This window comes from Nannocystis pusilla, assembly GCF_020073745.1.
GTDB lineage: Bacteria > Myxococcota_A > Polyangia > Nannocystales > Nannocystaceae > Nannocystis > Nannocystis radixulma.
Genome location: NZ_JAIRAU010000027.1, coordinates 1 through 57,671, shown reverse-complemented (window position 1 = coordinate 57,671; position 57,671 = coordinate 1). Strand labels below are relative to the sequence as shown.

Below are 57,671 nucleotides of genomic sequence, written 5' to 3'. Positions count from 1 at the left end.
ACCGCGATCGTCGCCTGCAGCGCCGCCACCACCGTCCGGTAGTGCGCCACGTCCTCGGCCGCCAGCGCCCGCCCGCGCCGCGCCTTGAGCCACTTCTCGCACGGCGCGTAGCCCCCGACCTCGAAGCCCCACACCGCCGCGGGCACCCCGGCGAACCCGCGGGACCTGCGGCGATCGATCCACACATGTCCCCCGGACCAGCTGACCGCCTCGATCGGACCTTCGATCGCACCTGTCCATTCGGCCAGCCCCGCGATCGGCCGCGCCGCCTCGAGCAGGTGCAGCCCGACCAGCTCGGCCCCGAGCGCCGCCAACCCGCGCAGCAACGCCGGGCTCGCCGCGATCGGCACGCGCGCGAAGTCGACGCGGATCGCCGCGTCGTAGCGCGCGCGGTACGTCGCGCTGTGCACCACTGCGAACACGTAGTGCAGCAGCGCCTCCGGTTCGAGCTCGAGCCCCGTCGCCGCGCGCACGGCCGCCGCGAACTCCGGCCGCACGTTGGCCGCCCGCGCCCCCGCGGCGTCGACCACGTACAGCGGCGCGAGGAAGTCCTGCCCGCGGTTGCCGAGGTAGAACGTCCCGTGGCAGATCGGCTCGCGCGTGACCCCGAAGTGCGACACCGACCGGCCGACGATCTGCCGGTTGTAGATCAGCCCGAGGTTGCCGCCGGCGAGCATGTGACGCATCACCGCCACCCGCGGCCGGCCCAGGAACCCGCCTGACCGTTCGGACATGTACGTCCAGCGCCAGTCGAACGGCCTGTAGAGGATCCGGCGCACCCGCTCCGGCGCCGGCCCGAGCGCGCGCAGCTCGGCCTGGGCCGCCGCCAGCGACCACGCCCCGTCCTCGCCCAGCGCCAGCGCCTCCCGCGCCTCCGCCTCGCTCGCGCGCGCCAGCATCTCGACCCGCGCGCGCACCTCCCCCGCCGTGAAGCCGACGCACACCGGGTCGTTCTTGCTCTGGATCCCCGAGCTGTGGACCGCGAAGATCCGCGGCAGCGGCCACCACCCCGCGTACTCCGCGGCCGTCGCCTCACAAGTCTCTTCGGACATGTCCCAGCGGTAATACGGCTCCGCCGGCGCCTGCGGCCGCAGCCGCGCCGTCAGGCGCGAGGGCTCGGCGAGCAGCGCCAGCTTGTCGGCCCGACTGCCGCGCAGCGAGCAGCCGGAGTGACCGACCCCGCCGCCGCGGCACAGCCACGCGACCGCCACCCCCTGGGTGATGGCGAACACGTTCTCGTCGACCACGTCGCCGCGGACATCGCCGTGGAGGTCGACGATCGCGCGCCACGGGAACGTCGCCTGCAGGCTGGCCCGCAGCCCGCGCTTGGCGATCCCCACCAGCAGGTCGCGGTTGATCACCAGCCCGACCGCCGCGCGCGGCACCTGCTCGGCCAGCCACTCGGCCAGCCGCAGGAACTTCCACTCGTCGCGCAGCAGGTCGCTCTTCGTCTCGCCGAGCCCCGACCGCCAGCGCCGCAGCTCCGCCACCAGCCACGCCGGCGCCGACGACGACGACGCGTACGGCGGGTTGCCGACCACCACCGTGAACCGCCGGGCCGGCGCCTCCGCCAGCGCGTCGCGCCGCACCAGCCCGATCTGCTCCTCGCCGCTCGGCGCGTAGCCGCTGCGGATCAGCGCGTCCGCCAGCCGCAGCCGCGCCACCACCAGCGGCGCCAGCATCGGCTCGTACGCGTGCAGCCGCGGCAGCAGGTGCGCCGGCACGTACGCCTGCCAGCGCCGCAGCACCTCCGGCGCGTCCCACGAGGTCCCGAGCTCGCGGCACCAGCGGTCCTTCATCGTCCGCTCGATCACCCGCACGCACGCCAGCACGAACGCCCCCGTCCCGCACGCGAAGTCGAGGATCGCCACGAACGGCTCGCTCGCCGCCACGCCCGCGGGCGCGCCGCCGACCACCTCGGCCCACGTCTCCGTGGCCGCCAGCCCGTCGGCGAGCCCCAGCTGCGCGCGCAGCATGTCGTCGACGCCCGCGACGATCGCCGTCACCAGCGCGCGCGGCGTGTAGAACACCCCGCGACGCCGCCGCTCGCCCGGATCGAGGGCCGCCAGCAGCGGCTCGAAGAACGCCTCTGCCGGCTCCTCTCCGCCCCTCGGCAGCTCCAGCGCGTCGAGCCGGCCCGCCAGCCCCGCCAGCGTGTCGGCCAGCGGTCCCTCCTCGACACCGATCTGCCCCCGCAGCCCCGCGGCCCGCACCAGCGAGCGGGCGGTCACCAGCGTAGCCCCGTCACATGACCTTTCAGACAGCCCACGCGCGACGAACAGCGCCGCCACCAGCGCCTGCGCCCGCGCCTCGACCTCGCCGGGTTCGACCTGCCGCGCCAGCAGCGGCCGGAGCGCCCGCACCTCGGCCGCGAGCAGCTCCACGAGCGCGCCGGCCCCCTCGCTCGCGCGCGCTCGCCTCGGCACGCGCGCGAGTCTATCCGAACCTGTCCCGGCGGACAATCAGCGCCGCGAATCACCGCATGTCCGTCCGGACGCGCCCGGCGCCGTCACATGTCCCTTCAGACACATCAGGACGCCGACCAGCCATCTCCGTTCGGATCCTCCATCACGTGTCCCTTCAGACATCCGCGCTCCGACCAGCCGTCTCCGTTCAAACCCTCCGTCACATGTCCCTTCAGCCACGCCCGCGCTCCGCGCCCTCACATGTCCCTTCGGACACCCCCGCGCTGCGCGCCATCCCATATCCCTTCAGACACGCCCGCGGGCCCCGCGGCTCACGGCCCGTGCACGCGCCGGATCTCGACCCCGTCGCGCAGGTCGGCCACCGAATCGTACCTCGAGGACAGGTTTAAAAAGACATATCGCTTGTGGGTCCGCGGCGCGCCGAAGATCACCGGGCAGGCCTGGCGCTGGCCGCCGGCGAAGAACCCCTCCTCGTCGCGGTCGTGGCCATGGATCACCAGCGACACCGGCACCGCGCTGGCGGACACCCGCGCCAGCAAGCGGGCCGTGACCTCGTCGCGCTGGCCATAGCTGCCGAGGAACGTCGCCAGCAGGTGGCGGCGGTACGGGTCGTTGTCGCGCGGCTGCAGGCGGACCCCGTCGAGGTCGTCGAACTGCTGCAGCCGGTCGTCCGGGCTGCCGTGGGCCAGCAGCACCCCGCACGGGGCCGCGACCGCCAGCAGCGCCGGCTCGAACAGCGCCCGCAGGTCTGCCAGCTGCGCCGGCGTGCAGCGCTGCTCGAGCGCCGCGACCTCGTCGGCGTGGAACTTGGCGGTGCGCGGCCCGCCGACGTGGCCGTGGTCATGGTTGCCGAGCACGTAGTGGATCCGGCCCGGGTACGCGCGCTGCAGCTCGAGGATCGCCGCCACGATCTCGGCGGACATGTCCGAATAGTCATACAGCTCGGGCCGGCGCCCGCGCGCCTCCTCGCTGGGCCCGTGCACGGTGTCGCCGAGGATCGCCCAGTGCGTCGCCGGCTCGGCCGTGACGGCCGCGAGGAAATGCTCGCGCAGCGCCACGAAGTCGTCCCAGCAGCCGTGGAGATCGGTGCTGACGATCAGCGCGCCGCGCGACGGGAGGATCACGGTCCTGCGCACCACCATCGCGGCCAGGATACACGACGCGCCGCCGCTGCGACCCGGCGCGGGTCCGCGCCCGCGCCCGTGCGACGCACCGCCGCAGCCTGCGTGCACGAGCGGGCCCACGACCCCACGGTGCTGTTCTGCGACCTCGTGACTCCACCCGCGACGTCGACGTCGCGCGGCGGTCCACCCCGCGCGACGACGTCCGGCGCTGCCCCGCAGCGTGACCTCGATCCGTTCGCCCGACCGCGAGCCTTCCGTCGCGAGCCTTCCGTCCATCGCAGCGGCCTCGTCCGACCAGGAGCGCCGCTTGTGCGCGGTCGCGGCCGCACGCTATCCTCCGCGCCGTGCGAGGCGCGTCGCGGTTCGTGTCGTGCGTGGTGCTGTTCGGCCTCGGCGCCGCCGCCGGGTGCTTCCGCGAGGACTTCATGCTCGGCGCCGTGTGTGGCAACGACGTCCAGTGCGGCGAGGATCAGTGCTGCTCGGGCAAGCGTTGCCGGCCGTCCCCCGAGGGCTGCGATCGCGGCGCCGGCATCGACACCGCCTACGACGAAGCATACCGGTCCTGCCACGACGACGACGAGTGCATCAAGCTCGGCATGCCGCACTGCGTGCGCCTCGAAGGCGTCAAGGACGGCTTCTGCGCCGACCTGTGTCAGGGCGTCGAGGAGAACTGCGAGATGCACCCCGAGTCATCGAGCCGCACCTGCATCGAGCTCGACGGCCAGCGCCACTGCGCCCTGCTGTGCTGTAGCGCCGGCTGTGATCCCGACACCGGCCAGTCGCTGTGCCCGGGCCAGACGGACTGCCCCGATCCGTGCCCGGGCAAGATGGAGTGCCTCGACAACGTGTGCGTGCCGAAGGACGGGTCGTGATCGGCCCCCCCGCACGACGGCCTCGCAGCGGCTCTGCGCCGGCCGTCGCGTGCCCTCCGCTCGACCTCGCCGCCCGCGACCTCGCGCGCCCCCTCGCGACGCCCCCTCGCCCCGCCGACACCGATCGCGACGTCATCGCCACGCACCTCGAGCTCGCCGCTCGCGACCTCGCGCCTGCGGCGAACCCCTTGCCGCCCCGCGACGCGCTCGCGCGCTCGGCCGTCACCGTGCTCCCCGCATCGCTCCCCGCCCTCGTCCCCGGTCGCACGCGCCTCGTCGCCGCCGGCCTCGCGTTCATCCTGTCCTGCGAGACAGGTGTCGTCCACGCCGCTCCCTCCCCGCGCGACCTGGCCTATGAGCAAGCCGTGCAGGCCGAGGAGGCCGGCGACCACGCCCGCGCCGCCGCCGAGTACGCCCGCGCCTACCAGCTCACGCCCGCCGGCGAGAGCGGCCCGCGCCTGCTGTTCCTGCGCCAGAGCGTCGCCGCGCGCCTGCGGGCCCGCGACGGCGGCGGCGAGCCGCGCGAGCACCTGTGCCAGGCGCGCGCCCTCCTGCGCGACCACCTCGCCGGCGCCGGCGACGGCACCCTCGCCGGCGAGCGGGCCAGCCTCGCGCGCGTCGAGCAGGACCTCGGCGGCATCGACTGCGACGTCCCGGCCGCGAACCCACCTGTCCCCACGGACAGCTCGACGGCTCCCCCCGACACCCCCACCGCCGACCCACCTGTCCCTTCGGACACCTCCGACCCGATTCCGCGATCCCCTGCGCCGGCCGTCCAGCGACCTGTCCCCACGGACATGCCCCAGCCCCCCACGACCCCCGACGGTCGCTCGCCGCGCCTGGTCCGCGGCCTCCGGATCGCCGGCCTCACCAGCCTCGCCATCGGCGTCGCCGCCCTCGTGCCGATGAGCGTCGGGATCGGCCTCGCCCGCGCCCGTACGCGCGAGGGACGGTCCCTGTGCTGGAGCATGGCGGAGGCCTGCGACTTCAGCAATCCGAAGATCGTAGACATCCTGAGTGACGGCCGCGACTACGAACAAATGGTCAAGATCACCGCCCCGCTGGTCGGCGTCGGCTTCATGGCCGGCATCATCCTGCTGAGCCTCGCCATGACCGGCCGCGCCCGTCCGCCCGTCACCGCCGCCCCGCGGCTCGGCGGAGGCACCCTCGGCTTCGGGCTCCAGGGCCGCTTCTGACGGTCCGCGCGGCCCGCGTGCTAGACTCGCCCGCCGCAGGCGACGCGTGGACGAGGCAGGCGACAGCACGTTCCCGAACTGGCCCGAGCTGCGGCGCCTGTTCACCTACGACGAGCTCGTCGGCAAGGTCCTGCAGGGCCGCTACGAGGTCGTGAAGCGGCTCGGCGCCGGCGGCATGGGCGTGGTGTTCCTGGCCCGCCACGTCCACCTCGACAAGCTGTTCGCGCTCAAGATCATCAGCGCCCGCTACCTCGACGAGCCGGAGATCGGCCGTCGCTTCCTGCTCGAGGCCCAGGCCGCCTCGAAGATCGACCACCCCAACGTGGTCGGCATCACCGACTTCGGCCCGCCCGAGGCCGGCCCCACCTTCTTCGTGATGGAGTACCTCGAGGGCGAGGACCTCGCGCGCACGCTCGCCCGCGAGGGCCCGCTGGCGTGGCCGCGCGCCCTCCACATCACGACCCAGATCGCCCGCGCCCTCGCGGCGGCCCACCAGCGCGGCGTCGTCCACCGCGACATCAAGCCGCAGAACTGCCTCCGCGTCGGCCGCGACGGCGACCCCGACTTCATCAAGGTCCTCGACTTCGGTCTCGCCAAGATCCTCTCCGGCACCAACAAGAGCACCTGGACCGTCGGCGGCTCGCCCGGCTACATCGCCCCCGAGATCTACCGTGGCGGCCGCACCGACCACCGCGTCGACATCTACGCCCTCGGGGTCGTCCTGCACACGCTCCTGCTCGGCCGCTTGCCGGCGCAGAAGCCCAGCGACGTCGAGCTCCCGCCGCAGGCGCCGGTGCTGCACCCGGGCGACCTGCCCGCGCCGCTGCGCGCCGTCATCGAGCGCGCCACCGCCGAGGATCCCGAGCGCCGCTACCCCTCCGCCGACGCCCTGCTGGCCGCGCTCGCCGGGGCCCGCGCCGCCCTCGAGAGCCCTCCCGCGCATGCTGCCTCCAAGGACATGCCCGAAAGGCCACGCCCCCGGCCGGCCCGCCGCGGCCTGCTCGTCGCCGCCTCGCTCGGCGGCGCGCTGGCCACCGCGCTCGCCGTCGCCCTCACCCGGGAGGCCGCCGGCGACGCCGTCGAGCCCGTGCCCGCCGAGGTCGCCGCGCCGTCCGGCACCGTCGCCCCATCAGTCCCCGCCTCCAGTCCCGCCGAGCCCCTCCCGCCGCCGGACCCCGCCCCGGCGCCCGCCGAACCGCACGACGTCGCCAGCGCCGCCCCTCCGACGCCGCCCGCGAGCGCCCCCGATTCACCAGCACTCGAGGACATGTCCGATTCGACATTCCCCAGGGCACCTGTCCCCGAGGCCAGCCCATCGCGCCCGCCGAAGCCCGCGCCGCCGTTCGACCCGGCGGCCGCGCGCGCCGTGCTCGAGCGCCGCACCGCCGACGTGCGCGCCTGCAAGGCCGACTCGAGCTTCCGCAACATGGCCGCGACCGTCCGGCTCGCCGGCACCGTCACCGTCTCGCCGCGGGGCAAGGCCACCGTCGCGCTGCCGGCCGGCTACGACGTCAGCCCCTGCCTCGAGCGCCTGGTCGCCCGCCTGCGCTTCCGCCCGAGCGCCGACGGCGGCGAGTTCGCCTACACGTTCCTGCTGTGAGCCGCCGCCGCGGGCTCGACATGTCCCCAAGGACATCCTCCGCGCCCGCCCGTTCCTCCCCGCGGAGAACACCGCCGGCACTCACATGTCCCCGAGGACATCCCGATCGACGAGCGCTCCGCCTCACCCCGGCGCCGGCCCCAGCCCCATGCGCGCCAGCTGGGCGTCGAGCCGCTCCTTGGCGACCCGCAGGCGGCTCTTGGCCGTGTTCTTCGGGATCTGGTACACCGCGGCGATCTCGACGCTCGTCATCTCCTGCGCGTAGCGGAGCTCGAGCAAGATCTGCAGGTCGAGCGGCAGCTTGCGCAGCGCCGCGGCCAGCCGCTCGAGCTTCGCGTGCATGGAGGCCTGCCGGCTCGGCGACGGCGACAGGTCTTCGAGCGACGACAGGCTCGGGTCGAATTGGGACGCGCGGGCTTTCTTGCGGAAGTGCGCGAACAGGACGAAGCGCGCCGTCCCGTAGAGGTAGGCGCGGAACGTCGCCGCGATCGGCTCGCCGGCCGTGACCTCCTCGCCCGGCACGACGAAGCGGTCGCGCGCGTGGATCAGCGCCTCCCACGTCTGCTGCGCCAGGTCGTCGACCTCGAAGTCGCGGACCTTGTCGGCGAAGAAGCGGACCACGTGCGGCCCGTAGCGGCGCACCAGCCCGTCGCCCGCGCGCGCGTCCCCGGCCCGCCAGGCCGCCAGCAGCGCCAGGTCTTCGTCGTTGCGGGCCATCGCCGCCGCGCGCGGCCCCGCGGCCTCGACCTGGTCTTCGGGTCTGGTCGGCTTCGACATGCGGCGCGGGTCGTGAGGATCGCACGACCCGCGCCCACCTCCAAGGGCCCGCCTCGCGGCGGGCCGCTCGACGCAAGCCCCCCGCGAGGCGCCGCCGTCCTCAGCCGCCCGCCAGCGCCGCGCTGATCTCGCCCACCGCCGTCACGCTGCCGCTCAGGGCGCCTGTGCCGCTCTGGATGAGCGCGCCCACGCTGTCGATCTCCGTGACCGCGCAGCTGAGCCGGATCGCCGCGAGCAACTCGCCTTTCGCCGTGATCGCAGCCTCCATCGCCGGCACGAGGTCCACGGCCGCGTCGCCGATCCCCGCGCCCGCCTCGAGCACCAGCTTCGCGCGCGCGCTGGCGGCCAAAAGGCTGGCGTAGCGCCCGCGGAAGCCCTCGACCCACGCCTTGAACTCGGCGCGCGCGTCCGCGTCGGCGAAATCACCCCGCCACTGCCACAGGATCTCGAGCGACGGCGGCGTGCACTGGGCCTGCATCTTCGCCTCGGCTTCCACGCTCGCCTCGCACTCCGCCTTGGCCTTCGGCGGCACCACCTCGCCGTCGCACGAGCCGTCGCAGCTGGCGCTCGCCTCGGCCGACGCCTCGCAGCGCACCTCCGCGCCGGCCTCGCACTGGCCGTCGGCCGGCTTGTACTCGCACGAGCCCTGGCACTTGCCGTCGCACTCCGCCCCGGCCTTCAGCTCGCACGTCCCCTCGCACTCGCCCATGCACTCGCCCGCGCACGACCCGTCGGGCCCCGTCACCGAGCAATCGCCGTTGCACGTACCGTTGCACGTGCCGTTGCACTGCAGGCTCCCCCCGAGCTCGCAGGTCCCGGTGCAGCTCCCGTCGCACTTCAGCTCCGGCGCCGTGCCCTTGCACACCACCGTCGCCGACGCGTCGCAGCTGGCGGACGCGCTGGCGTCGACCGTGCACGTGCCCTTGCACTCGACCGCGACCATCCCCGGATCGACCTCCGCGTCGCACTTCGCCGTCGCGTCGATCGCCACCTTCGCGTCCACCGTGCAGCGCGGCGGCGCGTACGTCACCTTCAGCCCGCCCTCGATCGCCTCCCCGAACTTGCTCGTCAGCTCCGCCCGGATCTCCGCCGCGCTCGCGCCCGCGTCGAGCCCGAGCGACACCGCGATCGCCCGCAGCTCGGCGTCGACCCCGGCCTTGACCTCGAGCGCCGCCTTGTCGAACCGCACCACCGCCGCGAAGAAGCTGTCGACGCTGGCCACCCCCGTGATCGACGCGTTGCCCTCGGCGATCCCCTCGGCCGGGCAGCCCAGACCACACGCCTCGGCGGCCGGGTTCTCGATGCAGCCCGTGGCGAGCAGGCCGAGGCCGAGCGCGAGGATAGAGCGGGAAAAGATAGAAATGGACATGTTCGTTTGCTCCTGTCTCAAAAGACTTGTCATCAAGGCGCACCTGACCTGACCCCAAGACCAGGCGATCGACAGCGATCGCCGGCCCGGGTCGCAGGCGCCGGTCTTGCGCGTTCGCCCAGAGGTGTCGCGACCCGTCCGGAGGGATCGGATTTTTTTCGCGCCTCCGAACGCGCACGCAGCGCGATCTCGCGCAGCCCGCCAGATCGGCCTCTAACTGCCTCCTGACGGCGCTACCGCGCATCGCCGGCCTCGACGGCGCGCTCGCCGTCCGCCTGCGCCGCCCTCCCGCCTGGTCGCACGCGCCGCCGGTCAGCGCGCGCTCGCCTCGCTCACTCGTCCAGCGTCACCGTCGCCCGGTACGTCGGCGGCCGGCGGGCGCGGGTCTTCTGCTCGAACGCGTAGCCCATCGCCAGCAGCGCCGCCTCGCCGCGCGGCTTGCCGAGGAACACCAGCCCGACCGGCAGCCCGTGGATCTGCCCCATCGGCACCGTCAGGCTCGGCGTCCCGGCCACCGCCGCCGCCGCGTAGCCGCCGCCTCCGCTGATCCTGTCCCCGAGGACAGGGTCGGTCGGCCACGCCGGGCCCATCGCCGGCGCGACCACGGCGTCGAGGCGGTGCTGCTCGAGCGCCGCGCCGAGCCCCTCGTCCCACGCCAGCCGCCGCGCCGCCGCCTTCGCCGTCACGTACGCCGGAGAGTCGAGCCCGCCCTTCGCCTGCGCCTGCTCGAACAGCTCCTGCCCGAACCACGGCATCGCCGCGCGCGCGTGCTGCTCGTTCCACGCGATCAGCCCCGCGAGCGACGACACCGGCGCCCCCGAGTCCCGCAGGTAGCGCTCGATCCCGTCCTTGAATTCATGAAGGAGCACCTCGAACTCGTGCTCGCCCCACTGCCCCCAGGTCGCCAACTCGACCGGATCGATCACCTCGGCCCCGGCCGCGCGCAGCGACCCCAGCGCCGCCTCCGTGAGCGCGTCGAGCCGCGCGTCGTCGCCCATCGCCTGGCGCAGCACCCCGATCCGCTTGCCCTGCAGCGCAGCCGGGTCGAGCCCCGCCGTGTAATCGATCGCACCTGGCTCTTCGGTCATCCCGTTCAGCAAGATCGCCGCGTCGCGGACCGTGCGGGCCATCGGCCCCGCCGTGTCCTGGCTGGCCGAGATCGGGATGACGCCCGCGCCGCTCACCAGGCCCACCGTCGGCTTCAGCCCCACGAGCCCGTGGATCGCCGAGGGACAGATGATGCTCCCGTCGGTCTCGGTCCCGACCCCGACGGCGGCGAGGCTGGCCGCGATCGCGGCGCCGGTGCCCGAGCTCGAGCCGCAGGGGTTGCGGTCGAGCGCGTACGGGTTGCGCGTCTGTCCGCCGCGGCTGCTCCAGCCCGACGTCGAGTTGGTCGAGCGGAAGTTGGCCCACTCGCTGAGGTTCGTCTTGCCGAGGATCACCGCCCCGGCCGCGCGCAGCCGCGTCACCAGCGGCGCATCCGCGCGCGGGCGGTGCTCGGCCAGCGCCAGCGAGCCGGCCGAGTTGACCATGCCGGCGACGTCGATGTTGTCCTTGATCAGCACCGGGACCCCGTGCAGCGGCCCGCGCACGCGCCCCTGCGCGCGCTCGCGGTCGAGCGCCTCGGCCTCTTCGCGGGCTCGCGGGTTGAGCTCGAGGACCGCGCCCAGCTGCGGCCCCGCGTCGTCGAGCGCCGCGATCCGCTCGAGGTACGCCGCCGTCAACGCCGCCGACGACAGCGTCCCCGCTTGCATGCGGCGCTGCGCCTCCGTCAGATCGAGCTCGACGACCTCGAGCGCGCTCGTCGTCGGCGACCGCGTCTCGCTCGCACGCTCACAGCTCGCGGACGACAACGCGGCGACGAAGACGAGGGCACGACGCATCGGCCGCGAGTCTAGTACGAATGCTGCGATGTGCGGCGATGCATTCTCGTCCGCGACACGGGCCCGCCCCGACGCCGCGCTCGCGGGTCTGCCTGCGGCCCCTCGGAGCACGCGAGCGACCGACGCGCTCCCCGTCACCGCTGCAACGCGCCTTTCAGACATGTCCTTATCAACATGTCCAATTCACCATCTCGTGGCCTCGCGGCCCCATGCGCGGCGCATCCACCCCTGGTAGCGCCCATGGGCAGGCTCGGCGATACTGCGGCCATGAAGGCCACCACACGCACCCCCCTCGCGCTCCTGGTCCTCCTGCTCGCTTGCGACTCCAAGCCCGCGGAAGGCGGCGGCAAGGCCGAGGCCAGGGCCGACATCAAGGCCGACGCGAAGGCCGACATCCAGCTCGACACCAAGGCCGTCGCCGACGCGGCGGCCAAGATGAAGGCCGACGCCGACGCCGAGCTCGGAGCTGCGGCGCAGGCCACCATCGTGCCGCTCAAGCCCGTCGCCGAGGTCGAGGCTGCGCTCGGCACCGAGGTCTCGATCCGCCCCGTCGACTTCGACCTCAAGGGCGTCGTCGAGCTCCTGGCCAAGGGCGACATCCGCACCGCCGCCGAGCTCGAGCTGTTCCTCAACGCCCCCGGCGGCGCCGCGCACCGCGTCGACTTCGACATCGACGGCAAGCTCGACTACCTGCAGGTCGTCGAGGTCCGCGCCGGCGCCGACGTGAACTTCGAGATCCGGGCGATCCCCTCGAGCAAGCTCGACGCCTCGCTCGCGGTCCTCGTCGCCAACCTCGCCACCGTGCGCGCCGAGGCCGAGGGCGCGATCAAGGTCGTGGCCACCTACTCCGCCGCGGTCGAGGGCGCCGCCGATCTCAAGTTCGAGCACGACTTCAAGGCCGACTTCAAGGCCGACGCCGTCGTCCTCGCCGACGCCAAGGCCGGCGCCTTCTTCGGCTGGGCCGTCGACGTCGCCCGCCCCGCCCACGTCAGCGTCCACCTCTCGCCGGCCGACATCCAGCTCGGCGCCGACGGGGCCGCCCAGTTCGCCGGCGACGTCTCGGCCTCGCTCGACGCGGCCCGCCTCGCGGCCCTGCGCGGCGCGATCAAGGTCGAGGCGCTGGTGCTCGCCGCCGTCGATCCGCCCGACGTCGACGTCAAGGCGGCCGCCAAGGCCGGCGCCAAGGCCAAGGCCGGCGTCGACGTCAGCCACTCCGCCAAGAGCGAGGGCGCGATCAAGGTCGGCTCCGGCGGCGGCGTCAATGTCGGCAGCGGCGGCATCAAGGTCGGCGGCAGCGCGGGCGTCTCGTTCGGCGGCAGCGCCGGCGCCTCGGTCGGCGGCGGCGGCAGCGGCAAGGCCAAGGCCGGCGCCGGGATCAAGATCGGCAATTGAACCGCCCTCGGGCCCTCGCCGCGTCTGCGCGAAGGGGCATGTCCGTCCGAACATGCCCCTTCACACATGTCCTTTCGACTAGCCCATGACCCGCCGGACCAGCAGGTCGAACAGGATGCTGAGCGCGTCGAGGGCCGACTGGCCCTTGCGGCGCGACCACTCGGTGTAGCGGATCGTCACCGGCACCTCGACGAAGCGCAGGCGCAGGCGGCGGATCTCGTGCAGGATCTCCGACGCGTGGGCCATGCGGTTCTGCGTGATCCGCAGCTTCCGGGCCGCCTCGGCCGTGAACGCGCGCAGGCCGTTGTGCGTGTCGGTGATGTCGAGGCCCGCGGCCACGCGGGTGAACGCGGTCGCCAGGCGCAGCACCACGCCGCGGCTGGCGGGCATGCCCTCGGTGCCGCCGAGGAAGCGCGAGCCGAGCGCGACGTCGGCGCGGCCCTCGGCGAGCGGGGCGACGAGGGCCGCGACGTCGGCGGCGCGGTGCTGGCCGTCGCCGTCGAAGGTCACCACGTAGCGGGCCCCGCGGTGGAGCGCCAGCTCGATGCCGGTCTGCAGCGCCGCGCCCTGGCCGAGGTTGACCGCGTGGCGCACCACCGTCGCGCCGGTGCCCTGCAGGCGCGCGTACGTGTCGTCGCCCGAGCCGTCGTCGACCGCGATCACGTGCGGCCAGGCGCGCCGCAGCTCGGCCAGCACCTCGCCGATCACCGGGCCCTCGTTGTAGCAGGGCACGACGATCGTCACGTCCGCGGGGCTGGGCGGCGCCATCGGGCGGCATTGTCGGGCTCCGCCGGTCGCGAAGCAATCGACGCGGTTTGACATCCGCTGCATCGCGGTCGATCCTCCGGCGACCGCATGGCGATCCAGATCCTGCTCATCGGCGGCAGCCTCGCCCTGCTGTTCCACTTCTTCGTGCGAGCGCGGCGGCGACCGGTGCAGAAGCTGGCGATGACGGTGGTGTTCGCCGGCATCATCTTCCTCGTGATCTTCCCCGACGTCTCGACCTGGTGCGCCCACGCCGTCGGCGTCGGCCGCGGCGTCGACCTCGTCTTCTATCTCAGCTCGCTGGTGCTGCTGTTCCTGTGCTTCAACCTCTACCTGGGCCAGAAGACGCTCGAGGATCGCATGACGATCCTCGTCCGCGAGCTCGCCCTGCAGCCGCACCGCGCCGCGCCGCCGGCCTCGCCGCCGGAGCCGTGATCATGGCGCGGCGGGTCCTCGCGGGGTTGGGGCTCGCGTGCCTGTACGCGGCCGTGTTCCTCGCGTTTCACCCCGCCATCGTCCGCGGCGAGGTGTTCCTCGGCTGGGACGCCGTCAACGAGCACTGGGGCGACCTTTTGGTCCCGCTGCACGCCTTGCAGGCCGGCGAGCTGCCGCTGTGGAACCCGCACGAGCGCGGGGGCTACGACTTCCTCGCCGACCCGCAGACCGGCGTGCTCTACCCGTTCAACTGGCTGGTGTGGCTGGCGGCCGCGCTGTTCGGCGAGGGCCCGTGGGTCGTGCTGCTCAAGACCTTGTTGCACGTCGCCATCGGCGGCCTCGGCACCCACCTCCTGCTCGCGCGCCTCGGCCTGTCCGCGCCCGCGCAGGCGCTCGGCGGCTGCGCCTTCGTCCTGTCCGGTCGCGTCGCCAAGGCCAAGGACTCGGCCGGCCTGTGGTCGCCGGTGTGGCTGCCGTGGCTCGTGCTCACCGGCCTCGAGCTGGTGCGCCGGGCCTCGCCGCGCAGTGGCCTGGCCTTTGGGGCAGCCACCGCCATGGCCTTCCTCTCCGGCTACCCGCCCAACTTCTTCCGCGACCTCGTCGGCCTCGCGCCGGTGCTGCTCGTCGCGCTCGTGTTGGTCGTGCGCGGCCTGCCCCGGGCGCGCCGGCACCTCGCGCGCGTCGCGGGGGCCGGCGCGCTGGCCCTCGGCGTCGTCGTCGGCCTCGCCCTGCCCAACATCGTCGCCACCCTCGCCTGGCTGCCGGAGACCGTGCGCGAGCAGCTCGATTTCGCCGAGGTCGTGCTCTCGACCGCCACCCCGCTGCACCTGTTCGACGCGCTCGCCCCCGGCACCTGGCGCGCTGGCGCGCCCGTCCACTACCTCGGCGCCGTCGTCCTCCTGCTCGCGGTGTTCGCCGTCCGCCGCGACGCCCTGCGGATCACCCATGCGGCCTGCGCCCTGCTGTTCTTCCTGCTCGCCTGCGGCGACGGCTCGCCGCTCCTCCCGTTCCTCGCCCGCCGCGTCCCCGGCTTCGGCCTGTGGCGGATCCCCGCCCAGTACTTCTTCGGCTTCGCCTTCTTCGTCGCCGTGCTCGCCGCCCACGGCCTCGACGACCTCGTGCGCGCCGAGCCCGGGCGCCGGCGCGCGCTGGCGCGGCGGCTCGCGCTCGTGTTCGCCCCCGCGTGCCTCGGCCTGCTCGTCGCGCTGGCGTGGAGCCGCGCGCCGGCGAGCACCGGCCTGGCCGCGCTGTTCGTCGCTCTCGGCGGCGCGTGCCTCGGCGGCCTGCTGAGCGCGCGCCCGTGGCTGCGCCGCGCGGCCGCGCCCGTCCTCCTCGGCGTCGTCCTGCTCGAGCTCAAGGTGCAGGCGCGATCGATCCACGCCATCGCCCAGAAGCCGCCCGATCTCGCGCGCGACGCCGCCATCGCCACCCTCGACGACACCCTCGGCTGGCGCGTCGCCGACGACGAGCACTGGCGCTGGCGCGTCGGCGCGCGCCTCGGCGTGCGCGACATCTTCGGCCGCGACAGCACCCTCGTCACCCGCCGCTGGCGGGCCTTCCGCGCGCGCGCGCGCGAGCACGCCGGCCTGCTCGCGGCCGCCAACGTGCGCTGGTACGTCGGCGGGCATCGACTCGCCGTCCAGCGCACCGCCGCCGGGCGCTCGCGCTGGACCCCCGGGCGGCCGGTCGAGCTGCTCGACGCCGCGCCGTTCGCCTACTGGACCGCGCGGGTCGAGCAGGTCGAGCGCGAGGGCGACGCCCTCGATCGCCTCGCCGCGCTTTCCCCCGGCAGCGCCGCCGTGCTCGAGGCGCCCGCGCTCGCCGACGACGTCCGCGCCGCGCTCGCGGGCCTGCGCCCCGACCACGCGCCGGTCGCGGCCACGCTCGACGAGTTCGCGCGCAACCGCGTCGCCCTGACCGTCGACGCCCCCGCGGCCGGCGTGCTGGTGGTCCACGAGGCGTGGGCGTCCGGCTGGACCGCCCGGGTCGACGGCGCGCCGGCGCCGGTGCTGCGCGCCAACTACCTGTTCCGCGGCCTGCTGGTCGGGCCGGGCCGGCACGTCGTCGAGCTCGAGTACCGCCCCCCGCGCCTCGGCGCCGCGCTCGCGGTGTACGGGCTCACGGCCCTGCTGGTGCTGGTCGGCCTGCTCCGCCTGCCGCGCAGGACAGGTCCCTCCGAGCATGCCTGAAAGGGCATGCCTGATGGGACATGCCCGATCGGCCATGCCCTCCGAGTCATGTCCTTCGCGACAACCGCCGACAGCGCGGGCCCCGCGGAGCGCGCTCCGCGGGGCCCGTCGTGGCCGCGCCGGCTCAGACGCCGTTCAGCGCCTCGAGCACCGAGCGGATCTCAGCCAGGTCGGGGTCGCCGGGCAGGGCCGCCTCGGCGGCCACGAGGGCGTCCAGCGCCGCGTCGAGCGACGCGGCCTCGGGCTGCTCGCGCCAGGCCTTGAGGCCCTCGGCGTAGGCGAACACCGCGGCGCCCTTCTTGAGCAGCGGCGACTCGGCGGCCACCGACTCCTGGATCTTCTTGATCACCTCGGTCTCGCGGTCCTCGAACGTGATCGGGTCCTTCCAGCGCACGGCGACCTTGAACTCGGCGGCCTCGTCGACCAGCGCGGGCGCGCAGGTGGCGACCGTCTGGTGGAACACCATCGCGTCGTTGGGCGCGAGGTGCTGCGGCTCGACCTCGGCCGGGTCGGCGGAGTACTCCTCGCCGCTGAACTTGACGATCGAGAAGCCCGGCGGCATGTCGAGGCGCACGCGCACGTCGCGGACGGCCACCGCCATGGTCTGGACGAACCGCTCGCCGAACATCTTGTGGGCCTCGTTCACCGACGGGATGAACAGCGACGCCCCGCGGCCGACGTCGGTGACCGTGTCCATCAGCTCGTCGTTGTACGTCTCGGGCGTGCCGACGCCGACGCCGACGAGGTAGATGCCGTCCTCGTTCTGGCTGCCCGCGCCGCCGGCGATGATGTCGATGTCGGTCACGCCCGCGTTGGCGCCGCCGTCGCTGATCAGCACCACGCGGTTGATCCGCGCCGCGTCGAACTGCGCGTGCGCCAGCTCGTAGCCGGCCTTGAGCCCGCCGTTCAGGTCGGTGCCGCCGCCCGCGGCGAGCCCGTCGCACAGGTCGAGGACCACCGGGTCGTTGGCCTTCGTCACCTTGTGCTTCGTCAGCTTGATCGCGTTCGTGGTGTCCCAGCCGACCGCGGAGATCACGTCCCCGGCGCGCAGGCTGCCGGCGATCGTGCGGCACACCTCGATCTGCAGGTCCATCGGCGGGCCCTGCATCGAGCCCGACTCGTCGAGCACCAGGGTCACGTTCATCAGCGGGCGGTCGGCGTTGGCGATCTTCTCGCTGGCGACGCCGATCTGGACCACGTACTCGTCGGCCGAGGCCCCGGCGAGGCGGGCGATCTCCGGCAACACCGTGACCATGCCCGGCTGCGCCGCGTCGTAGCCGAACGAGTAGTAGTTGAGGAACTCCCACGTCCGGATCGGCACGTACGACAGCGAGCCCCAGCCGGACAGCACCGCCTCGCGCACCTGCACCGGCGACGACGTCGAGTTCGAGTCGTCGGGCGACAGGTAGAGCACCACCGGCGTCTGATCGTCACAGGCGGGCTCGCCGGTGGTGCTGTCGTCGCCGGTGGTCGACGCGTCGGAGGTGCTGTCGCCGTCGTCCGGCGGCGGCTCCTCGCCGGTGCCCGTCCCGTTCGGGTCGCCCCCGCTCGCGCTGGTGGTCGCGGGCTCGCTGCCGGTCGACGCCCCCTGCGAGTCCCAGCCCCCTTCGGTGTCGCCGCCGCTCTCGTCCGGGTTCCACGACCCCGAGCCCGGCGCGCCGTCGGTGCCGGGGTTGGTGGCCGCGGTGGCGCCCCCGCCCGACTGGTCGGCCGCCGAGCTGCACGCGCCCGAGAGCGCGGCGAGGAGAGGCAAGGTGAGCGCCGCGAGCGTGCGCGGGCGAGACAGGGTTTTAAGGTTAGTCGTCGGCATCGGTCCTCGGCGGGCGGCGGATGCAAGGACAGGGCGCGTTGCAATTTCAACGACTTCGCCGAGCCGCGCGCGATCCGCCGTGACAGCCGTGTCGCGTTCGCGCCCCCCGCGTCATCCCCGACCCGGGCGCTCCAGGGCAGCTCGATCCGCCCTCGCCCGCCGGTCGCGCCGTTAACTGGCGCGGGGCTGTCGCCGCAGCAGCGACGCCACGTCGCGGTGCTTCTCGGCGCGGGCCCACGCGAGCGCGGTCCGCCCCGCGTGATCGCGGAGCGACGGATCGGCCCCGACCTCGAGCAGCGCCGCCGCCGTGTCCGCCTGGCCCTCCATCGCCGCGCGCATCAGCGGCGTCTGCCCGCACGCGTTCACGGCCTCGACGTCGGCGCCCGCGAGGCACAGCGCGCGCACCACCTCGGGCACCGGCTCGGTCGCCGCCAGCGCCAGCGGCGTGTCGCCGTTGACGTCGCGCAGCTCGGTGTTCACGCCGGCCGCCAGCAGCACGCGCACGCTGTCGCGGCGGTCCTGCCAGGCTGCCACGTGCAGCGCCGTCTGGCGCCAGGAGTCGATCACGTCGAGCGGCGCGCCGGAGCGGCACAGCATCGCCACGATCGGCGCGTGATCCTGATCGGCCGCGAGGTGCAGCGCCGTGCGCCCCTGCACGTTGACACCGCGCACGTCGGCCCCGCGCGCCAGCAGCTCCTCGACCACCGCCGCGTGTCCGCGGAAGCTCGCCGCCAGCAAGGCCGTCGGCAGCCCCGGCCAGGCCGGGTGACGCGCCTCGATCCGCACGCCCTCGGTCAGGAGGCGGCGCACCTCCTCGACCTGTCCGTCGAGCGCCGCGCGGTGCAGCGCCCACTCGGCGCGCCGCCGGTCCGCGCTCGGCAGCACCTCGAGGAAGCCCGGCGCGCGGGCCACCTCCGCCAGCGCCTCGGCCATCGCCCGGCCGATCTCGCGGCCCGCCGTCGCCTCGATCTGCGCCTCGACGTGGCTCAGCCACGCGTCGACCTCGGCCGGCTCGCCGGCGTGGAACAGCAGCGCGAAACCTGTCCCGACGGCCATCTTGCAGCCCTCCGCGTCCTCGCCGGCGCTCCGCAGCGACAGCGCGCGGCCGATGAGCGCCCGCACCTGCGCCTTCGCACCTGACCGCAAGGCCATCTCGGCCCCGACCGAGTGCAGCCACGCCGCGTTCTTGGCCGAGATCGACATCGCCCGCGGCGGCGGCGTCATCAGCATCGCCACCCCCTCGGCGTCGCGTCCCAGGCGGTAGAGCGCGCGGATGTGGTAGTCGCGGACCCAGCCGAGCTCGATCGGATCGGTGGTCGGGGCGGCCAGGAGGTCGCGCTCGAGCGCCTCCGCGAGCGGCAGGGCGTCCGCGGGGGAGCGCTCGAGCGTGGTCGCGAGCGCGAACATGCGGGTGGAGAAGTCGACGGCGGTCATGCCCCGGTCGAAGAGCACGCCGCGTGCCACTCCCCGCGCCGCCCCGCGGCTGCACCCGCGTCCCGCGCGTGCATCGTTTCGATCTACTCATGTGCATCATTCTGATACACCTGAATCATTTTGTGCCCCCTCGGCGCGGCGACGCCGCCCTCGCCCACCCGCGCGCCCGGCCGGCCGCTCGATCTACAATCCCGCCGTGTCGCCCGCGACCTCCCCGCCCCGCAGCTCGCCCGCGCTCGTCGTCGCGCTCGTGCTCGCCTGCCGGCCCGACCTGTCTCGAGAGCCATCCTCGCCGCCGCACGATGCTCCGTCCACCCCGCCTGCACCGGCAGATTCGGGCCGACCGCCGGCGAAGCAGCCCGCCGCCGCGCCGGCCGATCCCGAGGCCGGCCGGCTCGCGGGCATCACCGCCGCGCACAACCGCCACCGCGCCGATCTCGGCATCCCCCCGCTCACCTGGTCGCCCGAGCTGGCGCGCTACGCCCAGAAGTGGGCCGACAAGCTGCAGAAGCAGCGCTGCGCGCTCAAGCACCGCCCGCGCTCCGGCCCCGACGCCCAGCGTCACGGCGAGAACCTCTACGCCGGCAGCGGTCAGGCCGCGACCCCCGAGCAGGTCGTCGAGCGCTGGGTCGCCGAGGTCGCGGACTACGACGCCAGGACCGGCCGCTGCCGCGGCGTGTGCGGCCACTACACGCAGGTCGTGTGGCGCGACAGTCAGCGGCTCGGCTGCGCCATGGTCACCTGCGGTGACAGCGAGGTCTGGGTCTGCAACTACGATCCCCCCGGCAACTTCCTCGGGCAGAAGCCCTACTGAGCGTGCCGGAGCGCCGGGTCGAGACCGTCCGCATGTGCCGTGCCACAGCTCGTGGACCGCGTGTGCGACGAGGTGACGATCCAGGCGACGCGCCGCCTCTCGTGCGCACATCGGCGGGCCCGCCGCCCCTCGCTACAATCGCCGCAAGGAGCCCGCCGTGACCCTTTTCCGCCGCCGTTTCATACGCGCCCTCGCCGTCGCACTCAGCTGTCTCGCCACCGTCGCCGTCACGCCCGTCGCCGACGCCAAGAAGGGCGGCAGCGACGCCGGCCAGCGCCTCTCCGACCGGGCCGAGATCGCCGACCTCACCTACTGCTACGCCGAGGGCACCGACGCGATCGGTCGCGGCGAGCTGGCCGTCGGCAAGGCGATCTACAAGGAGTGCTTCACGACGGGCGCCAAGGTCGCCGCCTACTTCCCCGGCGCCGATCCGAACGGCCCCCCGGGGCTTTTGGCGGTCGGCACCGACGCCTGGGCCGTCGCCGTGCAGGGCGTGTTCGAGACCAACGGCTACATCTCGACCCAGCACCTCATGAGCAACATCCGCATCGACCTCGACGGCAATTCGGGCACCATGACCTCGTACCTCAGCGCGACGCACGTCATCGATCCCGCGGGCGCGGTCGAGCTGGCTCACGGCACCTACGTCGACAACATCGTCCGCACGTCGCAGGGCTGGCGGATCTCCAAGCGCACCCTCTACTTGATCAGCTTCCTCCGCCTCGAGTCGCCGGCGCCCTGACCGGCGATTATCTGTCCTTCGGGCCAGATCACGAACGAACTGGCCTGCGCTCGCTCCAAGACCTTCCTCGACATGTCCACCGAACCGCAACGAGCATCGCTCGACCGCATGGCCCGGGCGCTCCACCTCTCGGGCGCCGCCGTCCTCGAATTCACCGACCTCGACGCCGGCGACCCGCTCGCCGCCGGCGCCCCGGCGCACTACGACGCGCGCGTGCGGTCGCTGCTCGGCTGCGGCGCCGACGCCCCGCCCGTGCTCGGCACCTGGCTCGCCGCCGTGCACCCCGACGACCGCCAGCGGGTGGCCGCGGCGCGTCACGAGCAGCTCCTGAGCGCCGGCGAGCAGACCATCGAGTACCGCGTGCTGGTGGCAGGCGTCGCGCGCTGGTGGCACGAGCGCAGCGACGTCGTCGTCACCGGGCCCGGGCGCGGCTCGGTCGTCGCCGTCGTCCGCGACATCACCGACGAGCGCGCCGAGCAGGAGGTCTCCCGCCGCGCGACCGAGCTGCTGCGCCAGACCCAGGCGGCGGGGGCCGTGGGCGGCTGGGAGGTCGACCTCGCCGAGAACACGCTCTACTGGACCGAGGAGACCCACCGGCTCCACGAGGTCCCGCCGGGCTTCGTCCCCGACCTCGCCACCGCGATCGACTTCTACGCCCCCGAGCACGTGCCGGTCATCTCGGCGGCCGTCGAGCGCTGCATGCAGGGCCAGCCCTACGACCTCGAGCTCGAGATCGTCACGCACCTCGGCAACCGGCGCCACGTCCAGGCCGCCGGCCTGCCGTACTACGAGGACGGCCGGCTCACGCGTCTGTACGGCGTCTTCCGCGACATCAGCGAGCAGCGCCGCCGCGAGGACGAACTGCGCGCGCAGATCGACATCATCGCCCGCCAGGACAGCGCGATCCGCCAGCTCTCGACCCCGATCATCCAGGTCTGGGACAACATCATCACCCTGCCGCTGCTCGGCACCCTGGACGCCGCGCGGACCGCCCACATCATGGAGCGCCTGCTCGCCGAGGTCGGCCGCCTGCGCGCCCGCTACGCCATCCTCGACCTCACCGGCGTCGACGCCATCGACGACGTCACCGGCGACCACCTGCTGCGGCTGGTCCGCGCCGTCGGCCTCCTGGGCGCGCGCGGCGTCCTGTGCGGCGTGCAGCCCGCGGTCGCCGAGTCGCTCACCGGGATCGGCGTCGAGCTCGCGGGCGTCGTCACCTACCGCAACCTGCACGAGGCGCTGCAGCGCTGCATCCAGGCGCTCGCCGCCCGCCCCGCGGCCCGCACCGGCACATGAGCGTCTGGGCATGTCCTCGAGAGCAGGCTCTCGGGGACATGCACGAGGGGACATGCTCTTTCAAGCATGTCCCTCGTCGCGCCGGCGCCCCTCAGGGCAGCGCGGTCACCCGGTCCAGCGCCGGCGGCGACACCGGCGAGTGAGCGGCGAAGTAGTCCTTGAGCGCCTGCATGTCGGTCACCCCGCCGACGCGGTCGGTGCCGCCGATGAACACGGTGAAGCCGTCGCCGCCGTCGGCGAGGTAGCCGATCGTGGCCACCCGGTACTCGCCCGCGGGGTCGATGGCCACCCCGTCGATCTCGATGCTGGCCGGGTCGACCTTCGCGCCGATCGGCGCGCTCTCGCTGTAGCTGTAGGTGAAGCCCTGCGACACGTGCAAGATGTAGGGTTCGACGCCCTCGATGAACTGCTGCTCGAGCAGCGCGTCGATCTGCGCCCCGGTCAGGGTCAAGACCACCAGGTTGTTGCCGAACGGCTGGACCGAGAACGCCTCGCCGTAGGTGACGATGCCGTCGGCCGGCTCGTCGCCGGAGGCCGGGAAGTGCAGCGAGTTGCGGACCCCGCCCGGGTTCATGAACGCGAGCTGGGCCCCGCCGAGCAGCGCCGGCGCGGTCGCGTCGAGGTACGCGTCGGCGAGCACGGCGCCCATCGTCGACATCCCGGGCTCGTCGCCCGACGGGTACTGCTCGAGCGTCGCCGTGATCGTGCCGATCTGCTCGTTCGCCAGCGGCGCCGACAGCTGCTTGTACATGGCCACGAACGCCTGGATCACCGGGTCGGCCGCGTCGCGGGTGACGACCACGTTCGCGGCCGTCGCCGCCGTGACGTCGCCGGTCGCCGCGCTGATCTCGAGGTCGATGTCGGTCAGCACCCGGCCGAACGAGGCCGCGCTGGTCACGATCTTGTCGGCGATCACGCAGTTGTAGGCCTGGTGCGTGTGGCCGCTGACGACCACGTCGACCGCCTCGTCGAGGCCGTTGACGATGTCGACGATCGGGCCGGAGATCCCCTGGCACTCGTCGAAGGTCGCGCCCTGCAGCCCACCTTCGTGGATCAGGACCACGATCGCCTCGACGCCCTGGTCCTGCAGCTCGGGCACGAGCGCGTTGACCCGCTCCACCTCGTCCGCGAACGTCAGCCCGACGATGCCGCCGGGCGACACGATCTTGCCCGTCGCCTCGAGCGTGAGGCCGATGAACGCGATCTGCACCCCCTCGACGGTGCGCAGCGCGTAGCTCGGGAACAGCGTCTCGAGCGGGTCCGCCTCGACGATCACGTTGGCCGCCAGGAACTGGAACTCGGCGCCGGCGAACGGCGTGCCGTCGGCGCAGCCGTCGACCGGGTGGCAGCCGCCCTCCTGCATGCGCACCAGCTCGGCCGCGCCGTCGTCGAACTCGTGGTTGCCGACGGCGTTGTAGTCGAGCCCGATCTGGTTCATCAGCTCGATCGTCGGCTCGTCGTGGAACAGCGCCGACACCAGCGGCGACGCCCCGATCAGGTCGCCGGCCGAGACGACGATCGTGTTGGGGTTCTGCTCGCGCAGGGCGGCCACGTGGCTGGCGAGAAACGCCGCCCCGCCGGCGTCGACCGAGGTCGCGTCGGGCAGCTTGATCTTGCCGCTGCTGCCGGCCGGCGGCTCGAGGTTGCCGTGAAAGTCGTTGAACGCGACGATCTGGACCTTCACGATCGTGTCGCCGCCGGTCGTTTCGGTCGTCGTGTCGGTGTCGCCGGTCGTCGTCGTCGTCGACTCGCTCGTCGTCTCCGTCGTCGTCTCGACGCCCTCGGTGGTCTCCGTGCCGCCCGTCGTCGTCGTCGTGTCCGTGGCAGTCGTGTCCGTGCCCGTCGTGTCGGGGCCGGTCGTGTCCGGGCCCGTGGTCGTCGTGCCGGACGTCGGATCGGTGCTGGTCGGCACGCCCGTCGTCGGCGCCTCGTCGGTCGTGCTCGCGGCCGTGTCGTCGTTGGTCGACGACATGGTCGCCGTATCGCCGGTGTCCGATCCGCTGCAGCCGCCCAGGACGAGCGCGAGCGCCCACATTCGCCCGCGCAGGGTATTCGCCAGACTCGCTCTCATAAGTGATTGCTCCCGCAGTTCGGCGGCGTGCATACCACGAGCCCTCGCGGCGAATTGTCACGGCGGAGCCAAGCTCACGCCAACGCCCCGAGACGGCGGCGTATCCTTTGTGCGGCGTCCGGCGAGGCCCGAGTCGTCGGCACCCCACGGGCGCGCCCCCCGGGAACCCCCGCATTGACACGCGACATTGAATGGCTGTCTCTTGCGGCTCTCACCAATATCGACGCGTATTCCACCCACGCACCATCGCCATTCGATCGCGGCCGCGACCAATGTATGGCGTCACATGACTCTGATGCTCTGACGCCTTCAAGACCCGGGCGGCATTCACGAAGCGGTGAATCCACGACACGTGACTGCCCCTCGATCAGGCCCGCGCGCACAGACAGCATCAGCCTGAGGTCCGCGCAGCGAACCCGTCGGCGCGGACCCCCGACTCGAACCGACGACGCGCGAAACCATCATCTGGAGCCGCGGCGCTGCGTCTCGTCCACCGACACGACGCGTGCGGGCGCGAGGCCGCGACCGCGCGCATCGACACCTCGAGCTGCGAGTCGATCGCCGACATCATCAACCCGGCCGTCCACGAGATCCCCGCGCCGCTCAGCCAGCACTGACCGCGGCGCCCCGACGACGGGCGCGGGGGCGACGTCGCCGTTACACTCGAGAGAGGCCCGGCGGTAGACATCGCACGAAGTCGAGCCTCGCTCGCGTGCGCTCGCCCGGCCGGGACGGGCGGTTCCGCGTGCTCTGCCCCAGATCGTGCGCGAACCCGAGACTGGCGCCATGGCCCTCGCGCTTCCGACCCCCCGCCTCCTCCCTCTGGCCGCGCTCGCGTCCGCATCGCTGTTCACCGCCTGCCCCAAGCCCGACGACCCCGACCTCGACGACGGCTCGGGTTCGCCGGGCGACACCGAGACCACGGGCGCCGTCGCACCGGGCGAGAGCGCGAGCGACGTCCCCACGACCGGGACCGACCCCACCGACACCGGGCCTGCCAGCACCTCCACGGGCCTGGATTCCACTTCAGGACAGGTCTCTTCGGACAGCATCGACACCGACGGCGACACCGGCACCACCGAGCCCGAATTCGGCCACTGCCCGTACGCCCCCGGAGGCGTCGACGTCGCGCTCTCGCGCGTGCAGCAGGGCGTGCCGCTCGACCTCACCGCGCGCGACTGCGGCGCCGCCGAGCAATTCTCCGGCCAGGTGATCAGCGCCGCGCCCGATCAGCTCGAGCTCGCGGTCTGCGCCGACGCGAGCTGCGGCGCCTGCGATCCCGCCGACGACCTCACCCTCTCGCTCGCGCTGCCCGACGGCGTCGCCGGCCTGCCCGCGCAGCTGGCCGCGGGCGATTGCCTGCAGCTCGGCGCCGACTGGAACCGCGCGGGCGCCGATCCACAGACGTGCACACCGTCCGGCGTGTCGCTGGTCGGCCTCATCGAGGCCCAGCCGGAACCTGTCCCAAAGTTCATCTACCGCTACACCGAGACGCTGCCGCGCACCGACGTCCTCGGCCCGTTCGAGCTGGTCGGCGTCCTCCACGGCCCCGGCGAGCTCGGCTGTCCGTGCGACGGCGATTGCTGCGCAGACCAGCCCGGCGCGCGCCGGCTCCGCTTCATCGCCCGGCTGTGGAACGCCGAGATCGAAAGCGCCCCCGTCGATCCCGGGACGACCGTGCCGTTGTTCGCGTTCGGCACCCCCGAGGGCAGCGACCTCTACGGCGACATCTCGCTCGTGCGCGCCGTCGTCCCGAGCGAGTGCGCCGCGCCGGCCCGTCACGAGTGGCTGCTGAGCGTCTCGCCCGGCTGAAGCCGGCGGCCGGGTGGTAGCATGCCCGCCCCATGATCGTCACCAGCCCGGCCGATTTCCTCGCCGCCCTCCCCGAGCAGATCGAGGCCCGGGGCGCGTGGGGCAAGCCGACCATGTCGGCAGCCATGGTCGTCAGTCCGATCGGCTTCCGCATCAGCCCCGAGGCGGTCGACAACCACTACATGCAATCGAGCGCGATCGACCCCGAACGCGCGTTCGCCCAGCACCACGGCCTCGTGCGGGCGCTCGGCGCCTGCGGCCTGCCCGTCCTCGTCGTCCCCGGGCGCGACGGCCTCGACGACGCCGTCTTCCCCAACAACGCCTTCGCCACCATCCCCGATCGCCTGATCGTCGGCTCGATGCGCCACCCGGTCCGCCGCGCCGAGGCCGCCCGCGACGACGTGCGCGACCTCTTCACATGGACCTTCGGACATGCCCTGACGGACCTGTCGCACAAGCCAGGTATCTCCGAGCTGACCGGCCCGCTGGTGATCGACCGCGCGCGCGGCCTCGGCCTGTGCGGCCTCAGCCAGCGCGCCGACGAGTTCGGGTGCGCCTCGATGCACGCCGCCTTCGGCCTGCGCCTGACCTTCCGCTTCGCCCTCCAGCCGCGCGAGTACCACACCAACGTCGTCCTCGCGGTGCTCGCCGGGCGGGCCTGCGTCCTCCACCCCGGCTCGTTCGTCGACCCCGAGGTCCCGGCCGCGATCGCCCGCGCCTACGAGGGTCGCACGCTCGAGCTCGACGACGCCGAGAAGCAGGCCTTCGCCGCCAACTGCATCGCCGTCACCGAGCGCGACCTGATGCTCAGCGCCACCGCCCTCCGCGCCCTCCGCCCGGCCTCGCGCGCCGCGCTCGAGGGCTGGGGCTTTCACCTGCACGCGGTCGAGGTCGACGAGTTCGAGAAGGCCGGCGGCAGCCTGCGCTGCATGATCGCCGAGATCTTCTGACGCCGCGCGACGACATCGGCGAGCCCCCGTCTGCACCGTCCACGGCCCCGCGCGCACGGCCGCCGGCGAGAGCTTGTTAGACTCGCCGGCCATGCGGACGCTCTCGCTCTCCTTGCTGCTGCTGCTCGCCTGCACCGGCGGCGACGCCGACGACACCGGTGGCGCCACGTCGACGACCAACGCGCCCTCGACCACCACCACGACCGGCGCGAGCGATCCGACCACCGGCGAACCCACCACCGACGCGCCGGCGACCACCACCTCCACCGCCACGTCCACGACCGGCCCCGCCGATCCGACGACCACCACCTCCGGCGACGACAGCACCACCAGCGAGCCGCTCGAGCCGCCCGGCATCCACTATGTCGGCCGCCACGACGCCAGCGACCCGAACAACATCCGCATGAGCTGGTCGGGCGTCGGCGCGGTGGTGCGCTTCGACGGCACCGACCTCCACGCCGACCTCGACGACAACGGCCGGTGGTTCACCGTCGTCGTCGACGGCCAGGTCCAGCCGCCGCTGATGACCGCGCCCGGGCCGATGACCTATCCGCTGGCCACCGGCCTGGCCCCCGGCGAGCACACCGTCGAGCTGTACCGCCGCACCGAGGGCTCCTTCGGCGTCACCACCATCCTCGGCTTCGACGTCACCGGCGAGCTGCTGTCGCCGCCGCCGGTGACGCGGCGGATCCAGGTCATCGGCGACTCGATCTCGTGCGGCTACGGCAACGAGGGCGTGTCGCCGTGCAACTTCTCGGCCGAGACCGAGAATCACTACAGGACCTACGGCGCGATCGCGGCGCGGGCCGTCGGCGCCGAGCTGCACACGATCGCCTGGTCCGGCAAGGGCGTCGTCAACAACTACGGCGACGACGTGTTCGAGCCGATGCCGCAGATCTACGACCGCACGATCGCCGGCGACGGCGGCGCGCAGTGGGATCACGCCGCGTGGCAGCCCGACGTCGTCGTCATCAACCTCGGCACCAACGACTTCAGCACCGACGACGACCCGCCGGAGGACGTGTTCGTACCGGCCTACGTGGCCTTCCTGAGCCACCTGCGCGACGTCTACCCCGACGCCTTCATCCTCCCGGTCGCGCCGCTCTTGTGGGGCGACGAGGCGACGATGGTCGCCGGTTACTTGCAGAGCGTCGTCGACCAGCGCCACGCCGAGGGCGACCTCGATGTCGCCTTCGTCGACATCAACGCGGCTCCGGTCGGCTCCGGCTGCGACGGCCACCCGAGCGTCGCCACCCACGAGGGCATGGCGCAGAACCTGGTGACCGCGCTGGGCCAGCACCTCGGCTGGTAGCGCGGCTCACGACGCCGCCGACAGCGCGCGCCCGCGGATGTCGGCGACCAGCGCGGCCGGCAGCTGCTTCGTGCGCGAGAACTCGCGCATGTGCCGGATCGGCAGCTCGCCGAGCGCCGCGATCGTCTGCTCGCCGATCTTCTCGACGTACTTGCGCGGCGCGAACGCGACCAGCTTGTCGCCCTCTTCGGGCGCGCGGGCCAGCACCTCGAGCAGCGCGTCGAGCGAGTTCATCTTCATGAACGGGCAGGTCGCGCAGCCGCCGGCCGTCGAGCAGCCCTCGCCGCCCGCGACCCCCGGCACCAGCGGCAGGTGCACGTCGCCGGTGGCCACCACCGCCGCGTCGGCCACCGGGAACACGATCTCGACCTCGACCGGGCGCGCCAGCGTCTGCAGCAGCGCGCGCAGCTGGTGGACGATCGCCGTCACCATCCCGGCCTCGGTGCCGAGCACGAAGCGCAGGCGCACCGGCGACATGTCCCCGGGGACAGCTCCGACCTGCTTCACCTGCGCGGCGATGTAGTCGAGGATGTTCGACGTCGAACCGACCACCCCGTGACCGGCGCGCTGGGCCGCCAGCGCCAGCGCGAACATCTCGCCCGGCACCTCGAGGTGGGCCGTGACGTGCGCGTCCGCGTAGTGCTCTTGCACCCTGCGCACCACCTCGGCGCCGAACATGTGGTGGACGATGCACGAGCCCTGCTCGAAGTGATGGAAGCGGGGCAGCAGCGCGCGGATGCTGTCGCGGTCGTGGGCCGGGTGGAGCGCCCGCACGGCCGCGTCGTCCATCTCGGCCAGGCTCGTCAGCAGCGCCCGCAGGTTCTCGCCCATGTACGTGTCGGGCCCGAACCACACGTGGCCCTCGGGCACCTGCGCGAACGCCTGCAGCACCGTCTGGATCACGTTCGAGGACGTGCAGGTGATCGTCGGCACCAGCGACTGCGCGTACGCCTTGGTCCGCAGGCTCGTGTTGATGTACACCACGTGCAGCGAATTGGCCGTCTGCGCCGCGCGGCGCAGGTACGCCGCGTAGGCCGGCGCCTCGGCGGCCGCCGCCAGCGAGCAGCCGATCGGCTCCTGGGCCACTCTGTACACCGGGACATGTTCGAAGCCGGCGGCGTCGAGCACCGCGCGGACGTTCTCCGACATGAAGTCGACCCCGAGCACGATGATGGCGCGGGCCCCCTCGCGGGCCATCTGCAGCGCCCGGTCGGCCATCACCAGCGAGTCGGAGATGTGGATGTGCGGCCAGTCGCAGGCGAACAGCACGCCCTGCAGCTCCGCGTCCATGTAGAAGTGGGCCACGATCCCCGCGCCGCTGGCCTCGAGCAGCGAGCGCAGCCGCCGCACGGTGGCAGGATCGGGGTCGAGGAAGGCCGCCTGGGCCTCCGCGAAGGCCCCCTGGGCGGTCGCGCCGCCGGCGCTGAGCACGAGCGAGGGAAACGGCTGCATCGCCGGCACAGCGTAGTGCCCCGACCCGTGTGTTTCAACCTTCGCCCGCGAGCATCCGCGGCGACGTCGCCCGCGTCGGACGTGCGCTCCTCCTCACGCCTCCGCGTCCGCGCCTCACCCTCGCGTGCGAGCGCGCGACTCGGCTAGCGTCCCGGCATGGAACGCCTCCGCGCCCCCGAGCTCGAGCCCGCCCGCGCCTGGCTCGGCACCACCCGCCCGCTGCGGCTCCGCGAGCTCCGCGGTCACGTCGTCATCCTCGACTTCTGGACCTCGTGCTGCGTCAACTGCATGCACGTGCTGCCGATCTTGCGGGACCTCGAGCGGCGCCACGCGGGTCGCCCGGTCGTCGTCATCGGCGTGCACTCGGCCAAGTTCCCCGGCGAGGCCCGCCCCGAGCGCGTCGCCGACGCGATCGCCCGCCACGACGTCGAGCACCCCGTGGTCGTCGACGACGGCCTGGCGATCTGGGAGCGCTACGCGATCCGCTCGTGGCCCACCCTCGTGGTCGTCGGCCCCGACGGCACGATCGCCGCCGTCGCCCCCGGCGAGCCCGATCCGGTCGCCCTCGACACCCTCGTGCGCGGGCTCCTGGCCGAGGCCGAGGCCCACGGCACCCTCGCCGCCGCGCCGCTGGCGATCCCCCGCGGCGACCCACCGCCGCCGCGTCCGCTGGCCTTCCCCGGCAAGCTGGCCGTCGCGCCCGACGGCCGGATCGCCGTCGCCGACTCCGGCCACCACCGCGTCCTCGTCCTCGCCCCCGACGGCGATGTCCAGCTCAGCATCGGCTCCGGCCGCCGCGGCCACCGCGACGCCGCCTTCGCCGACGCCCGCCTCGACGACCCCCAGGGCCTCGCCTGGGCCGACGACGGCGCCCTGTGGATCTGCGACGCCCGCAGCCACACCGTCCGCCGCGCCGACCTTTCACGGGGCCGTTTGGACACGGTCGCCGGGACAGGTTCCATGGGACATGTTCCGATCGCCAGCCCATCGCCGGCCCGGACCACCGCCCTGCGCTCGCCGTGGGACCTCACCGTCGTCGGCGAGCGCGTGCTCGTGTGCCTGGCCGGCTCGCACCAGCTCGGCGTGCTCGCGCCCGCCGGCGGCGGCGAGTACACGATCGACGCGCTGGCCGGCGACGGCCGCGAGGCGCTGGTCGACGGCTCGCCGCGGGTCGCCTGCTACGCCCAGCCGTCCGGCTTCGCGCGCGCCGGCGACCGCCTCTACGTCGCCGACAGCGAGACCTCGGCGATCCGCGAGTTCGACCTCGGCAGCGGCGAGACCCGCACCCTCGTCGGCGCCGGCCTGTTCGACTGGGGCAACGAGGACGGCCCGTTCGCCGCCGCGCGCCTGCAGCACCCGCTCGGCGTCGCCGTCACCGCCGCGGGCGACGTCCTCGTCGCCGACACCTTCAACGACCGTCTGCGCCGCCTCGACGTCCGCGCCGGCCTCGTCTCGACCCTGTCTCTCGAGACATGTAACGAGAGCCTGCGCGAACCCGGCGGCCTGGCCGTGCTCGCCGACGGCGACCTCCTCGTCGCCGACACCGGTCACCACCGCTTCGTCCGCCTCGCCGCCGACGGCCGCTTCAAGGCCGAGCTGGAGGTCCGCGGCGCGCCGGCCGTGCCCGAGCCCGACGAGCCGCCGCCCCCGTCGCTCGCCGCGGCCCCGGCCACGCGGTGGTTCGACCTCGTGCTGGAGCGAGCCCCGACCCTCGCCCCCGGCCGCGCGACCGCGACCCTGCGCCTGCTCGCGCCGGAGGGCTGGAAGTTCAACGCGGGCGCCCCGCAGCGCCTCACGCTCGAGGTGTCGCGCCGCTCCGATCTGGTCACAACCGCCGAGCGCATCACGCTTTCGGGACAGGACCGATCCGACATGTCCGTCGAGATCGACCTCGAGGTCGCCGAACTCCCGACAGCGGAGGTCCGCAGCGAGCTGCTCGTGCGCGTCGACAGCATGTTGTGCGGCGGCGACCCGGAGGTGTGCGCCCCCTCGCAGGCCTGGCTGCGGATCCCGCTGCTGCTCACCAGCGCAGGCGAGGCGGCGTTCCGCGTCGATCTGGCGCTCGCCGCCCCGGTCTGAGCGATCCCGCATCTCGCGCCCCTGCGCCTCGCCCGGTGCGCAGTCCGAATCGCGGTGCTAATGCTTTGCGGGATGTCCCGCCGCCTGCTGCTCCTGGCCCTCACGAGCGCCGCCTGCTTCTCCGACGATCCTCCGCAGCTCACCGCGACCGCCACCGGCGACGACAGCACCACCACCTCCACGAGCGGCACCACCACGGTCACGCCGACCACCGCCGAGCCGACCACCGAGGTGCCCACCACCTCCACGACCACCGGCACCACCGAGCCCGTCGACCCGACCACGACCACCGGCGACACCGACACCACCGGCGACACCGACACCACCGGCGAGCCGAACGACGACCCCTGTCAGGCCGCCAACCCCGAGTGCCCCGCGGGCCCGACGGGCATGCCCGGCGGCGGGCTCGAGGAGATCGATCGCTGCAACTTCCCGCTCGCGCGCGCCCCCGAGTGGGACAACCTCGCGCCGCTGGCCGACGCCCTCGCCGAGGCGCTGCCGACGGTCTCCATCGCCGACGTCCTGACCGATCTCGACAACACTGCCCTCGCCGCGCCCACCGTCCCCGGCGACGTCGAGTCGCTCGAGCTCGCGTTCCGCTGGGACGACGACGACTTCGACAAGTACTGGTGGCTCCCGCAGGGCGTCACCGGCACTGCAGACGGCTTCGACGACGGCGTCCTCGACGGTCGCCAGGCCCTGCTCGTCAGCTGGTGGTTCGACAAGGAGCTGGCCCAGTTCCCGGTCGACAAGGGCACGCGCGTCAGCCTGATCGACGTCACCGACGCCCCCGAATTCCGCCTGCGCCACATCCTCCTCGTCGAGCCCGTGGACGGCGATCCGGTCGACTTCCAGCCGATCCCGATCCGCCCCGGCGGCGTCGCCTGGTACGGCGACCTGCTCTACGTCACCGATCCGAACCAGGGCCTGCGCGTGTTCGACCTGTCGCGCCTGCTCGACGTCAACGCCGCCAAGGATCAGATCGGCTACGACGCCGATGCCCACGTCTGGTACGGCGGTCTCTACTCCTACGCGGCCATGCAGATCGGCGCCTACAAGCACGCCTCCGCCTGCGCCCCGCGCTTTTCGACCCTCGCCCTCGACCGCAGCGTGAGCCCGCCCGAGCTCGTCGTCGCCGAGTACGACGACGCCACCGCCGGCCGTGTCTTCTCCTGGCCGCTCGACCCCGCGACCGGTCGCCTGCCCTACGGCATCACCTGGGCCAACTCGGCCGCCTACACCGGCCAGAGCGAGATCCAGGGCGCCGCCCGTCGCCAGGGCACCTACTACCTGTCGAGCTCCTCCCCGCCCGGCGATCTCGGCGCGCTCTACGTCGTGCCCTCCGCCGGCCCCGCCGTCGCCCACGGCTGGATCGACACCCCCGAGGCCGTGATGCTCGACGGCGAGCGGATCTGGAGCCTGTCCGAAAAGTCAGGCGCCCGCTTCGTCTTCGCCGCCGCCCGCGCCGCCTACGAGTGAGCCGCGAGCGCCGACCAGTCGCGACCTGACACGGACGCCGACGCGCTCGCTACGCCGCCGACCTTCTATGGCGCCGCGCGGCGACACTGAGGTCATCGGCGCGACAGGTCCGTGACGCCCGTCGCTTGCGACCTGTGACAGCGCCGTCGCGTGCTCGCCCGCCCGCGCGCCAAATTGTCTCAGCCGGGCCCGGCGCGCGCCCATCTGCCACGCTTTCTCGCTGGCACGCCTGCTGCAACGACCTGGCGCACGTGTCTCCGGTGCTCCCCCGCCTCGTCCGCCCCGTCCTCGACGGCCTCAGCCTGTTGGTCTTCCTGCTCGCGCTCGCCTCGGCCGGCTGGCACGCCGTGACGACCTCCGGCTGCCTCGGCCCCAGCAACTTGTCGGCGACCCAGGACGTCGTGGTCGACGTCGCCGAGCGTCTACAGCGCCTCGAGTCCGAGCGTCCCGGCACCATCGACACCGTCCTCGCCAGCCCGCTCCCCACCTTGCGGCTGGCGAGCGTCGATCCGACGCACTCCCGCCTGGCGAGCCTCGACGGCTGGGACCGCCCGCTGGTGTTCACGCGCCTCGACGGACCGTGGCGGGTCGAGGTGCGCTCTCGCGGCTTCGACGGGCTCCTCCACACCGACGACGACGTGTACGCGCGGCTCGACCGCGACGGCCGGATCCGCGAGCGCCACGAGGTCGAACGCCCCCCCGAGTTCGACCTCGACGAGACCGGCCACGACGAGTGACATTTTCGGCCTCGCCCGAGTCCGGCGAATGCAATCACATGTCCCCCGGGACATCTCCACACTGACCGCGCTCGCAGGATCCGCGCGCAGCTCTGACCCGCTCAGCCGCCGGCCGAGCGCCCCGGCGTCCCGCCTCCCCGGCGCAGCGCCGCCGCGATCGCCCGCGGATCGAGGCGGAAGATCAGGTCCGTCTCGACGTACGGGCTGATCGCGCAGCCGTCGCCCGCGCGCGGGTGCGGCATCTCGAAGAACGCGCGGGCGAACCCGACCTCGCGCCCGTTCAGGTACGGACCTGCCCCCGAGGTCAGGTGACACGGCACCACCCAGCCCTCCGGCATCACCGTGGCGAAGTAGCGCCCGGCGTGGCAGTCCGCGCAGTCGTGGAAGCGCGGCGCCCGTCGCAACCTGCGCAAAAAGCCAGGTGACGCCCCGATCGGCAGCCCGCGCGCGCGCAGGCGCTCGAGCCGGTCGGCCACCTCGGCCAGCACCGTCGGCGTCAGGGCCGGGTGCAGCCCGGCCTCCGCGTCGAAGCACTCCTCGTGGGCCGGCTGGAAGTACGCCCACACCCCGAGCGACCCCGCCAGCTCCGCGACCTCCTCGATCCGCTCGAGGTTCCACGGCCCGACCACCGTGATCGTCGCCACCGACATCCCCAGCCCGCGCGCCTGCTCGATCGCCGCGATCACCCGCGCGTACGAGCCAGAGCGCCGGCGCACCAGGTCGTGCACCGGCTCCGGCCCGTCGAGCGACAGCACCACCATGTCGAGCAGCCCCGCCATGTCCTTCAGGACATTGCCCGTACGCCAGCCGTTGGTGTTCATCGAGGTGAAGCAGCCGGCCCGCTTGGCGTGGCCGACGATCCTCGGCGCGTCGCGGCGGAGCAGCGCCTCGCCGCCCGAGAAGCTGGCCCGCGCCATCCCGGCCGCCCGCAGCTCGTCGATGGCGGCGCAGAACTCGGCGTCGCTCATCTCCTCCGCCGCCCGCTCGGGGATCTCGCAGTACTCGCAGCGGAAGTTGCACCGGTGCGTGAGGATGAACGTGACGCTGAACGGCAGCGCCCGCCCGACCGCCCGCGCCGCCCCCAGTCGCACCAGGTCGCGCGCCTTCGCCAACGCCGTCACCCCGCCCCTCCCGCGCGCACATGTCCGCTCCGCCATGCCCTCGAGGACATGTCGCCGCTCGCTCCGCAGATCCGACCCTGCGCCTCCCGCCATGCTCTCAAGGACATGTCCTCACCCTGCCCCTCCCGGCGTCAGCGCGTAGATCGCCGCGCCGGTGACCAGCGCCAGCGTCCGGTGGCGGCGGCGGGCCGCGGCGGCGTCCGCCCGCCCGATCTGCCCGGCCCCGACGACCAGGCCCGCCGCCCCGCACAGGGCCGCCCACGGCCCGAGCAACAGCGCGGCCGCCAGCGAGCCCGCCAGCGCCAGCCCGCGGCCCGCGGCGGCCACGCCCGCGCGCCCGAGCCACTGCGCCGTCGTGTAAGAAGCCGCGCGGCGATCCTCGGCCTCGTCGGCGCGCTCGTGGACCAGCTGGTTCTGCAGCAGCAGCCCCGCGAACACGGCCGACATGCCCCAAAAGCCAGGCGTTCGCGGCGCGCCGACCAGCGCCAGCAGCGGCGCGAAGATGGCGACGTTCGCCAGCGTCCCGACCCCCGGCCAGCGCTTGAGCCGCGGACCCGCGCTATAGAACCCCCCCGCCGCCAGGCTCAGCGCCGCCGGCCCGAGCCCGCCGCTGCGGGCCGCCGCGACCGCCGCCAGCAGCCCGCAGGCGATCGCAGGCACCAGCGCCGCAGGCCCCACCGCCGCGCCGGCGAGCGGGTTCTTGCCGCGCCCGTCGCTGGCCCGGTCGGCGTGCGCGTTGAGCCCGTAGGCGCAGGCCAGGCACAGCGCGCCGGCCAGACAAGCCCAGAGGACAGGTCCGATCGGGCATGTCCCCGACAACATGTCCTGAAGCGGCGCTCCGGCCAGCGGCAGCGGCACGAAGTGGGCCCACTGCCCGGCCCGCAGCGCCCGCAGCCCGAGCACCAGCTGGCCCGCACGGCCCGGCCTGGCGCCGCCCGGGGCCCCGCTCGCGCGCTCGGTCCACGGGCGCTCGGAGTACGTCACGCCCGCCGACGATACCCCGCGGCGTCCGCCCGGTCACGCGGGCCGCTCGGTCGCTCCGCCGCCCGCGACCGCGGCAAGTCACGCAGCGCCTCGCCCGGTCCCGACGCCTGCGTCCCCGATCCCGGCCGGCACCGCCGGCTCGCCGCTCGCGCCCGAGTCTCGCGACCTCGGCGCGCAGACGTCGACGCTCACCGGCACGCCTCCGCCTCCTGGCTCAGGCACGTCGCCGTGTACGTGGCCCCGCGGACTCGCGGGCCCTGGCGGTGCAGCTTGAACTCGACGTTGGTCCCCCGGTCGGCGCACGGCACCGCGACCCCGGACTCCGGGTCGCTCACGATGGTCATGTCGTCGCGCTTGCTCGGCGTCAGCCCGCTCGGATCGGTGAGGATGACCGCGCACACCGAGCTGCCCGCGGGGACAGCCCACTCGTCCTCGCCGACCGGCTCGCACGCCGGCACGTTCGAGGCCTCGCCGTCGACGACCTGCTGGACCTTGCAGTCGGCCTCGAGCTCCTCCGTCTCGAGGTCGCGGTCGGCCACCATCGTCGAGCCGCACACCGGCGCGATCGCCAGCTCGATCTGGCGGGCGATGCCCTCGAGCGCCGAGGTGTAGTCGTCCTGGCAGATCGAGTAGAGGTTGCGCCGGTCGCCGGCGAACGCCTCCGCGACCGCCCGCTCGCGCACCGGCGGGACCGCGGTGCTGCCGCTGCCGTCGCTGTTGTTGACGCAGCCCGGGGCGATGCCGAAGTTCAGGTCCTGCTCCGAGCCCGGCTCCGCCTCGGCGTACGGGATCTCGGCGGAGCCGTCCTCGTAGCCCGCCGGCACGCCCGCGATCAGCGACACCAGCACCTCGCGGGTCGCATCGATGCGCTGCTTGTCGGCGCGGATCTCGCTCAGGAGGTCGACGTAGCGCGAGATCGGCCGCAGCACCGCCTCGCCGTCGGCCGCCCCGGGCTCGCCGTCGATCGAGAAGTTCTCGGGCTCGCAGGCGGCGTAGACCGGGCCGGGGCCGCTGCAGGCCACGCCCGCGTTCCAGCAGGCCGCGCTGGTCGGCGCCGGGCTGTCCAGGTCCTCCCAGAACGTCTTGTCGGTCATGAAGATGTCCTTGAAGGCAGGCTCGAACGAGCAGTCGGCCTCGTCGGTGACCAGCACCACCGACAGCAACGCGTCCTCGCGCATGAACCCGTAGTGGCCCTCCTTCGGCGAGAGCGCCTTCTTCAGCGCCAGGTACATCGACTCGAGCGGCTGCTCGTGGCCGCAGCCATTGATGCCCTGCGGTCCGAAGCAGGCGAACGCGTCGGCGACCGCCACGTCCGGGGGCAGGTTGGTGATGCCGTCGATGCTCTCGATCCACGGCCGCGCCCGCCGCTCCGGATCGAGGTCGGTGCTCGTCGGCACGATCGCCAGGTCAGCGCTCGCCAGGCCGCACACGTCGGTGCAGGCGAACGCGGCGTCGATGTCGTTGAACTTGAACGCGCCCTCGTCGAGCCGGTCGAGGCAGCTGCGCAGCACCAGGTCGCCGCCCTCGGGCGTGGTCATGCTTGCGTCGCAGCGCGGGTTGCCGCTGTCGGTGGTGGTCACGCCGATCCGGTAGTGCGCGCCCATCTCGTCGAGCCGGCGCGCGAACGCCTCGAAGTTGCGCGCCAGCCGGGCCTGCTCCTCGGCCATCGAGCCCGAGTTGTCGATGACGAACAGGATGTCGACGTCGCCGCCCACGTCGAGCCGGATCGGCACGTCGGGGTTCTCGAGCTTGCACAGCTCGACCTGCGTGATCGGGTGCTCGAGACAGGCGGTGAGGGCGATAGAGAGGAAGGGCAATACGGCTGCGGGGGACTTCATGATGCTTCGCTCCGTGGTCGGTTCCCCCCGGTTGCAAGCGGATAGCCGCGTTGATCTCCTTGAAGAAAATCGCCGTCGAGCACGGTCACGTCGGTCAACTCGATTGGCCAACCCGGTTGCCATGGCAACTTGGTTGCCGAGCGAAGCCTGCAGCCCCCACCCCACGCACAGTCGCCGGTCTGGTCGCACAAGAGCCGGTGATGCAGCCAGACCGCCACCCCAATGCCAACCGTGATGGCGACCGCCGTTCGCTCCCGACGCGCGTTTTCACGCAGCCAACAGGCCATGTCCCGATCAGCAAGACCGCTCCGACGAAGCTGTCCCTCGGGCCAGGCCGGTCGACGACCCGGCCTCTGCCACGTCGTGCCCACGGATCGTCGGCCTCGCACCCGCTCGCCCGCCGCGGCGCACCATGACCGCCCGCTGCGCCGACAGTCGTCGCGCTCGCCGTCCCGCACGTCGTGCGGCCGCATCACCCCGTCCAGCCCGGTCGCCCGCGGCGCGAGCGTCGATCTGATAGCATCGCCGGGCGGTGCGGCTCGCCTACCTCTCGCACTACTTCCCGCCCGAATCCAACGCCCCGGCCGCGCGCGTCCACGAGCTGTCGCGCGCGCTGGCGCGGGCCGGTCACGAGGTCCACGTCGTCACCGGCCAGCCGAACCACCCGCACGGCAAGATCTACCCCGGCTATCGCGCGGGCGAGTACCGCCGCGAGCGCGTCGACGGCATCGACGTCCACCGCGTGCCGACGCTGCCGGTCGCCAGCCGGGGCCTGCTCGAACGTGGCCTCGGGTACATGTCCCTTCCGACAGCTCAGGTCGCCCTCGGCGCGGCCCGCCTGCCGGCCGTCGACCTCGTGCTGGCGACCTCGCCGCAGATCCTCACCGGCGTCGCCGGGCTGGCGCTGGCCCGCCTGCGCCGCGTGCCGTTCGTGCTCGAGGTGCGCGACCTGTGGCCCGAGGGCATCGTCGCCGTCGGCGCGCTGCCGGGCGGCCACCCGATCGTCCGCGCGCTCGAGCTCGTCGAGCGCACGCTCTACCGCGGCGCGGCCGGCATCGTCTCGGTGACCGACGGCTTCGTCGACCACTTCGTCGCCCGCGGGGTCGCGCGCGAGCGCGTGGCGGTGGTCAAGAACGGCATCGACGCCGCCCTGTTCGACCCCGACGTCATCCCGGCCCCGCTGCGCGAGCAGCTGGCGATCCCGCGCGACGAGCTGCTGCTGCTCTACATCGGCACGATCGGCCTGCCGCAGGACGTCGGCCTGCTCGCCCGCGCCGCCGCGCTCGCCGGCGCCGGCGCTCGCTTCCACGTCGTCGTCGTCGGCCACGGCGTCGGCCACCAGGCGCTGGTCGACGAGGTCGCCGCCCTCGGCGTCGGCGCGCGCGTCCACGTGCTGCCGCCGGTGCCCCGACGCGACGTGCCCGGGCTCATCGCCGCCGCGGACGTCAGCGCCGTCGTGCTGCGCGACGAGCCGAGCTTCGCCCGCTACCTGCCCTCGAAGATCTTCGAGGCCATGGCGATGCGCCAGCCGATCCTCCTCGGCGTCCGCGGCGAGGCCCAGCGCCTGGTCGAAGGGTCAGGTGCGGGCCTCGCGTTCACGCCCGGCGATCCGGCCGACGCGGTCGCCAAGCTGCGCAGGTTCATCGAGCTCGGGCCCGAGGGCCGCCGGCGCATGGGCGAGGCGGCCCGCGCCCACGTGCTCGCCCACCACGACCGCGACCGGCAGGCCGACGACCTCGCCCGCTTCCTCGCCGGCCTGGCCCGGAGCCGGGCATGACGCACCCGCATCGCCCGCGCAGCGCGATCGGCCGCATGCTCGAGCGCGGCTCGGCCTACATCACCCACTGGTCGGGCAGCTCGTGGGCGTTCGCGCTGGCCCTGCTGACGATCGTCGTCTGGGTGGTGACCGGCCCGTTCTTCGGCTTCTCCGACACCTGGCAGCTCGTCATCAACACCGGCACCACCGTCGTCACCTTCCTGATGGTGTTCCTCATCCAGCGGGCCCAGAACAAGGAGTCGCTGGCGGTGCAGCTCAAGCTCAACGAGATCGTCGCGGCCCTCGAGGGCGCGTCGAACCGCCTCATCGACATCGAGAACCTGTCCGAGGCCGAGCTCGACGTCATCCACCGCCACTATCACAAGCTCGCCGAGATCGCGAAGCACGAGAGCGACATCCGCCGCTCCCACTCGATCGAGGAGGCCCGCCACCGCAGCCGCGCCGGCCACAAGTCGCGCCCGCGCCCCGCCGGAGCCCCGCCCGAGGCCGGCGCCGCGTGCGAACCCCCCGCGGGCCCGCGGCCGCCCGCATGAGGCCGTGAAGCGCGACCGCCCCCGATGCCCCGCGAGCGCGGAGGACATCGGAGGCGACCTGTGAGCGCTCCGCTGCGGCCGATCAGGCGGCCGACTTCGGCGCGTCCTGGATGTGCTTGATGATCTCGTCGCCGAACTCGCTGCACTTCTTCAGCGTCGCGCCCTCCATCATGCGATGGAAGTCGTACGTCACGGTCTTCGCCGCGATCGCGCGCTCGACCCCGAGGATGATGAGGTCCGCCGCCTCGTCCCAGCCCATGTAGCGGAACATCATCTCGCCCGAGAGGATGACCGAGCCCGGGTTGACCTTGTCCTGGCCGGCGTACTTCGGCGCGGTGCCGTGCGTGGCCTCGAAGATCGCGTGGCCGCTGACGTAGTTGATGTTGCCGCCGGGGGCGATGCCGATGCCGCCGACCTGGGCCGCGAGCGCGTCGGAGATGTAGTCGCCGTTGAGGTTGAGCGTGGCGACCACCGAGTACTCGTCGGGGCGGGTGAGGATCTGCTGCAGGAACGCGTCGGCGATCGCGTCCTTGATGACGAGCTTGTAGTCGCCGCGCTGGATCACCTGCCACGGCCCGCCGTCGAGGTCGACCGCGCCGTACTCCTTGCGCGCGAGGGCGTAGCCCCAGTCGCGGAAGCCGCCCTCGGTGAACTTCATGATGTTGCCCTTGTGGACCAGCGTGACGCTCGGCAGCTTGTACTGCAGCGCGTGGTTGATGGCCGCCCGCACGAGCCGCTCGGTGCCCTCGATCGACACCGGCTTGATCCCGAAGCCCGCCGTGTCGGGGAAGCGGACCTTCTTGTAGAGGGCCGGGAACGCCTCGGAGAACAGCTTCTTGAACTTCTCCGCGTCCTCGGTGCCCTGCTGGAATTCGATGCCCGCGTAGATGTCCTCGGTGTTCTCGCGGAAGATGACCATGTCGGTCGCCTCGGGCCGCTTGACCGGCGAGGGCACGCCGGCGAAGTACCGCACCGGGCGCAGGCAGGTGTAGAGGTCGAGGATCTGCCGCAGCGCGACGTTGAGGCTGCGGATGCCGCCGCCGACCGGGGTGGTCAACGGGCCCTTGATGCCGACGAGGTAGTCGCGGAACAGGTCGAGGGTCTCTTGCGGCAGCCAGTTGCCGGTCTGCTTGAACGCCTTCTCGCCGGCCAGCACCTCGCGCCAGGCGATCTGGCGCTTGCCGCCGTAGGCCCGCGCGACCGCAGCGTCGAACACGCGCACCGAGGCGGCCCAGATGTCGGGGCCCGTGCCGTCGCCCTCGATGAACGGGATGATCGGTTGGTCGGGGACCTGCAGGCCCTTGTCGCTCATTTTGATCGCTTCAGCCATCGCCCTGTCGCTTTCCGTGAGGTGTTCTGCCCAAAAGGACCGTTGTGGCCCGTCGCCGGGGCCCGCGGTATACCACGCACCCCGCCCGACCTGTCCGGCGGCCGGGTGCGACCGTGCTCACCAGCCCGGACTCGCCGTCAGCCGGCGATCGCGGCCGCTGCGGCGTCTCCGGCGGCGATCCGTCCGCTCTCGCGCTCGACCTTGAACGCCTTGCCGTCGAAGTGGACCGTGATTCGCTCGTAGCTCACCGGCCTGCCGAGGGTGTGCCCCTGGTGCCGGACCTGCAGCGGCGGCCCCCCGCCGGCCGGTAGCTGGACCGCGAACAGCCCCGTGGCGCCCGCGTCGGCGAGGTCCCCCGCGAGCGGCGCCGAGGGATCGGCGGCGAGCGCGAGGCGCACGCCGAGGTCGTCCCACACGAGGAACGTCCAGCTCGCGGCGCCTGCGAACAGCTGCAGCCGCCCGAGCTCGCGGGCCACGCTCGCTTCGGGGATCTTCGCGTCGGGTGTCGACAGCAGCCGCGCCAGCAGCACCGCCGCGTGCAGGCGGGCGAACCGACGCGGATCGTCGGCCCCCGGCCGGCCCTCGCCGGCCGCCACCTGCCGCAGCACCCGCAGCGCCTCGTCGACCCGCCCCGCGCCAGCCGCCGCCCGCGCGAGCCGGATCGACGCGCTCGGATCGTCGGGCCGGATCGCCACCAGATCTTCGTACTGACGATAGGCCCGCTCGAACCACCCGTGGCGCAGGAAGATGTCGCCGAGCAGCGCGCGGCTCTGCGGGTTGTCGGCGTCGAACTCGACGATCTCCGAGAAGATCCGCTGGGCCTCGTCGACCTGCTCGTGGGCGACGAACACCTCGCCGATCTGCTGCGCCAGCACCGGCGTCATCAGACCCTGCTCGCGCAGCGCCCGGCCGCGGGCCAGCGCCTCCTCGAGCTTGCCCTGCTCGCTCAGCAGCTGGATCAGGCGCCGCTCCCCCTGCGGATCGCCGGGGCTGCGCTGCAGCGCCGCCTGCACCAGCTGCAGCTTGCGCGTCGCCGCGTCGTCGCCGACCACCAGCTGCAGCTGACGATCGAGGTCGTTCCAGTCGACCCCGGCGCCGAACATCGCCCGCTCGACCGCCCCGATCAGCCCCTGGTCGACCAGCCGGCGCAGCAGCCCGCGCGCCAGGTAGTTGCGCGCGTCGGGCTCACCCGCGAAGTGCCCGAGCAGCAGGCCGATGTCGGCCTCGGTGGCGGCGCGCTCGTGCAGCAATTGCAGGAACACCCGCTGGTCCTTCCACCCTGCGATCTCGCAGCTGCCGGCCGCGGCCTCGTAGGCGTTGAGCGCGGAGAACATGTCCGATCGGTCAGCCAGGCGCTTCTGCCACAGGATCCGGCGGTGGGCCAGGCTGCGGGCCGCGACGTCGGAGCACGGCAGCCGGAGACCGCGCGGCACCGGCGAGACCACCGGCGGCGGCGTCTTCGGCGGCGCGCGGCCTGCCGGCGCGTTGCGATCGACGTCGCGCTGCGGCGCCTTCGCCGGGCTGGGCTTGCTCCCGCCGCCCGAGACCCCTGAACCCCGCGTGGGCGCGTAGTCCTTGAAGTCGTCGACCGCGCGCGGCTCGGCCGGCTCGTCCGCCTTCTCCTCCTCCGTCCCGCTGGCGAGCCCACCGAGCAGCCCGCCGGGCGCAGGGGCGGCGTCGGCCGGCGGCGGCGGCGGCTCCGGGGCCACCGGCGCCGCCGCCTCGGCCTTCGCCATCTCGCCCGGCGTCGACACGGCCGTCGGGGCCGGGGCCGCCTGCGCCGCCGGCCGCTCGGCGACGCGCTCCTCCTCGCGCACCGCCGGGGCCATCTCGCCGCTCGAGTTGCAGCCGATCGGCGCCGCCGCGATCGCCGCGATCACGCCGATCACTGAGCTGGTCCTTGGTTCCTGTTCTTGCAGCCATGTCGCGTCGGCGATCAGCTGCAGCCCGCCGAGCGCGCGGCGGCGCCGCTGGATGCCCTGCTGCGCGTAGGCGGCCTCGCTGTCGAGCGCGAGGAACGAGGTGAACGGGGTCATGAGCCCGTACTCGAGCCCGAGCGCGAGGATCTTGCCGCGCACCGCCTCGAGCCCGCGGCTGTCGCCGAGCAGGCGCTCGACGTAGGCCGCGGCCCACAGCCGCGGGACCAGGCGGTCGAGCGAGCCGCCGACGTACGCGAGCGGGTACTCCTTCGTGAACGCCTCGCCGCCGAGCCGGCCCGAGATCGTGATCTTGTCGGGCAGGTCGTGGTGCGTGCGCGCGAGCAGCACCAGTTCTTGCCCGCGGGACAGCTTGCCGCCGGCGCTGACGAACACGTCGTCGAGTCCCTCGCCGAGGCCGAGCTCGAGGTCGGTGATGGTCGGGGTCTTGAGCGCGCCCGACAGCTCGAGCGCGCGCACCACCGCCTGCTCCGGGCCCTCGACGCGCAGCGCCTCGCCGCCGCCGACGCGGGCCAGACGGCCGAGCATCGCCGCGTCGATCTCCGCCCCGACGCCGACGGTGAACAGCCGCGCGCGCGAGCCGGTCATCGACCGCCGCAGGCGCTCCGCCAGCGCGTCGCCGCTGCGCTCGCCCGACGTCGCCAGGCCGTCGCCGACGTAGACCACCGCTGGTTGCTCGAGCCCGTGCACGCGCGCCAGCGCCTGCTCGAAGATCGCCCCGAGGTCGGTCGCGCCGCCGGCCGCGTGGGCCGCGACCCGCTCGAGCGCGGCGCTGATCGCCTCCGGCGTCGCCTCGGCCAGCCCCTCCTCCGGGTACAGCACCTTCGCCGTGACGTCGGCGCTCATCACCGCGAACTTGTCGCCCGCCGACAGGCTGCGCAGCAGCGCCTCCGCCACCGCGAGCTTGCTCTGCTGCTCCGACGGGTCGCCGGCCGCCGAGGTGTCGACCACCACCACCACATCGCCGCGCGGCGCCGGCAGCTTCGCCAGGTCGAGGTCCGGCGCGAAGCGGACCATCACGTAGCTGGCCTGGTCGCCGCCGGCGTTGAAGCGATTGACGCGCAGCGGCACCCGGGCCCGCTCGGCCTTGCGCGTCAGCTCGAGCTCGAAGTCGGCGCGCGGCGTGTAGCCCGAGCGGCGCATCGTCACCTGTCGCCCGTCGGTCGACACCCGCGCCTCGCCGAGCGTCGCCAGGTCGTAGTCTTTCTCGAGCCCGCGGCGCAGCTGCACCTCGAGCGAGAACTCCTCGATGCTGGCCGCCTCGCGCCCGCGCGGCGCCGCCAGCGGGTAGCTGTAGCGGCGCTTGCCCTCGCTCTCGACCATCAATTGCTGGTAGCGCAGCACCACCCGCCGCTCGCCCGCCGGCGGCACCGGGTAGATCCGCGCCCTCACCGTGCGCGCGTCGATCCACTCGAGCAGCGCCGGGTCGTTGTCGCGGCGCACCGCCGCCTCGTAGGTCGCCGCCGCCTTCTTGCGCTCGACGATCTCGCCCTCGACCAGCTGCCCGTTGGTCTCGAGGGCGAAGCTGACCAATTGAGCATCTTCGGGGACCGTGAACCAGTACCAGCCCTCGACCGCCGTGCTCGACGGGTTGAAGAAGCGCTGGTCGACCAGGGTCTCGGCGATGTCGTCCTCGAGCGCCACCTTGACCGTCTGGCGCTGGATCGACAGCGGCAGCGCCGGCGCGCCCGCAGGACCCGCGCGATCGACCGCGTACAGGGCGCCCGAGCCGGCCCCGGCGCGGATCCCTCCGCCCGCGCGATCGCCCATCCCGCCGGTCCAGTCGTCCCAGAACGCCACCGGCTCGACGCTCGGCGCGCCCGCCTGCACCGTCGCCCGCTCGCCGGCCTCGACCTCGGCGCGACCGCCCGCGGCGCTGACGATCGCCAGCCCCTCCGCGACGTAGACCTGCGCCTGACCTGACTCGAAGGACAGGCTCGCCCCGCCCGCCGACAGCGACACCTCGGTGTCGCCGACGGTGTGCACCACCGCCTTCTGGCCCTCCTCGAGCGGCGGCGCCTCGACCCAGATCTGGCCCTCGACCAGGGCGACGCCGCCGGCGATCTTCACCTTCGTGCCGTCGCGGAGGAACACCCGCGAGCCGTCGCTCAGGCGGACCAGCGCGCGCGCACCTGGCCCTGTGGACAGCTCCGCCGTCTCCGGCAGCGGCGTGCGCGACAGCAGCCGCGCGCTGCCCGACGCGGTGGCCAGCAGCACCTCGCCGGCCGCCAGCTCCAGGGTGGCCCCGAGCCGCTCCGACTGCACCGGCGGCGGCTTCTTCCACGGCTTGACGATCGCCACCGCGGTCGCCGAGCTGACCGCCAGCAGGAGCACACCGAGACCGAGCCAGCGCTTGTTACGAGAGGATGCGAAGAAGCCCGCCACGGCTGTGCAGGATGGCACAGCGGCCGCAGCGACGTCGACGACGGGCCGGCGGGCGAACAGCGTTCACTCGCCGCCGATTTCGCGCCTCGCCGCTACCGCGCGTCGCGGCGGCTCTGCTCGATCACGCTGCGCAGCTTCGACACCACCAGATCGAGCGCGACCCGATTGTCCCCGCCCTCGGGGATGATGAGGTCGGCGCGGCGCTTCGACGGCTCGACGAATTGCAGGTGCATCGGTCGCACGTGGCGGTAGTACTGCTCGCGCACGGCCTCGAAGGTGCGCCCGCGCTGCTCGATGTCGCGGCGGATCCGGCGGAAGATCCGGATGTCGGGGTCGGTGTCGACGAACAGCTTGATGTCGAGCTCCGCCCGCAGGCGCGGGTCGACCAGCACCATGATGCCCTCGACCACCACCACCGGCGTCGACTCGACCCACCGCGGCTCGGGCAGCCGGCGGTGCGTCTTGAAGTCGTAGGCCGGCACCGCGACCCGCCGCCCGGCCTTGAGCGCGATGATGTGCTCGACCAGCAGCTCCGTCTCGAGCGACTCCGGGTGGTCGAAGTTGATGTGACAGCGCTCCTCGTACGTGAGGTCGGCGCGGTCGCGGTAGTACGCGTCGTGCTCGATGATCGTGACGCCTTCGGGTGGAAGAGAGTCGGCGATCTTGCGCGCGACGGTCGTCTTGCCCGAACCGCTGCCGCCTGCGATCCCGATGATCATCGAGCTCATGCGGCGGAACGTAGCACGGCGCGCGCCTTCGCGCATTTTGCGCGCATCCCGGCGCGCGTGCGGGACCGCCGTGAGCTACCCTCGCGCCGAGTCGTCGCGCTGGGCACTCGTCCGCGACGAACTCGCGGCGCCGCGACGGCTGGCGCGCGGGCTCGTGAGCACCACGCGCCGTCGCTCGGCCGACGCGGACAAGTGTGCGCCAGCGAGGCCCGCGTCGAGATCCCGGCGCAGCGTACGCCCGACGCCGAGGCCGATCATGGAGCAGCGCTACGAGCTCCGCCGCAGCCCGTACTTCTCCATGCGGTACGACAGCACGTGCCGCGGCACCCGCAGGTACGCCGCCGCCTGCGTGATGTTGCCGCGCTTCAGCGCCAGCACGCGCTCGATCACCCGCTTCTCGAGATCGACCAGCGACAGCCCGTCCTCCGGCAGCGCCGGCAACCACTCGTCGCCGCCGGCCGCGATCGCGGGCGCCTGGGCGGCCCGCGGCGGCAGGTCGTCGACGTGCAGCACGTCGCCCGCGCACAGGATCACCGCCCGCTCGCACGCGTTCTCGAGCTCGCGCACGTTCCCGGGCCATGTCCGTGAGCACATGTCTTCCAGGACATCCTCGGGGATCTCGACGTCCCGCCCGCCGGCGAAGCGAGCCACGAAGTGACGCACCAGCTGCGGGATGTCGTCGACCCGCTCGCGCAGCGGCGGCAACGCGATCTCGACCACGCGCAGGCGGTACAGCAGGTCGCCGCGGAGGTCGCCCGGGTCGCGGTTGGTCGCCGCGATCACCCGCACGTCGACCGGCACCGGCACGTCGCTGCCGACCACGTCGACCACCCGCTCCTGCAGCACCCGCAACAACTTGGCCTGCAGCGGCGGCGGCAGCTCGGCCACCTCGTCGAGGAACAGCGTGCCGCCGTCGGCCTGGCGGAACCGGCCCGGGCGGTCGCGCGTGGCCCCGCTGAAGGCCCCGCGGACGTGGCCGAACAGCTCCGACTCGAGCAGCTCCCCCGGGATCGCGGCGCAGTTGACGGCCACGAACGGCCCGGCGTGCCGCGGGCTGCGGGCGTGGATCCGGCGGGCGATGAGCTCCTTGCCGGTGCCGCTCTCGCCGGTCACGAGCACCGGCGCGGCGGCTCGTGCGACGCGATCGGCGAGGTCGAGCGCGCGCGCCATCGCCGGCGAGCGACCGACGATGGGCCGCTCGATCCCCGCGACCTGGCGCTGCAGGCTCAGCAGCTCCGCCCGCATGCGCCCGCGCTCGAGCGCCTTCGCCACCGTCAGCAGCAGGTGCTCGCGGTGGAACGGCTTGCCGATGAAGTCGAACGCGCCCGCCTTCATCGCCGCCACCGCGAGGTCGACGTCGCCGTAGGCCGTGATCACCAGCACCGGCGTCTCGGGGCTGCGCGCGCGGACCTCCCGCAGCACCTCGAGCCCGCCGACGTTGGGCATCTTGACGTCGGTGATGACCACCGCGTGCCGCTCGGGGTCGAAGCGCGCCAGCCCCTCGGCCCCGTCGCGCGCCCCGTCGACCGCGTAGCCGGCCTTGCGCAGGTTGAACAGCCCGAGCTCGCGGCCCGAGTCGTCGTCCTCGATGAAGAGCAGCGTCGCCGCGGACATGTCGGCGCAGCGTAGCCGACCGCGACAGCGGCCGCTCGCCCGCGCCCCGCGCGACCTCGCGGACCACCGGGCGCCGCTCGCGGGCGGCGCCCGGCTCGTGGCCGGCGCCCGCGCCCGGGAGTTGACTTCTCCGCCCGGGCCGGGGACACCAGGACGAGCGTGACCGAGCCCGATCGCCCGCGCGCCGTCGACCGGCCGGCCGAGCCCGGCCGTGTCCCCCCGGACATGCCCGATCGGACCGGTCTCTCCGGGAATGTCCCGATCGACATGCCCGAAGAGCCATCGATGCTGTCGCTCCGCGCCTTCACCCGCGTGTGGCTGCCGATCGCCTGCTTCACCGCGCTGCACTACGGCACCGGCATGGAGCACGACTGGGCCCACGACGTGCTGCGGCGCATGTACTACCTGCCGATCGTCCTCGCCGCCTTCGATCACGGCCTGCGCGGCGGTCTGCTGGCCGCCGCCGTGTCCTCGCTGGTCTACCTGCCGCACGCCTTCTCGCTGTCGCCCGGGCACCACCACGACCCCGGCGGCGGCGTCGACAAGGCGCTCGAGGTGCTGCTCTACAACCTCGTCGGCGCGACCGCCGGTCTGCTCGCCGACCGCGAGCGCAGCCGCCGGCGCGAGCTCCAGCGCGCCCTCGCCGACCAGCAGCGGCTCACCCGCGAGCTCGTGCGCGCCGGTCGGTTGTCGGCGCTCGGCGAGGTCGTCGCCGGCCTCGCGCACGAGATCAAGAACCCGCTGCACGCGCTCGCCGGCACCGCCGAGGTCGTCGACCCGCTCATCCCGCGCGACGCCGACGAGCGGCGCATGTGGGACATCCACGTCGCCGAGCTCGGCCGACTGTCGCGCCTCGCCGAGCGGTTCCTGTCGTTCGCGCGTCCGAGCCCGAGCGAGCTGGTGGCCCTCGACCTCCGCCGCGTCGCCGAGCAGGTCGCCGAGCTGTGCGTCGCCGAGGCCCGCGGCAAGGGCGTCGACGTCGAGCTCGACCTGCCCGACGCGCCCGTCGACATCCGCGGCGACCGCGACCAGCTCGCCAGCCTCGGCCTTCACATCGCCGTCAACGCCCTGCGCGCGATCGCCTCGACCGGCCGGCCCGGACGCCTGCGGATCGCCGCGCGCATCGAGGCCGACCACGCCCTCCTGGTCCTCGACAACGACGGTCCACCGCTCACCGAGGCCGAGCGCTCGCAGCTGTTCACGCCCTTCTACAGCGGCGACGCCCACGGCACCGGCCTCGGCCTCGCCATCGCCGCCCGCGTCGCCGATCAGCACGGCGGCAGCATCGACGCCGAGAACGCCGGCCTCGGCGTGCGCTTCACCCTGCGCCTGCCGCGGATCGACACCTGAGCCGCACCGCGGCCGCCGCCATGAAGAAAGCCGGCGCACGCGGCCGGCTCACTTCTCCTGCACCTCGAAAGACACATGGCGCTCGGGACATGCCCTCGGCGCCATGCTCCTTCGGACAGACTACATCTTCTTCACGAAGGCCGCGACCGCGTCGATCTCTTCCTTCGACAGCTTCTCCTTGAACGGCTTCATCTTCGTGCCGTCCACGCCGTCGGCGATCGCCTTGACGACCGCGGCCTTGCTGTGCTTGCCCTGCCAGTCCTTCGCGGTCATGTCGGGGATGTTGTTCTTCTTCTGGTTCTCCGCGCCCTTGCCGTCGGCCGCGTGGCAGACCTTGCACTTCTGATCGTAGAGCGCCTTGGCGTCGATCTTGGCCGAGGTGTCCTCGGTCTTCTTCGCCTCGGTCTTCTTCGCCTCGGTCTTCTTCGCCTCGGGCGCCTTCGCCTCGCCCTCGGCCGCCTTCGCGTCGCCCTCCGCAGCCTTCGCGTCGCCCTCGGGCGGCTCGGCGGCCTTCGCGTCCTCGGCGGCCTTCGCGTCCTCGGCGGCCTTCGCGTCCGCGGCGGCCTTCGCGTCCGCGGCGGCCTTCGCGTCCGCGGCGGCCTTCGCGTCCGCGGCGGCCTTCGCGTCGTCGGCCGTGGCCTCGACCTTCTTCTCCTCGACCTTCTTCTCCTCGGCCTTCGCGCCGCTGTCGCAGGCGACCAGCGTCACCGCGGCGCAGAGGCCGACGTTGCGGGTGATTCTCAGGACGGTCTTCAGGGACATGTTCTCGCTCCTTCGTCGGCCCGCGGGGCCAGGGCCGCGAATCGTACCGAAGCGTCGTGGCAGCGACAAGGTTCCCGCGGGCGCGCGAACGCGCCGGGATTCGCGCCCCGACGCTCACCGGCGTGGCGATCACGAGCGCGTCCAGCCGTGCTCGTTCGCCTTCTCCACGCGCGGCGAGCCACAACGGCGAAGGCCGCCGCGAGCGAGCTCGGGGCGGCCTCCTCCTTCGCGTGTCGGCGCGGCCGACTCGCGGGGTTCACTGCACGAGGATCGTGAACTCGATGCGGCGGTTCTTGGCGCGACCGGCCGCGGTCTTGTTGGTGTCGACCGGCTCGTCCATGCCCGCGCCGCGCGACTCGATGCGACCGGCGTCGATGCCGTGCTCGACCAGGTAGTTCTTGACCGACTTGGCGCGGCGACCCGAGAGGTCCTTGTTGTACTCCGGCGAACCGGTGCTGTCGGTGTGGCCCGAGATCTCGATGCGGATCGACGGGAACTCCTTGAGCACCGCGACCGCGCGGTCGAGGACCGGCCGCGACTTCGGCTTGATCGTGTCCTTGTCGAGGTCGAAGTAGATGCCCTTGATCGTGCCGGTGAACTTCGCCAGCTGCGTCGGGATCTCGTCGGGGCAGCCGTCCTCGTCCTGGTAGCCGTTGCGCGTCTCGGGCTGCGTCGGGCACTTGTCGTCGGGATCGAGGATGCCGTCGCCATCGGTGTCGGGGATCGGGCAGCCATCCGGCTCGACGCCCGGGTCGTCGGGGCACTTGTCGACGATGTCGAGGAAGCCGTCGCCGTCGCGGTCCTTGAGCGGGCAGCCGTCGGGCGCGACGCCGGGGACATCCGGGCACGCGTCCTGGCTGTCCATGAAGCCGTCGCCGTCGCGGTCGCGCTCCGGACAGCCGTCGGGCGCGATGCCGGGCTCGAACGGGCACGAGTCGGAGTTGTCGAGGAAGCCGTCGCCGTCGCTGTCCTTGTCGGCGGGGGCCGGCTTCTTCTTGCGGTTCAGCGTCAGCGACAGGCCGAGCAGCACCTCGGGGTAGATGACGGCGCCGTTGTCGACGCGGAGGCGGGCCGCGACGACGTTGCGGACGTCGAGGCGCAGCATCGCGTAATGCGAGATGTAGTACTTGACGCCGGCGCCGTAGTGCGTCGACTCGTCGATGTCGTTGCCGAGCGCGCCGGTCGTCCCGATCGCGCCGCCGCCGACCAGGATGAACGGCGTGATGCGCCAGAACGGGATCTGGCCGATGAGGTGCGCGCGGAAGTTGAACAGGATCGCCCGCGTGTCGGGCGAGTCGGTGCCGGTGATGTGAGTCGGCATCACGCCGCCCTCGATTTCACCGCCGAGGAAGCTGAGCGGGTAGTACGCGAAGCGGGCCCCGATCTCCGGCGCGACCTTGCGGTAGGGCTTCCAGAACTCCTCCCCGCCCATCTGCAGCGACTGCAGCTGGCGGACCGGGTCGAACAGCTCGTGCGCCGACCCGCCCGGCATGAAGATACCGCCGAAGATGCCGAGCTCGAACATGTTGCGCTCGGGACGACAGCGCCGGATCCACTTGACGCTGGTGTCGTTCTGACAGCGGTCCTTGTTCTTCGCCTTCTTGCCGCTCGACCCGCCGCTCGCCTTCGCATCGGTCTTCACGCCCGACGTCGTGTCGGCCGAGATCGAGGCGCCCGCCGAGGGACCCTCGGGGGCAGGGGCAGGCTCGGCGGCGGGAGCCGCGGCCTCACCGGCCGGCTGAGCTGCCAGCGCGGGCGTCGCTACGAGCCCAGCGACCAGGGCAGCTCCGAGTCGGATTGAAAAGCGATTCATCTGTCGTCTCTCCTCGAGGGAAAACCGGAACACGCCGCGCGACCCGGGCGCGTGCTCGGAGTGGGGGACCGCAAGGTGGTGGGTCGAGTGCTGTGGGTCGAGTCGCTCACGCGTTGAACTGGGGGGTCGGGCAACTCACCGCGAGGGCGTCGCCCTCGGCTTTGTCGTTTATGGCACACAGGGGCCCCGGCTGTGAACCACCCGTTGGGCGTCGCAAGACCCACCGGTCGGCGTCAGGTTGTCGCACATAATCGTCGACCACGCGAAAAGGCGGTGAATTCCAGGGCATCGCGACCGCGCCCCCGACCGGTCTGCACATGGCTTGCCAGTGCCCGTCTGGGGGCTCCGAGACCCGTGTAGACACAGTTCCTCGGCAGCTCGCTCGAGCGCCGACGAAGCGGGCTCGCGGAGACCTGCGGGGACAATCCCCGACCTGCAACTACCACCCGCGATCCGCGCCAGACCTTTCGGACAGCTCATGAAGCCGCCGCAAAGATCGCTCGCCGGGCACAAGCGTCAACCCACGGATAAAAACCGTAGATTAACCTGGCCAGCCCGCGGGACAGCGGCCGGCGCCGGTGTCCAACCGATGGGTCATGTCCCCGAGGGCATGACCTCAAGTACTCGGAACTCTTGCGGCGGGCGGCGGCACGGCGAGCGCATTGGAGGCAGGCATGGCAAGCCAACGAACCTCCGCCACTCCTCTCGTCATCCACGAGCACCGCGTCACCCTCCAAAAGGCGATCGACAGCATCGTCCAGCGCTTCGGCAAGGGCGCCATCATGGCCCTGGGGGGCGACCCCGGCGAGCGTCAATCCTTCGAGGTCGTCTCGACCGGCTCCCTCAACCTCGACCGCGCGCTCGGCGTCGGCGGCCTGCCGCGCGGGCGCATCGTCGAGATCTACGGCCCCGAGTCGTCGGGCAAGACCACCCTCATGCTGCACGCCATCGCCGAGGCCCAGCGCCAGAAGCTCGCCTGCGCCTTCATCGACGCCGAGCACGCGCTCGACGTCAAGTACGCCCAGCGCCTCGGCGTGCGCCTGGAGGACCTGCTCATCTCCCAGCCCGACTGCGGCGAACAGGCGCTCGACATCGTCGACACCCTCGCGCGCACCGGCAGCATGGGCCTCATCGTCATCGACTCGGTGGCGGCCCTGATCCCGCGCGCCGAGCTCGAGGGCGACATGGGCGACCAGCACCTCGGCCTGCAGGCCCGGCTCATGAGCCAGGCGATGCGCAAGATCGCCGGCATCGCCTTCCAGACCAACACGCTCGTGGTCTTCATCAACCAGCTGCGCCACAAGATCGGCGTCACCTTCGGCTCGCCCGAGACGACCACCGGCGGCAACGCCCTCAAGTACTTCGCCAGCGTCCGCCTCGACATCCGCCGGATCGCCACCGTGCGCGACGGCGAGGACGCGGTCGCCTCGCGTTGCCGCGTCAAGGTGGTCAAGAACAAGTGCGCCCCGCCGTTCACCGAGGCGCAGTTCGAGATCGCGTTCGGCACCGGCATCGCCCGCGACGCCGAGGTCCTCGACTGGGCCCTCGGTCGCAACGTGATCACCAAGGCCGGCAGCTGGTTCTCGTTCGGCGACATCCGCATCGGCCAGGGTCGGGCCGCCGCGCTCGAGTGGCTGCGCACCCACCCCGGCGAACGCGACGGCCTGCTCACCCGCGCGATGACCGACCTCGCCGTCCCCTCCTCCGGCGAACAGGCCGAGGAAGAAGAGGCCCGCGCCGCCTGAGCGCCCCTCCCGACGAAGAGGTCGGCCCGGTCCATCGCCCGGGTCGCACATCCTCCGCAAAAAGCGCGAGCGGGCGGAGGCATCGCCTCCGCCCGCTCACCTCGACTCATTCACGCCACCTGCAGCTCGCGCTCGAGCAAGAACTTCCACAGGGGCTTGTTGCTCTTGCGCGCGTTGCACGGCCGGCAGCACGGCACCAGGTTGTCGGGCTCGTTGCTGCCGCCGCGCGAGCGCGGGATCACGTGGTCCCGGGTCACGCTGCGCCGGCTCAGCCGCGCGTTGCAGTACGCGCAGAAGAGCAGCACGTTCCACTCGTAGAAGCGGAACTCACGCGTGAAGCACGGGTCGAGCCGACCGCGAATCACGTCGGCGACGGACGCCTTGACGAACTTGCCCATGTCCCGGAACCGGCCCAGACGCCCGTCACCCTTGCGCGCCTTCCGACGAAGGTGCCGCGCCAGGTAGAAATCGGGGCCCCGCTCCGGGCGGGTACACAAGGTGTCGTAGTGGTTCTTGATCAGCGACTGCATGGCGCTCCTCCCCCTCTCACCGCTCGTGTGTCACCACGTGGATTCAATCGACGTAGGCGAGCGTGCTCCACGTCGGCACCGCCACCGCCTCGCTCGCGCGAAACTCGACCTTCGCCTCGACCTCCATCGTCTCGCCCGTGAGGCGGACGCGGTCACCGGCGCGGATGCACAGCTCGCCGAGCCGGTGGATGGTCAAGGGGATCCGGATGCAATGATCCAGAGTCCGGTCGTCCAGGTTGGCCTCGATCGTACGCATACTCTCCTCCTCGATGGACAGGGCGGGACTCGAACCCGCGACCTCCGCGCTGCCAGCGCGGCGCTCTCCCGGCTGAGCTACATGCCCAGAACGAACACTCTCGATGGACAGGGCGGGACTCGAACCCGCGACCTCCGCGCTGCGCGGCGCTCTCCCAGCTGAGCTACATGCCCGGAACGAACCACTCTCTCGATGGAGCAGGTCGGACTCGAACCGACGACCTCCTGCGTGCGAAGCAGGCGCTCTCCCACTGAGCCACAGCCCCAATGCTCGATGCGTCACCGCACCGTCCTTCACCCGCGCCGACGAACGCCCGTCGGCCGCGCGCGGTCCATCGATTCACCGGCGCCGATCGGCACGCTCAATCGCATCGCCGACATGCCCGTTCGGACATGTCACGACATTCGCCGGATCACCGCAATCGCAGTGAACCGTCGCGCGATTCGAGCCTCACGCACCGCGCCATCGCTTGCCGGCGTCGGATCGGGACCCCCCGTACCCCGCCGTTTCGCTTCGGCAGCCGGGTTCGACGGGCCCAGGCGGGTTCAGGCACTCTTTGCGGACAAGCGCGGGAAACTACGTCCAGTCCACCCCGCGCGATCGGCCTTGCGATCGGCTGCAAGACCCGCCGAAAGCTCCACCGCCGGCATGATCGGTTCGGCTGTGAGATTCTGGGGGATCGTGCAAATGAGGATGTAGTGGACGGAACCCATGGCGCTTACCTCATGAATGACCGCAACAGTACCAGCACCACGACAACCCTGTCAAGCACAGTGCATCAAAATTTCGCGACACATGCCATTTCCCACAGGCCCGAACTCGACCTCGGTGCATCACCCCGGCCGCGGACCATTGTTACCACTTGCGACGCGCGCCCCCGCGCCTCGGCGCCCGGTCCGGACCCGTGACCCCGTGCACGATCATCGCCCCTCGGCGGCCCGCCGCCCGCCGACGCCGAGCACCCGGACGAGCGCGCCCGAGCCCGACCAGCCCGCGGGCTGCCGCCAGTCCTCGATCCGTGCCGCGCTCGCCCATGTTCAAAAGGACATGTCCCTAAATCTTTGGACATGTCCTTCCGGACCGGCAGCGACCCGCTGGGGCCCGGGTCGATCAGTAGCGCGCCGGCGGATCGCTGGCCGGGAACGACTCGTCGGACTCGATGTCCACCCGGTCCTGAAACGACGCGCGCCGCTCGTCGTCAACCCGCTGACGCGCCTGCGCGAGCGCGGGTTCGGGGTTCCAGTCGGCCGACAATTCGCTCGTGTCGTACTGCTCGACCGCGCGGTCGGTGCGGAACTCGAGGATCTGCTTGAAGCGCGCGAGGTCGCGGCACAGCGTCCGTTGCGAGTCGCGGCCGATCAGCCGCGCCGCCCAGGCCCCCAGTTCGCCGGCCACCGGCTCCTGATACAGCCGCACCCACACCTCGGTCCCGCCCGACATCGCCTCGTGGAACTCGACGCAGCCCTCGCAGGCGTGGGCCGAGCCCTCGCGCGAGCGCCACGCGATCCGCTGCAGCTCGATGTCCTGCGTCACCTCCATCTCCACCTCCACGGGCCGGCCGAACGGTCCGTCGATCAGCCAGCTCCAGCCGCCGCGATCGAGCCGAGACACGCGGATCACGTCGGCCAGGAATTGCGGGAGGTTCTGGAATCGGCGCCAGAACGCGTACACCTCGCCGACGGGCCGGTCGATCGTCACCGACGCCTCGGCCACCACGGCGCGCGCCGGATCGACGCCCGGATACGGCGCCCCGCGGCGCTCGGTGTCGATCCGCATCACCTTGTAGAAGACGCTCTGCCCTGTCACCCCGCGTCGCATCAGCGAGCCGCCGGCCAGCGCGACCAGCAGCGACAGCGGCCACCGGCGCGCCCGCACGAGCCCCCACGCGACCATCCACGCCCCCGCCAGCAACGAGGCGACACGCTCGCTTTGACCGACATTCTCCGCGCAGACGGTGTCCGCGCCACGCACGCATGAGCTCGAATTCTCCATCGCGGGCCTCCGCCGAGTACATGGCCGCCATCGCCCCGCCGCGCCAGCGGTCGCGGCGATTTCCTCGCCCGGCCCCTCGCGCACGGCCGAGCTCGCCGGCGACCTCCCGCGACCCTTCGCCCTCGCCGACGCGACGGCGCCGCGGCCGTGCGGCCAGTCGCACGAGCGAGATGCCCTTCACGACATGTTCTCAAGTACATCCAAATTCCTTACGGCACCGTCGTCTGGCGATCGCGGCGCCGGCAGCCCGCTCGCGCCTCGGGGATCTCGGCCGTCGCGCAGCGTCGCTCGCGCGCCCGCCGGATCGCCGACGTGAGCCATCGGAGCCTGCGCCGCCGCGGGCGCGAGCGCGCAAGCTCGCCCTGGGCACACCCGTGGCCCGGTCTGGGGCCCGAAACCCGGGGGCCACCGCGAACATCGTCCCGGGTGGTGTACGGGCCGCTCGGGCCGGTCTGGCGCGAGCGCCCGGGCGCAGCCCCGCGTACAATGTGGGTCGCCGCCATGGCGATCACGCTCGACCTCTCGCATCTGCCGCTCGTGCTGACCCGGTTCGACGGCGAGCAGACCCTCGACGAGGTCGAGGAGTACATCGGCCGGATGGACGAGGTTCACGCGCGGCGTCAGCCGTACGTCAGCATCACCTGGATGCGCCGCTACGCTCGCGGCTCCGAGCACACCGAGCGGATCGGCCGCTGGATCAAGGACACCGAGGAGCTGACGCGGGAGCACTGCCTGGGCGTGGCGATGATCAGCCAGTCGACCGGCTTTCGCTTCGCGCTCGCGGCCATCTTCCTGATCCGGCCCATGCCGTGCCCTTACCTGGTCTGCGGGACATGGTCGGAGGCGATCGCCTACGCCCGCGCCCAGGCCGGCAAGGGCGGCGTCGAATTGCCCGAGCTCGCCAGCCCCTGGACCGAGCTCGCCTGACGCCGGGCCGCGGCCGGGCGACCACACTCGGCA

42 protein-coding genes and 3 tRNA genes (1 of these 45 running past the window's edge) are annotated in these 57,671 nt (G+C 72.9%); 20 read left to right on the top strand and 25 right to left on the bottom strand.

The features are described from left to right. Together K7C98_RS44880 and K7C98_RS19140 are read right to left on the bottom strand one after the other, a co-directional pair. A protein-coding gene (locus tag K7C98_RS44880) for a type ISP restriction/modification enzyme (protein ID WP_224193131.1) crosses the window boundary here: on the bottom strand, positions 1 to 2,426 show its 5' portion. 76 nt of this gene lie to the left of the window's left edge; only the first 2,426 of its 2,502 coding nucleotides appear in the window; its start codon is at positions 2,424 to 2,426; its stop codon lies beyond the left edge, outside the window. Between the two features lie 311 nt (positions 2,427 to 2,737). Further along, complete coding sequence (locus tag K7C98_RS19140; RefSeq protein WP_224193130.1) at positions 2,738 to 3,568, bottom strand: metallophosphoesterase; 831 nt, start codon at positions 3,566 to 3,568, stop codon at positions 2,738 to 2,740. Between the two features lie 326 nt (positions 3,569 to 3,894). On the opposite strand from K7C98_RS19140, the gene K7C98_RS19135 reads away from it, so the two are divergent. The 3 genes from K7C98_RS19135 to K7C98_RS19125 are packed head-to-tail and all read left to right on the top strand — an operon-like array spanning position 3,895 to position 7,218. Beyond that, positions 3,895 to 4,422, top strand: coding sequence for a hypothetical protein (locus tag K7C98_RS19135; protein ID WP_224193129.1), 528 nt, complete (start codon positions 3,895 to 3,897; stop codon positions 4,420 to 4,422). Beyond that, positions 4,419 to 5,618, top strand: coding sequence for a hypothetical protein (locus tag K7C98_RS19130; protein WP_224193128.1), 1,200 nt, complete (start codon positions 4,419 to 4,421; stop codon positions 5,616 to 5,618). Before K7C98_RS19135 ends, K7C98_RS19130 begins: the two co-directional genes overlap by 4 nt. A gap of 46 nt (positions 5,619 to 5,664) precedes the next feature. Continuing rightward, positions 5,665 to 7,218, top strand: a complete 1,554-nt coding sequence (locus K7C98_RS19125; protein WP_224193127.1) for a serine/threonine-protein kinase — start codon at positions 5,665 to 5,667, stop codon at positions 7,216 to 7,218. Positions 7,219 to 7,341: 123 nt separating this feature from the next. On the opposite strand, the gene K7C98_RS19120 is transcribed toward K7C98_RS19125, so the two are convergent. From K7C98_RS19120 to K7C98_RS19110, 3 genes are all read right to left on the bottom strand, one after another. Beyond that, the gene (locus tag K7C98_RS19120) at positions 7,342 to 7,995 is read right to left on the bottom strand and encodes an RNA polymerase sigma factor (protein ID WP_224193126.1); all 654 of its coding nucleotides are present in this window, start codon (positions 7,993 to 7,995) and stop codon (positions 7,342 to 7,344) included. A gap of 100 nt (positions 7,996 to 8,095) precedes the next feature. Beyond that, positions 8,096 to 9,364 carry a hypothetical protein gene (locus K7C98_RS19115; RefSeq protein WP_224193125.1) on the bottom strand — a complete coding sequence of 423 codons (1,269 nt, stop codon included), beginning with the start codon at positions 9,362 to 9,364 and terminating at the stop codon, positions 8,096 to 8,098. A 332-nt stretch (positions 9,365 to 9,696) separates the two neighbouring features. Continuing rightward, a complete protein-coding gene (locus tag K7C98_RS19110) occupies positions 9,697 to 11,247 on the bottom strand; it encodes an amidase (RefSeq protein WP_224193124.1) in 1,551 nt (516 codons plus the stop codon). A 267-nt stretch (positions 11,248 to 11,514) separates the two neighbouring features. Here K7C98_RS19110 and K7C98_RS19105 point away from each other — a divergent pair, with 267 nt between their 5' ends. Then, complete coding sequence (locus K7C98_RS19105; RefSeq protein WP_224193123.1) at positions 11,515 to 12,639, top strand: hypothetical protein; 1,125 nt, start codon at positions 11,515 to 11,517, stop codon at positions 12,637 to 12,639. A 78-nt stretch (positions 12,640 to 12,717) separates the two neighbouring features. On the opposite strand, the gene K7C98_RS19100 is transcribed toward K7C98_RS19105, so the two are convergent. Next, on the bottom strand, positions 12,718 to 13,407 hold the full coding sequence (locus tag K7C98_RS19100) for a glycosyltransferase family 2 protein (protein WP_224193122.1): 690 nt from the start codon (positions 13,405 to 13,407) through the stop codon (positions 12,718 to 12,720). Positions 13,408 to 13,494: 87 nt separating this feature from the next. Here K7C98_RS19100 and K7C98_RS19095 point away from each other — a divergent pair, with 87 nt between their 5' ends. Next, a complete protein-coding gene (locus K7C98_RS19095; protein WP_224193121.1) occupies positions 13,495 to 13,839 on the top strand; it encodes a DUF2304 domain-containing protein in 345 nt (114 codons plus the stop codon). 2 nt (positions 13,840 to 13,841) lie between these two features. After that, entirely contained in the window at positions 13,842 to 16,028 is a 2,187-nt protein-coding gene (locus K7C98_RS19090) for a YfhO family protein (protein ID WP_224193120.1), read from the top strand. Positions 16,029 to 16,152: 124 nt separating this feature from the next. Here the strand turns inward: K7C98_RS19090 and K7C98_RS19085 are convergent, their stop codons facing one another. Next, complete coding sequence (locus tag K7C98_RS19085) at positions 16,153 to 17,838, bottom strand: vWA domain-containing protein (RefSeq protein ID WP_224193119.1); 1,686 nt, start codon at positions 17,836 to 17,838, stop codon at positions 16,153 to 16,155. A gap of 171 nt (positions 17,839 to 18,009) precedes the next feature. Further along, the gene (locus tag K7C98_RS19080) at positions 18,010 to 19,272 is read right to left on the bottom strand and encodes an ankyrin repeat domain-containing protein (RefSeq protein ID WP_224193118.1); all 1,263 of its coding nucleotides are present in this window, start codon (positions 19,270 to 19,272) and stop codon (positions 18,010 to 18,012) included. Positions 19,273 to 19,468: 196 nt separating this feature from the next. On the opposite strand from K7C98_RS19080, the gene K7C98_RS19075 reads away from it, so the two are divergent. The 3 genes from K7C98_RS19075 (at position 19,469) to K7C98_RS19065 (ending at position 22,124) form a co-directional block, all read left to right on the top strand. After that, the gene (locus K7C98_RS19075; protein WP_224193117.1) at positions 19,469 to 20,086 is read left to right on the top strand and encodes a CAP domain-containing protein; all 618 of its coding nucleotides are present in this window, start codon (positions 19,469 to 19,471) and stop codon (positions 20,084 to 20,086) included. 157 nt (positions 20,087 to 20,243) lie between these two features. Then, positions 20,244 to 20,828 carry a nuclear transport factor 2 family protein gene (locus tag K7C98_RS19070; protein WP_224193116.1) on the top strand — a complete coding sequence of 195 codons (585 nt, stop codon included), beginning with the start codon at positions 20,244 to 20,246 and terminating at the stop codon, positions 20,826 to 20,828. A 72-nt stretch (positions 20,829 to 20,900) separates the two neighbouring features. After that, positions 20,901 to 22,124 (top strand): PAS domain-containing protein, encoded by a 1,224-nt coding sequence (locus K7C98_RS19065; protein WP_224193115.1) that lies wholly within the window; start codon positions 20,901 to 20,903, stop codon positions 22,122 to 22,124. 91 nt (positions 22,125 to 22,215) lie between these two features. Here K7C98_RS19065 and K7C98_RS19060 read toward each other — a convergent pair whose 3' ends face one another. Then, a complete protein-coding gene (locus K7C98_RS19060) occupies positions 22,216 to 24,195 on the bottom strand; it encodes a bifunctional metallophosphatase/5'-nucleotidase (RefSeq protein ID WP_224193114.1) in 1,980 nt (659 codons plus the stop codon). Positions 24,196 to 24,981: 786 nt separating this feature from the next. Here K7C98_RS19060 and K7C98_RS19055 point away from each other — a divergent pair. The 3 genes from K7C98_RS19055 to K7C98_RS19045 all read left to right on the top strand — a co-directional run bounded on the left by K7C98_RS19055 (position 24,982) and on the right by K7C98_RS19045 (position 28,269). Next, on the top strand, positions 24,982 to 26,007 hold the full coding sequence (locus K7C98_RS19055) for a hypothetical protein (RefSeq protein WP_224193113.1): 1,026 nt from the start codon (positions 24,982 to 24,984) through the stop codon (positions 26,005 to 26,007). A 32-nt stretch (positions 26,008 to 26,039) separates the two neighbouring features. Next, the gene (locus K7C98_RS19050; protein WP_224193112.1) at positions 26,040 to 26,957 is read left to right on the top strand and encodes an arginine deiminase-related protein; all 918 of its coding nucleotides are present in this window, start codon (positions 26,040 to 26,042) and stop codon (positions 26,955 to 26,957) included. A gap of 91 nt (positions 26,958 to 27,048) precedes the next feature. After that, positions 27,049 to 28,269: an SGNH/GDSL hydrolase family protein gene (locus K7C98_RS19045; protein ID WP_224193111.1), complete on the top strand. Its 1,221-nt coding sequence runs from the start codon at positions 27,049 to 27,051 to the stop codon at positions 28,267 to 28,269. Between the two features lie 6 nt (positions 28,270 to 28,275). Here K7C98_RS19045 and nadA read toward each other — a convergent pair whose 3' ends face one another. After that, positions 28,276 to 29,721: a quinolinate synthase NadA gene (nadA, locus tag K7C98_RS19040; protein WP_224193110.1), complete on the bottom strand. Its 1,446-nt coding sequence runs from the start codon at positions 29,719 to 29,721 to the stop codon at positions 28,276 to 28,278. Positions 29,722 to 29,877: 156 nt separating this feature from the next. Here nadA and K7C98_RS19035 point away from each other — a divergent pair, with 156 nt between their 5' ends. The 3 genes from K7C98_RS19035 to K7C98_RS19025 all read left to right on the top strand — a co-directional run bounded on the left by K7C98_RS19035 (position 29,878) and on the right by K7C98_RS19025 (position 34,016). Beyond that, complete coding sequence (locus K7C98_RS19035) at positions 29,878 to 31,800, top strand: thioredoxin-like domain-containing protein (RefSeq protein ID WP_224193109.1); 1,923 nt, start codon at positions 29,878 to 29,880, stop codon at positions 31,798 to 31,800. 72 nt (positions 31,801 to 31,872) lie between these two features. After that, complete coding sequence (locus tag K7C98_RS19030) at positions 31,873 to 33,279, top strand: hypothetical protein (RefSeq protein WP_224193108.1); 1,407 nt, start codon at positions 31,873 to 31,875, stop codon at positions 33,277 to 33,279. Between the two features lie 260 nt (positions 33,280 to 33,539). Next, positions 33,540 to 34,016, top strand: coding sequence for a hypothetical protein (locus K7C98_RS19025; RefSeq protein ID WP_224193107.1), 477 nt, complete (start codon positions 33,540 to 33,542; stop codon positions 34,014 to 34,016). A 101-nt stretch (positions 34,017 to 34,117) separates the two neighbouring features. On the opposite strand, the gene K7C98_RS19020 is transcribed toward K7C98_RS19025, so the two are convergent. The 3 genes from K7C98_RS19020 to K7C98_RS19010 form a co-directional block, all read right to left on the bottom strand. Next, positions 34,118 to 35,137: a radical SAM protein gene (locus K7C98_RS19020; RefSeq protein WP_224193106.1), complete on the bottom strand. Its 1,020-nt coding sequence runs from the start codon at positions 35,135 to 35,137 to the stop codon at positions 34,118 to 34,120. Positions 35,138 to 35,248: 111 nt separating this feature from the next. Beyond that, positions 35,249 to 36,121 carry a UbiA family prenyltransferase gene (locus K7C98_RS19015; RefSeq protein WP_224193105.1) on the bottom strand — a complete coding sequence of 291 codons (873 nt, stop codon included), beginning with the start codon at positions 36,119 to 36,121 and terminating at the stop codon, positions 35,249 to 35,251. A gap of 188 nt (positions 36,122 to 36,309) precedes the next feature. After that, positions 36,310 to 37,959 (bottom strand): vWA domain-containing protein, encoded by a 1,650-nt coding sequence (locus tag K7C98_RS19010; RefSeq protein WP_224193104.1) that lies wholly within the window; start codon positions 37,957 to 37,959, stop codon positions 36,310 to 36,312. Positions 37,960 to 38,491: 532 nt separating this feature from the next. Here K7C98_RS19010 and K7C98_RS44875 point away from each other — a divergent pair. Next, positions 38,492 to 39,736 carry a glycosyltransferase family 4 protein gene (locus K7C98_RS44875; protein ID WP_224193103.1) on the top strand — a complete coding sequence of 415 codons (1,245 nt, stop codon included), beginning with the start codon at positions 38,492 to 38,494 and terminating at the stop codon, positions 39,734 to 39,736. After that, entirely contained in the window at positions 39,733 to 40,269 is a 537-nt protein-coding gene (locus K7C98_RS19000) for a low affinity iron permease family protein (protein ID WP_224193102.1), read from the top strand. The genes K7C98_RS44875 and K7C98_RS19000 overlap by 4 nt, the downstream gene beginning before the upstream one ends. A gap of 82 nt (positions 40,270 to 40,351) precedes the next feature. Here the strand turns inward: K7C98_RS19000 and icd are convergent, their stop codons facing one another. From icd to K7C98_RS18980, 4 genes are all read right to left on the bottom strand, one after another. Then, on the bottom strand, positions 40,352 to 41,599 hold the full coding sequence (gene icd, locus K7C98_RS18995) for an NADP-dependent isocitrate dehydrogenase (protein WP_224193101.1): 1,248 nt from the start codon (positions 41,597 to 41,599) through the stop codon (positions 40,352 to 40,354). A gap of 137 nt (positions 41,600 to 41,736) precedes the next feature. Next, on the bottom strand, positions 41,737 to 45,921 hold the full coding sequence (locus K7C98_RS18990) for a VIT domain-containing protein (RefSeq protein ID WP_224193100.1): 4,185 nt from the start codon (positions 45,919 to 45,921) through the stop codon (positions 41,737 to 41,739). Between the two features lie 92 nt (positions 45,922 to 46,013). Beyond that, on the bottom strand, positions 46,014 to 46,649 hold the full coding sequence (gene udk / locus K7C98_RS18985) for a uridine kinase (RefSeq protein ID WP_224193099.1): 636 nt from the start codon (positions 46,647 to 46,649) through the stop codon (positions 46,014 to 46,016). 267 nt (positions 46,650 to 46,916) lie between these two features. Next, positions 46,917 to 48,263, bottom strand: coding sequence for a sigma-54-dependent transcriptional regulator (locus tag K7C98_RS18980; RefSeq protein WP_224193098.1), 1,347 nt, complete (start codon positions 48,261 to 48,263; stop codon positions 46,917 to 46,919). A 267-nt stretch (positions 48,264 to 48,530) separates the two neighbouring features. On the opposite strand from K7C98_RS18980, the gene K7C98_RS18975 reads away from it, so the two are divergent. Beyond that, entirely contained in the window at positions 48,531 to 49,613 is a 1,083-nt protein-coding gene (locus K7C98_RS18975) for a sensor histidine kinase (protein WP_224193097.1), read from the top strand. Between the two features lie 120 nt (positions 49,614 to 49,733). On the opposite strand, the gene K7C98_RS18970 is transcribed toward K7C98_RS18975, so the two are convergent. Further along, on the bottom strand, positions 49,734 to 50,375 hold the full coding sequence (locus K7C98_RS18970) for a c-type cytochrome (protein WP_224193096.1): 642 nt from the start codon (positions 50,373 to 50,375) through the stop codon (positions 49,734 to 49,736). Between the two features lie 256 nt (positions 50,376 to 50,631). After that, on the bottom strand, positions 50,632 to 52,188 hold the full coding sequence (locus tag K7C98_RS18965; protein WP_224193095.1) for an OmpA family protein: 1,557 nt from the start codon (positions 52,186 to 52,188) through the stop codon (positions 50,632 to 50,634). 674 nt (positions 52,189 to 52,862) lie between these two features. Between K7C98_RS18965 and recA the strand changes: the two genes are divergently transcribed. Further along, complete coding sequence (gene recA / locus K7C98_RS18960; RefSeq protein ID WP_224193094.1) at positions 52,863 to 53,933, top strand: recombinase RecA; 1,071 nt, start codon at positions 52,863 to 52,865, stop codon at positions 53,931 to 53,933. Positions 53,934 to 54,043: 110 nt separating this feature from the next. On the opposite strand, the gene K7C98_RS18955 is transcribed toward recA, so the two are convergent. From K7C98_RS18955 to K7C98_RS18930, 6 genes are all read right to left on the bottom strand, one after another. Further along, positions 54,044 to 54,463 (bottom strand): HNH endonuclease, encoded by a 420-nt coding sequence (locus K7C98_RS18955; protein WP_224193093.1) that lies wholly within the window; start codon positions 54,461 to 54,463, stop codon positions 54,044 to 54,046. A 43-nt stretch (positions 54,464 to 54,506) separates the two neighbouring features. Beyond that, positions 54,507 to 54,719, bottom strand: a complete 213-nt coding sequence (locus K7C98_RS18950; protein WP_224193092.1) for a hypothetical protein — start codon at positions 54,717 to 54,719, stop codon at positions 54,507 to 54,509. A 14-nt stretch (positions 54,720 to 54,733) separates the two neighbouring features. Next, positions 54,734 to 54,806 (bottom strand) — tRNA-Ala (locus K7C98_RS18945). A gap of 17 nt (positions 54,807 to 54,823) precedes the next feature. Beyond that, positions 54,824 to 54,892 (bottom strand) — tRNA-OTHER (locus K7C98_RS18940). Between the two features lie 20 nt (positions 54,893 to 54,912). Then, positions 54,913 to 54,984 (bottom strand) — tRNA-Ala (locus K7C98_RS18935). A gap of 845 nt (positions 54,985 to 55,829) precedes the next feature. Continuing rightward, complete coding sequence (locus K7C98_RS18930; protein WP_224193091.1) at positions 55,830 to 56,711, bottom strand: YgaP-like transmembrane domain; 882 nt, start codon at positions 56,709 to 56,711, stop codon at positions 55,830 to 55,832. 501 nt (positions 56,712 to 57,212) lie between these two features. Here K7C98_RS18930 and K7C98_RS18925 point away from each other — a divergent pair. Continuing rightward, positions 57,213 to 57,638, top strand: a complete 426-nt coding sequence (locus K7C98_RS18925; protein ID WP_224193090.1) for a hypothetical protein — start codon at positions 57,213 to 57,215, stop codon at positions 57,636 to 57,638. The last annotated feature ends 33 nt before the right edge of the window (positions 57,639 to 57,671 follow it).

Bases quoted from the DNA above. Each gene is read 5' to 3' on its own strand.
- K7C98_RS19140 (WP_224193130.1), bottom strand. From the start codon at position 3,568: ATGGTGGTGCGCAGGACCGTGATCCTCCCGTCGCGCGGCGCGCTGATC.
- K7C98_RS19120 (WP_224193126.1), bottom strand. From the start codon at position 7,995: ATGTCGAAGCCGACCAGACCCGAAGACCAGGTCGAGGCCGCGGGGCCG.
- K7C98_RS19115 (WP_224193125.1), bottom strand. From the start codon at position 9,364: ATGTCCATTTCTATCTTTTCCCGCTCTATCCTCGCGCTCGGCCTCGGC.
- K7C98_RS19110 (WP_224193124.1), bottom strand. From the start codon at position 11,247: ATGCGTCGTGCCCTCGTCTTCGTCGCCGCGTTGTCGTCCGCGAGCTGT.
- K7C98_RS19105 (WP_224193123.1), top strand. From the start codon at position 11,515: ATGAAGGCCACCACACGCACCCCCCTCGCGCTCCTGGTCCTCCTGCTC.
- K7C98_RS19100 (WP_224193122.1), bottom strand. From the start codon at position 13,407: ATGGCGCCGCCCAGCCCCGCGGACGTGACGATCGTCGTGCCCTGCTAC.
- K7C98_RS19095 (WP_224193121.1), top strand. From the start codon at position 13,495: ATGGCGATCCAGATCCTGCTCATCGGCGGCAGCCTCGCCCTGCTGTTC.
- K7C98_RS19090 (WP_224193120.1), top strand. From the start codon at position 13,842: ATGGCGCGGCGGGTCCTCGCGGGGTTGGGGCTCGCGTGCCTGTACGCG.
- K7C98_RS19085 (WP_224193119.1), bottom strand. From the start codon at position 17,838: ATGCCGACGACTAACCTTAAAACCCTGTCTCGCCCGCGCACGCTCGCG.
- K7C98_RS19080 (WP_224193118.1), bottom strand. From the start codon at position 19,272: ATGACCGCCGTCGACTTCTCCACCCGCATGTTCGCGCTCGCGACCACG.
- K7C98_RS19065 (WP_224193115.1), top strand. From the start codon at position 20,901: ATGTCCACCGAACCGCAACGAGCATCGCTCGACCGCATGGCCCGGGCG.
- K7C98_RS19060 (WP_224193114.1), bottom strand. From the start codon at position 24,195: ATGAGAGCGAGTCTGGCGAATACCCTGCGCGGGCGAATGTGGGCGCTC.
- K7C98_RS19055 (WP_224193113.1), top strand. From the start codon at position 24,982: ATGGCCCTCGCGCTTCCGACCCCCCGCCTCCTCCCTCTGGCCGCGCTC.
- K7C98_RS19050 (WP_224193112.1), top strand. From the start codon at position 26,040: ATGATCGTCACCAGCCCGGCCGATTTCCTCGCCGCCCTCCCCGAGCAG.
- K7C98_RS19045 (WP_224193111.1), top strand. From the start codon at position 27,049: ATGCGGACGCTCTCGCTCTCCTTGCTGCTGCTGCTCGCCTGCACCGGC.
- nadA (WP_224193110.1), bottom strand. From the start codon at position 29,721: ATGCAGCCGTTTCCCTCGCTCGTGCTCAGCGCCGGCGGCGCGACCGCC.
- K7C98_RS19035 (WP_224193109.1), top strand. From the start codon at position 29,878: ATGGAACGCCTCCGCGCCCCCGAGCTCGAGCCCGCCCGCGCCTGGCTC.
- K7C98_RS19030 (WP_224193108.1), top strand. From the start codon at position 31,873: ATGTCCCGCCGCCTGCTGCTCCTGGCCCTCACGAGCGCCGCCTGCTTC.
- K7C98_RS19010 (WP_224193104.1), bottom strand. From the start codon at position 37,959: ATGAAGTCCCCCGCAGCCGTATTGCCCTTCCTCTCTATCGCCCTCACC.
- K7C98_RS19000 (WP_224193102.1), top strand. From the start codon at position 39,733: ATGACGCACCCGCATCGCCCGCGCAGCGCGATCGGCCGCATGCTCGAG.
- icd (WP_224193101.1), bottom strand. From the start codon at position 41,599: ATGGCTGAAGCGATCAAAATGAGCGACAAGGGCCTGCAGGTCCCCGAC.
- udk (WP_224193099.1), bottom strand. From the start codon at position 46,649: ATGAGCTCGATGATCATCGGGATCGCAGGCGGCAGCGGTTCGGGCAAG.
- K7C98_RS18980 (WP_224193098.1), bottom strand. From the start codon at position 48,263: ATGTCCGCGGCGACGCTGCTCTTCATCGAGGACGACGACTCGGGCCGC.
- K7C98_RS18975 (WP_224193097.1), top strand. From the start codon at position 48,531: ATGCCCGAAGAGCCATCGATGCTGTCGCTCCGCGCCTTCACCCGCGTG.
- K7C98_RS18970 (WP_224193096.1), bottom strand. From the start codon at position 50,375: ATGTCCCTGAAGACCGTCCTGAGAATCACCCGCAACGTCGGCCTCTGC.
- K7C98_RS18965 (WP_224193095.1), bottom strand. From the start codon at position 52,188: ATGAATCGCTTTTCAATCCGACTCGGAGCTGCCCTGGTCGCTGGGCTC.
- recA (WP_224193094.1), top strand. From the start codon at position 52,863: ATGGCAAGCCAACGAACCTCCGCCACTCCTCTCGTCATCCACGAGCAC.
- K7C98_RS18955 (WP_224193093.1), bottom strand. From the start codon at position 54,463: ATGCAGTCGCTGATCAAGAACCACTACGACACCTTGTGTACCCGCCCG.
- K7C98_RS18950 (WP_224193092.1), bottom strand. From the start codon at position 54,719: ATGCGTACGATCGAGGCCAACCTGGACGACCGGACTCTGGATCATTGC.
- K7C98_RS18930 (WP_224193091.1), bottom strand. From the start codon at position 56,711: ATGGAGAATTCGAGCTCATGCGTGCGTGGCGCGGACACCGTCTGCGCG.
- K7C98_RS18925 (WP_224193090.1), top strand. From the start codon at position 57,213: ATGGCGATCACGCTCGACCTCTCGCATCTGCCGCTCGTGCTGACCCGG.